Origin of the sequence: Gloeomargarita sp. SRBZ-1_bins_9, from assembly GCA_039794565.1 — a bacterium.
Lineage (GTDB): Bacteria > Cyanobacteriota > Cyanobacteriia > Gloeomargaritales > Gloeomargaritaceae > Gloeomargarita.
The window spans coordinates 1-54,001 of record JAUQVX010000008.1; the positions used below are offsets into that span (position 1 = coordinate 1).

Genomic DNA, 54,001 nt, shown 5'->3' on the forward strand with positions numbered 1-54,001 from the left:
TCTTTGATGGGGTTCCTGTTGATGCCCACAATCGCTACTGGTACCGGCAGCACTTTGCGGTGGTGTTTTCCGACTTTTATTTGTTTGATAGTTTGTTGGGAATCAATGACGACCCGACCTTGGCCCAGCAATTGTTGCAGAAATTACAACTGGACCATAAGGTGCGGATTGAAAATGGCCGATTTTCCACCATTGCTCTTTCCCCGGGGCAACGCAAGCGCCTGGCACTGCTGGTGGCCTATTTGGAAGACCGCCCCATCTACCTGTTTGACGAGTGGGCCGCCGACCAGGACCCCCGCTTCAAAGACTTCTTCTATCGGGAATTTCTGCCCCAGTTGCGCGCTGAAGGTAAGACGGTTTTGGTGATCAGCCACGACGAACGCTATTTCGCCTGCGCCGACCGGTTGATCAAGCTGGACTACGGCCAGGTGGAATACGACAAATCCCTGAAATATCTGGGGCCCTAGGGAATCCGCGCCTGGGCAAATAGTTCCTGGGGGATGACCGTTAAACCGGGGAGTCGTTCGTCCTGCAGGGGTTGGGAGCCGCGAACGGTGTGCGGAGGCCGGTCAGGATAAAACACCGTAATGGTTTTAGCCGTTGGGTCTACTACCCATACTCGGTCCACCCCCGCTTGTAAGTAATCCACTGCCTTTTGGGCCATGTCGCCAAAGGTCTGGTTCGGCGAAAGCACCTCCACCACCAGCTCAGGTATCGCCCGGCAAGGCTCGTCCGTCATGGGGGCCACCGGCAATCGCTGGTCGGAGATGTAAAGAATATCTGGGACGGGAATCCAGGTCTCCCCTTGCCGGTGCAGGACTACCGCCCATTCGGTGTAGGCAGCGCCCGGTTTAGGACAATCGGGAGCCGTACACCAGTTTTCCAGCAACTGCCACAACACCGGTTGCACCCGGGCGTGAAAACGTTTCGGCGACATGGGTGGGTCCTTGGGTACAGCTTGGCCCTCAACCAGCTCGTAGGTCGCATCCCCCTCCGGCAGGGCCAAAAATTCCGCCGCCGTTAGCTTCTGGGCCGTCCCCATCACCCCAGCACAAAATTCAACAGTTTCCCCGGCACGTAAATCACCTTTTTGATGGGCTTGCCCTGGAGATAGCGCTGGCCAATCTCCGACGCCAAAGCCAACTGCTCCAAGGTCGTCTGGTCCGCCTGGGCCGGCACGCTAAGCGTACCCCGGGTCTTGCCCATCACCTGAATCACCAGGGGGATTTCCTCAACGACCAGGGCGCTGGGGTCCACCTGGGGCCAGGGCTGACGGTGAATGGACTCCTGATGCCCCAACTGGTGCCAGAGTTCTTCGGTAATGTGCGGGGCAAAGGGGGCCAACAACACCAGCAACGTGCGGATGGCTTCGTCATACACGCCGGTATTGCTGCCCGCGTAATCCGTCAGGGCATTGGTCAGCTTCATCAGGGCCGCAATCGCCGTATTGAACTGGTACTCGCCCGTGACATCCGCCGTCACCTGCTGGATGGTCTGGTGGATGACGCGCCGCAGTTCTCGCTCCGCCGGCGTGACTGCCGTAGCGGCCGCTGGGGGATGCTCCCGATACTGCTGCACCAAACGCCAGACCCGTTGCAGGAAGCGGTACTGCCCCTCCACATCCGCCTCGTCCCACTCCAGGTCCTTTTCCGGCGGCGCCTTGAACAGAATAAACATACGGGCCGTATCGGCGCCATAACGGGCCAGCACCTGTTCCGGGTCCACCCCGTTGTACTTGGACTTGGACATTTTTTCGTAAACCACCGTCACCGGCGCCCCTGTGGCCTTGTCCCGGTAGGTCCCGTTGTCCTGCACCACCTGTTCCGGCGGCAAATAACGCCCCGTTTGCGCATTTTTGTAGGTCAACCCCTGCACCATCCCCTGGGTCAACAGGCGGGTAAAGGGTTCATCAAAGGTAATCAGCCCCCGGTCCCGCAACACCTTGGTCACAAACCGAGCATACAGCAGGTGCAAGATGGCGTGTTCAATTCCCCCCACGTACTGGTCCACCGGCAACCACTGGGCAATCACCTGGGGGTCAAAAATGGCCTGGTCGTTGTGGGGGTCAGCAAAGCGGAAAAAATACCAAGACGAATCAATAAACGTATCCATCGTGTCGGTTTCCCGCCGCGCCGGTCGGCCACAGGTCGGACAGGGCACCCGAACCCAACTTTCCAATTGCGCCAGGGGAGACAACCCCCGCCCGGTAATCTGCACATCCCGGGGCAACACCACCGGCAAATCCTGCTCCGGCACCGGCACTACCCCGCAGTGGTCGCAATGAATGACCGGAATCGGCACCCCCCAGTAGCGCTGGCGCGAGATCAACCAATCCCGCAGCCGGTACTGCACCCGCGCTTCCCCCCACCCCTGGGCCTGGGCCTTTTGCGTGATCTGCTCCTTGGCCGTTTCGTTGTCTAGCCCGTCGAATTCCCCCGACTGCACCAGCGTCCCCGGCCCCGTGTAGGCCCCTGTTAAAGGTCCAGGTCCCGGTTGGTCCACCCCCGGCGGCAGGATGACTTGGGTCACCGGCAACCCATACTGCTGGGCAAAGGCAAAATCCCGTTCATCGTGGGCCGGCACCCCCATCACCGCCCCCGTCCCGTACTCATAGAGCACGTAATCGGCAATCCAGACCGGTACGGGCTGCTGATTAAAGGGGTTCAACGCCATAGCTCCGATGGGCACCCCCCGCTTAGGCCGGTCTGTGGCTGTGCGTTCCGCCGGGGACAGTTGCCCCAGCTCCGCCAGAAATTGCTCCACCACCGGGCGCTGCTCCGGCGTCGTCAGTTCCGTCACCAGGGGATGTTCCGGTGCCAGCACCACGTAAGACACCCCAAACACCGTATCCGGGCGGGTGGTAAATACCCCAATTTTTTCCGAGCGCCCCAGCACCGGGAATTCCAGGTAAGCCCCCACCGAGCGCCCGATCCAGTTCGCCTGCATCGTTTTTACCCGCTCTGGCCAGCCCGGCAGTTGCTCCAAATCCCGCAGTAGTTCCTCCGCGTAGTGGGTAATTCGCAAAAACCACTGCTTGAGGTAGCGCTGTTCCACCTTGGCCCCCGAGCGCCAGGAGCGTCCTTCGCTATCCACCTGTTCATTGGCCAGCACTGTTTGGTCCACCGGGTCCCAGTTCACCAGGGCCTCCTTCTGGTAGGCCAGCCCCAGGTGCCACATCTGCAAAAACAGCCATTGGGTCCAGCGGTAGTAGCGGGGGTCGCAGGTGGCCAGTTCCCGCTCCCAGTCATAGCTCAGCCCCAGAGCCTGCAACTGCCGCCGCATGTTGGCGATGTTGGCCTCCGTCCAGTCCGCCGGATGCACCCCCCGGTCAATCGCCGCATTCTCCGCCGGCAGGCCGAAGGCATCCCACCCCATGGGATGGAGCACCCGGTAGCCCTGCATCCGCCGCACCCGGGCAATTACATCCGTAATCGTGTAGTTACGCACATGGCCCATGTGCAGGTTCCCGGAGGGGTAGGGGAACATCGACAAGGCGTAGTATTTGGGGCGTTGGGGGTCAGTTTCCGTGCGGTACAGCCCCTGTTCCTGCCAAAGCCGTTGCCAGTGGGCCTCAATCGCCACCGGTTGATAACGCGCCGTCGTCATGTCATCTGCTGTGCCGCTTGACCAATCGGACCACTGACTCGCCGCGCCTCGGGACTGATGCGCTCGATGACATAAGCTGCCAATTCCCGAAACCGGGGCAAACACCGCAACTCCAGGCGGTTGCCATCCTTGAGCGTGATCACCATATCCCCCCACAGGCCGAATCCCCGGGGCACCGTCACCACCCGGGCAATTTCGTTGTAGATGATGTCCGAGCGATGGCGGCCCATCCAACCGCCGATCACCGTCACCCGCCGGTTGGTGATCCGGTAGCGCAGCCACAGCGCCCGGGTAATCGCCCCGATGGTCAAGGGCAGCCACACAATCGTCACCCCCAGGAGCAGATTCATGAGCAAATCGCCCCGGTGGGGTCCCCCCTCAAAGAACACCTCCTCCCGAATCCCCATAGAGCACCCCCGCCTGTTGCAAAAGCTGTTCTAATTCTCGCAAAAAATCCGCGTATTGTCCGGTCAAGACGGGCGGTTGAGCCGAAACGATGACCTGCCATCCTGGGCCACACCGGGGCAGCAACTGCCGCAACGCCGCGCGGATTTGCCGCTTGAGCCGGTTGCGCCGCACCGCCTTTTTGGCAATTTTGCTACTTACGACCACCGCCATTTGCACTGGGGTTGTCTCATCCAACCGCCGGTAACGCAGCCGGAAAAAATGGCTCCGCAGTTGGTGCCCTTCGGCGTAGATTGCATCAAAGGTCCGGTATCCCCGTAGCCGGTGAATCCGGGGCAGACCCACCCTACACGGGAGCTAGGCGTTTACGTCCTTTGGCCCGGCGCGCCTTGAGGACTCGGCGTCCCCCGGGAGTGGCCATGCGCGCCCGAAACCCCGACCGCCGGATGCGCTTGCGACAAGTCCCCTCCAACGTGCGTTTGGTCATACGCCCTCCCGTGCTACGGATTCACAGAGTTTTATAAGCTATCACACAAATTTAACATCGTCAATGGTCCTGGGGACTAGGCAGGGAGAAAAAAATGGGCTAGGCTGTACCCTATCACCCCATGCACACCATGAACGTTGCTGCCGTGACCGAATCGCTGGAACAACGGTGGGGTCAGGTTTTGGAGCAATTGCAACTGCGCCTGAGTCGCCCCACCTTTGAAACCTGGATCAAAACCATTCGCCCGGACGCCCTGACGGACAACCGGTTGCGCCTGCTGGCACCCAATCTTTTTGCCCGTAACTGGCTGGTGAAGTCCTACCTCAAGACCATCAGCGCGGTCGTGGCCGAGGTGTGGGGAGAACCCATCCAGGTAGAAATTGACAGCCTGGAGAATGACCTGGTGCCGCTCACACCCGGTGCGCCGCCTCCCCCCCGCCTCACAACCCCATCCGACCCCGAACCGGCCCCCGCCAGTAATCTCAACGCCAAGTACACCTTCAGCCGGTTTGTGGTGGGCGCCAACAACCGCATGGCCCATGCTGCCGCCTTAGCCGTAGCCGAATCCCCCGGGCGGGAGTTCAACCCCCTGTTTTTGTGCGGTGGGGTGGGGCTGGGCAAAACCCACCTGATGCAGGCCATCGGCCACTACCGTCTGGAAATTGACCGCAACGCCCGGGTATTTTACGTCTCCACCGAGCAGTTCACCAATGACCTGATCGAGGCCATTCGCCGGGACAACATGCAGCAATTTCGAGAGAAATACCGAGCGGCGGATTTGTTGCTGGTGGATGACATTCAATTCATCGAGGGCAAGGAGTACACCCAAGAGGAGTTTTTCCACACCTTCAACGCTCTGCATGAAGCGGGCAAACAGGTGGTGATTGCCTCGGACCGGCCCCCAACTTGCATCCCCCGCCTACAGGAGCGCCTGTGTTCCCGCTTTTCCATGGGGTTAATTGCCGACATCCAGCCCCCTGACCTGGAGACCCGCATGGCCATCCTGCAGAAAAAAGCCGAGCAGGAGAACGTCTATCTGCCGGTGGAAGTAATCACCTACATTGCCACCCGCTACACCTCCAACATCCGGGAACTAGAAGGCGCCCTGATTCGCACCCTGGCCTACACGGCCATTTCCGGGGCGGCCATCACTGTGGAAAACGTAGCAGAGTTGCTCAACTCCCCCGTGCAGATGACCAAAACCACCCCGGAACTGGTGGTGGACATTGTGGCTGCCACGTTTGAAGTGCCCGTACAGGCGTTGATGGTGCCCACGCGCCGGCGGCAGGTGAGTTTTCCCCGCCAGGTGGCCATGTACCTGGTTCGTCAGTACACCAACCTCAGCCTGCCCCAGATCGGTCAACTGTTTGGGGGCAAGGACCACACCACCGTGCTTTACGCCTGCGAAAAGATCGCCCAGAAACGGGACAGCGACCCCAAATTCGCCCAGTTACTGGCCCAAATCAAAGACCGCATTCACCGCTCCGCCCAGGAGCTAGGGGCCTAGATCAGGGGCAATTGTTGTTCCGGGGGCGTGCGACCCAGATGCACCCAAGCCGGCGGCAGGGCCACCCGTCCTCGGGGCGTGCGCTGTAGGTAACCGATCTGCATCAGGTAGGGTTCATACACGTCTTCAATGGTTTGGGGGTCTTCCCCGGTCATGGCCGCCAACGTATCCAACCCCACCGGCCCTCCCTGAAATTGCTCAATGATGACCTGCAGCAGCGTTCGGTCCACGCTGTCGAGGCCCCGAGGGTCCACCGCCAACTGCTCCAGCGCCTGAGCTGCAATCTCCGGCGTAATCACCGTTGCCCCCTGCACCTGGGCATAGTCCCGCACCCGCTTGAGCAGGCGATTGGCAATGCGGGGCGTCCCCCGGGACCGCTGGGCAATGGTTTCTGCCCCCGCCGGCGTCATAGCCATCTGGAGCACCTGGGCCGTGCGAGTGAGGATCTGGGTGAGTTCCGCCACCGTGTAATAGCGCAGCCGTTGCACCAGGCCAAACCGGTCCCGCAGGGGCGCACTCAAAGCTGCCACCCGGGTGGTCGCCCCCACCAATGTAAATTTCGGCAACGGCAGGGAGCGGGTCCGGGCGCTGGCCCCCTTGCCCACCGTCACCTCCACCCGGAAATCCTCCATCGCCGTATAGAGCGTTTCCTCCGTCACCCGGGGTAAGCGATGGATTTCATCCACAAACAAAATATCCCCCGGTTCCAAATTCACCAACAACCCCACAATATCGCGGGGGCGTTCCAGCGCCGGGCCACTGGTCAGATGACAGCGTTTACCCATCTCCCGGGCCAACAACAGCGCCAGCGTCGTTTTCCCTAACCCCGGCGGCCCGTACAGCAATAGATGATCGAGCGGCTCCCCCCGTCCCTGGGCTGCCCTAATGGCCACCGTGAGCACCTGCTTCAATTCCGTTTGCCCCAGGTAATCCGCCAGGGATGTCGGGCGCAAGGAATCCTCAGCTAGCCCCTGGTGGTCCTGCGCTGTTGCCTGGGGCCTTAGTAAGGGTTGGCGCTCCCCCTCGCCCTGGGAGGAGACAATTGCCATGACTAGGTGGGCAACTTCACTTCAATGTCCACCCCCGCCGGCAGGTCGAGCTTCATCAGCGCATCAATTGTCTTGGCCTGGGGCTGGTAGATATCAATAATCCGGCGATGGGTGCGACTCTCGAAATGCTCCCGCGAGTCCTTGTCAATATGGGGTGAACGCAACACACAGTAAATCCGCCGCTTAGTGGGCAAGGGGATAGGTCCTACCGCATGGGCCTGCGTCCGGTTCACCGTATCCATAATCTTTTCGCAGGAGGCATCCAACAGCCGGTGGTCATAGGCCTGCAAGCGAATGCGAATCTTCTGCTTCGTCAACGGGGCCATCGTCTGTCCTCCCAAAACAGGAGGGAACCCCCTGGCTCCCCCCATACCAACTAACTCAGCGTGCTAAACCATTCGGACTACTTGATGATCTTGGTCACCACACCCGCGCCGATGGTGCGACCACCCTCCCGGATAGCAAATCGCATCCCCTGTTCGATAGCAATCGGGTGGATCAATTCCACGGTCATCCTTACCCGGTCCCCTGGCATGACCATCTCCACGTTCTTGCCATCGTCGCTGGTGTAGGCCTTGATCGTCCCAGTCACATCCGTCGTCCGTACATAGAACTGGGGCTTATAGCCGGCAAAAAATGGCGTGTGGCGACCCCCCTCCTCCTTGGTCAGGACGTACACCTCCGCCTCGAACTCCGTGTGGGGCGTAATACTGCCGGGTTTAGCAATCACCATCCCCCGCTCAATGTCGGTCTTTTGCATCCCCCGCAGCAACATCCCCACGTTATCCCCAGCGATCCCCTCGTCCAGGGTCTTTTGGAACATCTCCAAACCCGTCACAGTCGTGGTGCGGGTCTCCCGTAGGCCCACAATTTCCACCGTGTCGCCCACCTTAACCCGACCCCGTTCAATCCGACCGGTGGCAACCGTCCCCCGACCAGTGATGGAGAACACATCCTCCACCGCCATCAGCAGAGGCTTATCCACCTCCCGCTCCGGCGTCTTGATGTACTCGTCCACCGCATCCATCAATTCGTAAATCTTATCCACCCAGGGGTCCTCACCCCGTTGGGTATTGGGGTGCGCCTGCATCCGCTCCAACGCCTTCAAGGCCGACCCGCGGATGATGGGAATCTCATCCCCCGGGAAATCATACTTACTCAGGAGTTCCCGCAACTCCAACTCCACCAGCTCCAGGAGTTCCTCATCGTCCGCCATGTCGCACTTATTCAAAAAGACCACGATGCTGGGCACCCCCACCTGTTTCGCCAATAGGATATGCTCCCGCGTCTGGGGCATGGGACCGTCCGTGGCCGCCACCACCAGAATTGCCCCATCCATCTGGGCCGCCCCCGTGATCATGTTCTTCACATAGTCCGCATGACCTGGGCAGTCCACGTGGGCATAGTGGCGCTTGTCCGTCTCATACTCCACGTGCGCTGTATTGATGGTAATCCCCCGAGCCTTTTCTTCGGGGGCCGCATCAATCTCATCGTACTTCTTGGCCTTGGCCTTCCCCTGGGCCGCCAGGGTCATGGTAATGGCAGCCGTCAGGGTGGTCTTGCCGTGGTCCACGTGGCCAATGGTGCCGATGTTCACGTGGGGTTTGGTCCGTTCAAATTTCGCGCGTGCCATGGATGTTCTTCCCTCTATTAACTAAGCGTTCCCTTTTGCTTTGATGATGGTTTCGGCCACGTTACGCGGCACTTCTTCGTAGTGACTGAACTCCATCGTAAAGACACCCCGCCCCTGGGTCATGGACCGGATGTCCGTTGCGTAGCCAAACATCTCCGCCAGGGGAACTTTGGCCGTCACCTTCGCCACCCCGGCTTCCGAGGACATACCCTCGATTTGACCACGGCGGGAGTTCAGATTACCCATAATATCACCTAAAAAGTTTTCTGGCACCTCCACCTCCACCTTCATCACCGGCTCCAGCAGCACCGGCGCACACTTCATCACCCCCTCCTTCATAGCAATGGAGGCGGCGAACTTAAAGGCCATTTCCGAGGAGTCCACCTCGTGGTAGGAACCATCAATTAGGGTCACCCGCAGGTCAATCACTGGATACCCGGCCAAAATCCCCCCTTCGCAGGCTTCCCGAACCCCCTGCTCCACTGCCGGCACATACTCCTTAGGCACCACGCCACCCACAATCTTGGAAACGAATTCCAATCCCGAACCCGGTTCCGCTGGCTCGATCTCCAGCACCACGTGGCCGTACTGCCCCCGTCCACCACTCTGGCGGATGTATTTGCCCTCCTGCACCGTCTTTTTGCGGATCGTCTCCCGGTAGGCCACCTGGGGATTGCCCACGTTGGCTTCCACCCCGAATTCCCGCAGCATCCGGTCCACCAGGATTTCCAGGTGCAGTTCCCCCATCCCGGAAATAATCGTCTGGTTGGTCTCCGGATCAATTGCCACCCGGAAGGTGGGGTCCTCCTTAGCCAGCGCCTGCAACGCCTTGGAGAGCTTGTCAATATCCGCCTTGGTCTTGGGTTCAATCGCCACCGAAATCACCGGCTCCGGAATGTACAGCGTCTCCAGGATCACCGGGTGATTTTCGTCGCACAGGGTATCCCCCGTAATCGTGTCCTTTAGACCCACCACGGCCCCCAAATCCCCAGCCCGCAGCTCCTCCACCTCAATGCGCTCGTCCGCCTTGAGCACCACCAACCGGGACAACCGCTCCTTCTTACGCTTGGTGGCGTTAAGCACATAGGTGCCCCGCTGCATCACCCCCGAGTACACCCGCACAAAAGTCAGGTCGCCGAACTTATCCGCCATGATCTTAAAAGCCAGGGCCGCCATCGGCTCGTTATCGTCCGCATGCCGTTCCACCTCCTCCCCGCTGGGCAACCGACCCTTGATCGCCGGAATATCCACCGGTGACGGCAAATAATCCACCACCGCATCCAGAAGCAACTGCACCCCCTTATTTTTAAACGCCGACCCGCACAGCATGGGCACCACCTTCCCGGCAATCGTAGCCTTGCGGATGGCCGTGCGAATTTCCTCCTCCGTTAACTCTTCACCCTCTAGATACTTCTCCGTCAGGACATCGTCCGTTTCTGCCGCCGCTTCCACCAGTTGGGCGCGAAACTGCTGGACCTTCTCCATCAAGTCTGCGGGGATGGGCACCTTACGAATATCCTTGCCAATGTCATCGAAATACTCGAAGGCGCACAGGCGCACCAGGTCCACCACCCCCCGAAAGCCGTCTTCGGCCCCGATCGGCAGTTGAATCGGTACCGCATTGGCCCGCAACCGGTCCCGCACCTGGTCGTAAACCTTGTAGAAATTGGCCCCCGAGCGGTCCATTTTGTTCACAAAAATAATCCGGGGCACCTTGTAGCGGTCCGCCTGGCGCCACACGGTCTCCGTTTGGGGCTGCACCCCCCCTACCGAACACAGCACCGTAATCACCCCGTCGAGTACCCGCATCGAGCGCTCCACCTCGATGGTGAAATCCACGTGCCCGGGTGTGTCAATGATGTTGACAGCATACTCCGGCTCCCCTGGCATGGGTTGGGATGGGTCTTCTGGGTTGCGCTTCGTCCAGCGAGTGCTAATGGCCGCTGCCGTAATCGTAATCCCCCGTTCCCGCTCCTGGGCCATCCAGTCGGTCACCGACGTCCCCTCGTGGACTTCCCCCATTTTGTGGATCAAGCCGGAGTAGAACAAAATCCGCTCCGTCGTCGTGGTCTTGCCGGCGTCAATGTGGGCGGCAATCCCGATATTGCGCACACGTTCGATTGGGGTCGTTCGAGCCACGGCTTCCTCCTGGATGACCTGGAATCAACATCCGTTACAAATTTTATCCCTATTCGTGCAATTGTGACAGTGACCTAGTAACGGTAGTGGGCAAAGGCTTTGTTCGCCTCGGCCATGCGGTGGGTTTCCTCCCGTTTTTTAATGGTCGCCCCCGTTTCATTGGCCGCATCCATCAACTCGTTGGCCAGCTTAATCGCCATGGTCTTACCGTTGCGCTGCCGGGCGTAGGTGGTCAACCAGCGCAAAGCCAAAGATGTTCCCCGTTCCGGTCGCACCTCCACCGGCACCTGATAGGTCGCCCCCCCCACCCGCCGGGCCTTCACCTCCACCAGGGGTGTGGCATTGCGCACGGCTTTCTCCAAGGTTTCCAGGGGGTCGCCGTTCGTCCGTTCCCGCACCAGGTCCAACGCCTGATACACCAGCCGGTAGGCCAGATGCTTTTTCCCCTCCCGCAGCACATGGCTGACCAGCATATTCACCAAGCGGCTGTTGTATTTGGGGTCAGCCTCGATAGGACGGGGTTTAATACGACGACGACGGGGCATAGACCAACTCAGCTCCTAAAAGCCACTTCCTATTTCTTCTTACCGGCCGGGGCTGCTGCCTGTTGACCGGGCTTGGGCCGCTTGACGCCATATTTAGAACGTCCTTGATTGCGCGGCGGTAAAGACCCTGGGTGCTTAACTCCTGCCGCATCCAGCGTCCCCCGAATGATGTGATAGCGTACCCCCGGCAGGTCCTTTACCCGACCCCCCCGAATCAGCACCACCGAGTGCTCCTGCAAGTTGTGACCAATACCGGGAATGTAGGCCGTCACCTCAAAACCCGATGTCAGCCGTACCCGCGCCACCTTCCGCAACGCCGAATTAGGCTTTTTCGGTGTAGTAGTGTAAACTCGGGTGCATACCCCCCGCCGTTGAGGACAACCCTTGAGCGCCGGCGACTTGGTTTTTCGCTTGACACTCCGCCGTTCGGAGCGGACTAACTGTTGGATTGTGGGCATGCAAAGGCATCTTTACGACAATCAACAATTATGCCAAAGGGGACTTTGCTTGTCAAATGTCCGCCACAATAGAAACTATGGGGGGGACAAACGAGTGGTTAGCTTATTTACAACGCCACCGGGTCATCGGCGTGGTCCGGGCCGGGGAACCCGAACTGGCCTATCAGATGGGGGCCACCCTAGCCCAGGCGGGCTTGCGTTTGATCGAAATTACTTGGGATTGCCCCGACGCCGTTCAGGTGATTCCCCGCTTGCAGATTGCCTATCCCCATTGCCGGGTAGGCACCGGTACGATTCGGCAGACGGCGGAGCTAGAGGCAGCGCTAGGTTTAGGGGTGGACTTTATCTTAACCCCCCACACCCGACGCGAGTGGTTGGGTTTAGCCCAGATGGCCGGTGTGCCCCTGATGCCCGGCGCGTTAACGCCTACGGAAATCCTCCAGGCCCACTCCTGGGGCGCTCCGGCGGTCAAGGTGTTTCCGATTGCAGCTGTCGGCGGTGCCCATTACCTGCGCCATCTGCGGGAACCCCTGGGAGCGATCCCCCTGATTCCCACCGGCGGTATCACCCGAGGAGATGTACCGGCCCTGTTGCGGGCGGGAGCCATCGCCGTGGGAGTGGGCCGTGACCTGTTCCCTGAACCTTATTACTCCCGGCGGGATTGGGCAGGCCTGTGCCAGGAACTGCAACGCTGGCTGGGGGAACTGGGACTTACAGGGGACGCAGCAAGGGATTCGCCGTAACCAACTCCTCCCGGGTCAGGGTATCCCCCTCCGCCTGGGGCGCCCAGAGAATCTCCAATGCCAGCAGGTCATCGGCGCCAATACTGCCCAGAGTCGTCAAGGCCTTTTGCACATCCGTCAGGGTGTGGATCACCGGCAGTTTTATCGGTACCGTCGTGGCCACCAGCAGCGTCACCAGGATATATTCCCCAGGCTGTTCGGCCGTGACCGTCACCGGTGTACTCACCCCGTTGACCAGGGTTTCCTGCTTAACCTGAGCGCGCACCCGCAGGGCCAAGCGGTTGAATTCCGACTCCGCCTGGCTAAAAGGCACCTTGTCGGTGGTGGCGTAACCGTAGCCCCAGTATTCCGGGTGCCGCAGAAGGGCCAAGGTTAACTCCTGCACCAGTTGCACCCGCCCCTGGGGCGTATCAGGACGGGCCGTCTGGGCCAAACGATTTAACTCCTGCTGGAGGGACCGGGCCTGGGCCAGCAATGCCAACTGCACCTGGGCGATGCTCACCGTCGGGTTCAACAGGGCTTCTTCCTGCCGTTGTTCCCGGAACCGTTGCACCGTCTGGGCGATCAACCCCGCCACCCCCAGCAGTAACACCACCGACAGCAAACCACCGCCCCCCACAAAAAAGAACGGGAAAGGGGAAAACAGGGGAAAGCCCAAGCCACCGCCGTAATAGCCCCGCTGGTAACTATAGCCAGGTTGCACCGAACGGCTGGGCATCCGGTAGGTGGTCACCGGCCTACGGAAGGAACCGCCACCAATACGTCCCCCCGTTTGGGCTGCCCATGCCGGGGAAACGGCGCTCAAGGTCAACAGGATGGCCAACGCCCCGGCCCACAACACCTTTAGCCACTTGCGCTTCACCATGACCCGCCTCATCCAGGGAATATCGCTATTTGGGAAATCCCATAGAGACCTATTGCTATTGTAACGGGTTAAGCGGTTGGGGGTTTTCCGCCGTCCAAGCCCTCAGGTCCCGGCGTATCTCTTCCGTCAGTCTGAATAACTTGCCGAGATTCCGGATCAGGTTTTTGATGTCCTCCCGGATTTGCGGGTCGCCGGTGATTTGGTCCACATCGGTTGCCACCTTGCGAAAGGCCGCAAACGCCGCTTGGGCCGTATCTAATGTGCGATTCAACCGGGCCAGGCTGGTGCGCAATGCCACCCGATTTTCCCGTAGGATGGCAGTTGTGGTATCGGCGGTGACCCCCACTTTGGCCCCAGCCTGCTCCACCGTTTGGGCCGCTGCTTGCATCTGTTGCAGGGTCGTGCGGGCATCCGTTGTCAGCCGGCGAATATCGTTATTCAAATCCACCAAACTCTGGGTCAACTTGGCCATATTGTCCACCAGTTCCGAGTTGTCCAACTGGTTGACCAGCCGGGTTGCCGACCGAATCAAGTCATCAAAGGTGGGACTGTTCTGGCCCGCCACCAACATCCCCTGACAGATGATGGTTTCTCCATCACAATCGGCGCTGCGGGGACCGCCCCGCAATTCCGACAAATTCACCTCGGCGCGGGGAGTAATCGCTAGAAACGCCTGACCCACCAATCCTCCCGTCTGGGCGCGAAAGTCACTGTTTTTGGGAATTAAAATCCCCTGGTGATTGATTTCAACCGTAACCAGCACCTGGTTGACATCCGGTTCAACCGCCACCACCCGACCCACCTCAACGCCCCGCAGGCGGACGGTTGCGCCCACACCCAGCCCCCCCGCATCCCCAAAAGCCACCCGAAAGCGATAGCGATTGGCCTCAAACCCCAGGTTTTCTACCCAAACCCAAACCCCCGCCGTTAACAGCACCGTCATGACGATAAACAACCCCAAAAATCCCTCCTGTTGACGGCGCGAAGGTTTTACGGCAGTGGTCATGGCCCTCTTGCCTAGGGAACCCCATTAACTTCTGAGTATAGCAGTCGGTGGGAACCTGGGCGGCCGAGGAACGTCAGGGTTTAGTTTGGACGGCGACCGGCCCATAGACCAGGGTTTGGCAGGCCAGCCGGCAATGGGGTTTATGGCGCAGCCGCCGCTGTTCTACATCCGTGGGGGGAGAAAGGTGCTCCATCCCCTCGACGATGGCGACCACACAGGTGCCGCATTGGCCTACCCCGCCGCAGTTCATCAACTTGCCCCGCCAGGTGTATAGGTCAATGCCATTGGCCAGGGCTTGCTGCCGTAGATTCGCCCCGTTGGCCACAATAACCTCTTTGCCCTCTTTCACAAAACGAATGCTCGCCGTCGTCATGGTGACCATGGCCCAACTCCCAGTGCCGTTCCCTAAAAATCTGCAACAATTCTACACACTGCTTCATAATTAAGGCCAGGGTGCCCGGTGATGGGGATCAGCGGCAGGGGGTGACCGACATGGCGGTTGAAAGAGGGCCATGGGAGCGATGGCACCGGACAACCCAAAGGAAATTGGTTATGGAAGCCGCTTTTTACTAGGGGCTCAAGCAAATCACGGCCCATTTCCCCCGGCGCCACTCCTAAACCACCGACCCCCCTACTGGCCCAGGACACCCCCTTGACATTGATTAGATGAGTATATGGATATATAATTGCATATTTGAAATGGGACCGAGTCAGTATGGCCTATGGCGGGCAAGGGACGCCAGGTGGTGGGATGGGTCATCCTCAGCTTTATCTTTTTCCTCCTGGGCAATGGGACGCTGAGTTTTACCTCCCTGGATGAGGGCAGGAACATGGATGCGGTCCAAAACATGTTAAAAACGCTGGATTTTATCTCACCGGTGTACAACTGCCAACCCAGGTTTGAAAAACCACCCTTGCTTTATTGGCTGGTGGCTCTCAGTTCCCTGGTGTTTGGTCTGAACGAATTCGCAGCCCGGTTGGTTTCCGGTCTGGCTGCCACAGGTGTCTCCCTAGTGACCTATTTCATCGCCGAGGGCCTCTATGGAGAAAAAATAGCGACAAAAAGTCTCGTTATTTTAATGACAATTCCCCACCTATGGATCCTATCCCGGTCCGTCATTCCAGAAATGTTAAATACTTTCTTTGCCCTACTAGGACTCTATTTGTTTTTACAGGAGCAATTTGTTGGGGGATGGATCAGTTTGGCGCTGGCATTTCTAACCAAAGGACCCGTGGGTGTTATCCTTGTACTTGGCATTTACTGGCTTTGGCAAAGGGATAGGCGCATCTTAAATCCTACCGGCCTATTGGCCTTTTGTGTACTGGGTTTGCCCTGGTATTTAGCTATGGTTTACCGCCACGGTTACGGATACCTTTACCAATTTTTTATTTATGAAAATTTTATGCGATACACGGGCCAATGGCAAGTTTTCTCTTTCCCCTTCTACTATTACTTCATTATCGTTCTACTAGCCACCATCTTTTACTGGCCCCTTTACCCTAAATTGGTCCATCACTTCCGCAGGGAATGGTTCCCTTTGGTCCTGTGGGCGGGGCTGGTCATTGGATTCTTTAGCCTCTCCAGGAATAAGGTCCACCACTATATTCTCCTGGCCTACCCACCCCTGGCCATATTACTAGCTCAGGTAGCTGGTAGAGTCTATCTCAGAATTGCAGTCACTTTAGCTGTTTCACTGGTGATTTTTTCGCAACCAATTCTCCATTGGTACGAGCAGGAAAGATTGGTACCAAGGGCCTACCCCATCCTTGCTGACTATCCGGGCCAGGTCAGTTTTTACAAAGCGGAAGATTCGGCGCTGGTTTTTTATTCCCAAAGGTGTATTCCCAAGGTGAACCGAGCCGAGGAAGCGGCGGGTTTGGTCATCACCAAGGAAAAACATCTCCCGGACTTGCATTGCCAGCCCCTACTCAAAGGAAAGGAATACGATACAACCTATGTACTCTGCGCAAAATAGAGACCCTAATCATCAGAAATCAATCAGGGGATAACCCTCAACGGATCAACTTCCCAAAATCGCCATAGCGTACTTACATTAAGCCAAAAACTGTTTCAGGGTTTGTAATAAATCAGGCTCCAAATAGGGCTTAGTCAGGTAGGCATTGCACCCCAATTGCTTGGCCAGTTGTTGATGTTTTTCCCCCGCCCGCGACGTCAACATAATAATTGGCAAATTGGGATAACGTCCCTCCTGTCGGCAAACACTCAAAAACTCAAATCCATCCATGCGGGGCATTTCCACATCACAAAACACGGCCTTAATGCCGGGATGGTGGGCCAGGATTTCCAAGGCCTCCCGCCCATCGGCTGCCGTGTACACCTGGTAACCGTGTTTACTCAAGGTCTTGCTCAACATCCCCCGCATGGTCAATGAGTCATCCACCACCAGGATTTCCGTTGGGCTGACGGTGCGGACAGGGGCTGGAGGGGCCACCACGCCCACCTCCGGCGTGTGCAACCATCGCTGGACCAGGGCGGCGGCCTCCAAAACCGGCACCAGGCGTCCATCCCCTAAAATCGTGCATCCGTAGACATAGGCGGGCGGCGCAAATATCCCACCCAACGGCTTGATCACCAGGTCCTGCTCCAACAAAATCTGGTCAATTTCTAACCCGTACACGGCGTCTCCTACCCCAAGCAGCAACAGGGGTTGTCCCTGCCCCCCGGTCAGTGTGGCTGCCTGGGTCGCCCCCCACCGCACCGGATAACGATATTCCCAAACCGATGGGGGAATGATGGGCACCAGTCGCTCCTGCCACCGGTACAACCGCCGCCCCTGGACGGTCACCCCCGTTTCCTCGGTCACCCTGACAATGCCCACCAGGCTATCTACCGCTAAGGCCCACAACCGCTGTTCCACCCGGAAAACCAACAATTTGTTAATGGTTAACGTTAGGGGTAACCGGATGGTGAAGGTTGTCCCCTGGCCCGGTTCACTGCGGACTTGAATGGAACCCTTCAGTTCTTGAATCTGCAAACGTACCACATCTAAGCCCACCCCCCGCCCCGATAAGTCGCTCACCGTCGTTGCCGTGGAAAAACCCGGTGCAAATAAACAATTGAATAGTTCAGATGTGGTCGCTTGAGCCGCCTGCTCAGGGGTAAAAATCCCCCTTTCTATCGCCTTCTGCCGCACCCTTTCTAGATCAATGCCGCGCCCGTCATCCCGCACCACAATGTAGGTTTGATTGCCCCGATAATAGGCCTGAATCTCAATGGTCCCTTCTGGTTTTTTCCCCTGCTGGATGCGGACATCGGGCGGTTCAATCCCGTGGTCGAAGGCATTGCGCACCAGATGCACAAGTGGGTCGCTTAACTTTTCTAAAACCGCTTTGTCCACCAGGGTATTGGCCCCCACCAGCCGCACCTGGACCTGCTTGCCGTAGCGGATACACAGATCCCTCACCATGCGGGGAAACCGTTGCAGGATTTCCCGGAGGGGCACCATGCGCATCCAGAGCAAATCCCCCCGAATTTGTTTGAGGGTTTGTTGTTTCCTGCGCCAGTTCTCCTGGGATTGCTGGGTCAACAGGCTCACATCCCGCATCACCTCCGCCACCTGGGCAATTTCTTCAATCACCGTTTGCACCAAGGTGTAGAGTTGGTTGTAGGAGTCCATTTGCAGGGGGTCAAAGGTCTGGGTGTTGCTGCCGGTGGGCGAAGCTAGCAGGGTTAGTGGGTCGGCGGCATCCTGGAGGGTTCGGCTGAGGAGTTCTAACTTGTGGAGTCGTTGCCCAAATTGTTGTACCAGTTGCTGAATCTGTTGCTGATACAACAATGAACCGTTCTCTTGAATCACCAGTTCGCCTATCAGATTGTTCAACCGTTCCAAGCGCTGGACGTCCACCCGCACACTACGACTGGCCGGCGCCGGAGCCGAGGGCATCTCTTCGACCACCGGCGTTTCCACCGGGGGCGATGTGGGGGCGGTCGGAGTCAGGTTCAAAAACGCCTGCAACTCGGGACTCACCGTACCGCCATACTCCCGTTCCCCGGCCATGACCTGGTCGTATCCCCGGCGCAAATCCCGCACCACCACCTCAACAATGGCCTGGGCCTGGTCGGGACGCTGGTCCAAAGCCGCAAGGCCCGTTTGGCAAATCGCGCACCAGCCGGACAGGTTCAGCAGTTCGCCGATACTCGCCAAAACCTGCAAGTGGTTTTTGACCGCCGCCAATCCGGCATCCGTGGGTTGGGCCAGCCAGGCTTCTAATTGGGCCAATCCCTGCTGGACATCGCCGCTGAAAATGGTGGCCGTCATGTCCACCCCCAAATCCTGGGAGGAGGGGATGTACGCTTCCGTTGGGGCAGAGGCCGTTGGACCGAGGAGAGCCTCTAAAGGCTGAAATGCCTGTTCTGCCTGTTGTAGCGCTGTATGGCTATCCATGCCCGCACCCTGTAGGCAGGCTTCCAGAGGCTGGCGCAGGCTATCAAAAGCCCGCAGGAGAGCCTCCTCCAGGGCCACATCCACCTCCCCCGACCACCGGTAGAGGGCTTGCAGGGCGTTTTCCAGCCGGTGGGCAATGACCTGGATGACCCCCCACCCCACGGTTGCCGCTCCCCCCTTGAGGGAATGGGCCGCCCGCATCAAGGCGTGAATGTGGGGAATGTCGGGGTGCTGCCGTAAAGTCAGTAATCCCGTTTCCAACTCCTGGAGTAACTCCTGGGCTTCCTGGGCAAAAAATTCCAGCGCCTCCCTGTTGGTCTCGGTCAGGGGCGGTAGGGGGGGACCCGTCCAAACTGGCTCCGTTGCAGGTTGCGGCGTTGCATCCCCGGAGGAACGCTCCGTGATGGGGGTCTCCGGCAGGGTGATGTCTTCCCAAAACGACGGGGATGCGAGGCTACCTAGAGAACCAGGTTCTTGGCAAGGGCTGACTTGCTCCCCAGGGGGACTTGGCTCAGTCACGCCGGCTTGGGTTTCGCTGATATGTTCCGGGTCAGCAATGGTTTCCCAAAAGGAGGCCTCTGGCTGTTCTGTCCCTGTTTGCTGGGGGGATGCCATATTTTCTTTTGGGGGAGACCGTTCTGCTGACAATTCATCGGTTGGACTATCTTTGCCGAGGCCCCAGTCCTCTACCTGGTCAGTAGGGGATGGGGCATGATTGGCTCCATCATCTGAGGTCCCAGAAACAGGCGCCGGTTCCTGAGCCAGGGTTGCTAGTTCTTCCCACAGAGTGGATAGGGCAGCGGTTTCCGACTCCGTTTCCTCCCCAAGGGATGGCAGTTCTGACAAGGCCGGAGATGCCCAGTCAGGGCTGGCCCTCGGTTCGTTGGCTAGGGTTCCCCCTTGACCCGCTGCTTCACTCAGGGCCACCAGGGTGGGATGGGGTTCTGGATGCTGATCGAGGCGCTCCAAATCCCCCAGGGCCAATTCCCCAATCGTCGCCGCCTGGTCCGGATGGTGGGCCAGGGCAGATAGGGCCAAGCGACAAATGCGCACCAAGTCCCCTAAATTGAGCATTTCCCCCAACCCGGCCAGGACATCGAATTGCGCCCGCAATTCACCTAGTAAAACGGGAGAGTAGGGCTGGGCCAGCGTGGTGCGTATCTCGGCAATTTTGGGGGCAATGTCTGTCTCCCAAATGGTACGAGCCAGGTCAACCGGACCCTGGGCGGCCGTCAGGGGTTCCACCGTCGGCGGCCCTGGCCCCAAAATGTCCTTAAGTTGGCGATAGACTACCTTGGCCCGCTCGAGGCTGATCTCCGCATCGGCCACCCCCGTTTTGATCCACTGAGCGAGGGGCAACCGCAGACAGTCAAATCCCTGCAACAGTAAATCCTCAATCCGATCGATGTCCGTATCGGGACGGGCCGTGAGGGTCTGTAGAACATCCTCTAAACATTGCGCCAGGGTCTGGATACTGTGCATGCCCAAACTGGCAGCACCCCCCTTGAGGGAATGGGCCGCCCGCACCAAGCGATAGTAGGCCCCTGCCGAATGGTCCCGCCGTAAATTCAGCAAGCCAGTTTCCAGTTCGGCCAACAACTGGGTCGCTTCGGCCCGGAAACAGGTCACAAGGTCGTCGGCGGGCAAGTCGGCCATGGGGGTAACTGGTTTTATTCTTCCCGGCCGGTAATCTTAAACAAGCGCCCTGCGGAGGATTCCCCCGTCAGTTTGATGATCACAAACCCCGTAGCCACCCCCACCAACACCATGGCACTAATCATGGCGGCATGACTAAAAATTTCCGCGGCCATCGGTCCTACCCCATCTTTGATTGCACGATTTGTTTATCAATCATAGCCGAAAGGTGGTCTAATACCCCTGAATACGCCCCAGGCGGGTTCCTGGATAGAAATAGGCCAGGATTTGCAGGTAGTTGTACTGCTGTTTAGCCAGTTCATAGGCCCGCTGTTGACTCATACCCCGTCCCCCAAACACCTCCCGGACGATGTTGTCGCTGGCGGCGTACTGGGTGAGGACGACCCCCCCCCGGTAGGTGAGGATTTGACCACGGGTGGCATCCACGGCGGCCCGTGTGTTCGGATGTTCAGACCGCAGGCCCTTGTATACCTGGTGACGCTCGGTGGTGCCCAGGTCGTAGTACCGGTCCACCGGTCGGAGGCGTTTGGTGACGGCGTAGGAACGGGCGGCCACCGCTTGGGCTTGCAAGGCGGCTGGGGGCCAGTGGGCATACATTTCCGCGCCGACGACGCTGTAGAGATATTCCTCCAGGTCCACGTAGTTAATCAGACTCAAACCGTGGCGGGCCAGCACCAGTAACCGTCCCCGGTACCAGCCATCCCCGGCGTAAACGTACCCGCCCCCGCTCGGTTGCAACCAGAAAAACGGCGCCTGCCGTCCCGCAAGGGTTACCAATCCCTGGCGCGCTTGGGCTTCGATGCGTCCCAGAGGTGGAGTTACGGTCACCAACTGACCATAGGCGTCAATCACCTGCCCCGGCGTCGAGGTGCCTAAAGCCACAGGGGCCTGGGTTTGCCTGAGAAAAACCCGCATAGTTACGGCCGCATCCCCAGGCAGGCCCCAGCCGATACCCACCACCAACACCGCCAGTAGCCAGCTCCCCGTGCGACCCACCAGCTTCACCTCACACCTTGACTGATCCCCACTATACGCTGCCTACCCCAGGGCCAGCATCCCCACAGCAAAAGGTGGTCATTCCCGGCAAGGAGCGATACCCTGGAAGGGGGGAGCCGCTTTATTGTTAAGATTGGGTTAAAATGTAAGATATACTACAGTAACGCCCATGGAAAACCTGCGCGATAAGCCGGAAGAAGCCTGCGGTGTGTTTGGGGTGTATGCACCGGGGGAAGAGGTCGCCAAGTTGACGTATTTTGGGTTGTATGCGCTGCAGCACCGGGGGCAAGAATCAGCAGGTATCGCTACCTTTGACCGGGGGCAGGTGCATTGTTACAAACAGATGGGGCTGGTGTCCCAGGTGTTTCGGGAGGATATCCTGCGGGCGTTACCGGGGCAGTGGGCAGTCGGGCACAACCGCTATTCCACAACGGGCAGTAGTCGGGTGGTGAATGCCCAACCGGTGGTGGTTTCCAGCCGCCTGGGGGATTTGGCCCTGGCCCACAACGGCAATTTGATCAACACCCTGGAGTTACGGCAATCGCTGCCCCCTGACCGCTATCCCCTCCAGGCCACCACGGACTCGGAAATCATGGCCCAGTTGCTGGCGCAGGCGGTGGACGCCGGGGCGGATTGGGTAACAGGTGCCATTGAGATGGCCCAGCAGTGCCAGGGGGCGTTTAGTGTGGTAATTGGGACGCCGGCGGGGATTTTGGGATTGCGGGATAGCTATGGGGTGCGGCCCTTGGTGCTGGGGACCCTGGGGGAAAGGGGTTTAGTGTTAGCTTCAGAAACCTGCGCCCTGGACATCATCGGGGCAGACTACCTGCGGGAGGTGGAGCCGGGGGAATGGGTCTGGATCACGCCGGAGGGATTGACCTCTGGTCAATGGCATCCCCCCCAACGGAAATTATGTGTATTTGAAATGATCTACTTTGCCCGCCCCGACAGCGTGATGGAAGGCCAAAGTCTCTATGCCTACCGCCGGCGACTCGGGGAAATCCTAGCGCAAGAGGCCCCAGCGGATGCCGACCTGGTGATCCCGGTGCCCGATTCGGGGGTGCCCGCCGCCATTGGTTATGCCCACGCCAGCAGCATTCCCTACGCCGAAGGGTTAATTAAAAACCGCTATGTGGGGCGCACCTTCATCCAACCCACCCAGACCATGCGGGAAACCGGCATTCGCATGAAACTCAATCCCCTGCGGGATGTCCTGCAATCCCAGCGGGTGGTCGTAGTGGACGATTCCATCGTGCGGGGAACCACCAGTCGCAAGCTAGTACGGGCGCTGCGGGAAGCGGGGGTCCGGGAAGTCCACATGCGGATTTCGTCACCGCCGGTGACCCACCCCTGTTTCTACGGCATTGACACAGATAACCAAGACCAATTGATCGCTGCCCGCCAGTCCGTTAGGGAAATTGCGGCCCACCTGGAGGTGGATTCCCTGGCCTACCTGAGCTGGGAAGGGATGTTTGCCGCTGCCGGTCAATCACCCCAGCGGTTTTGCTCCGCCTGTTTTACCGGTGATTACCCCATTCCCGTCCCCGATGCCCTCAAGCGGTCCAAATTTATGCTGGAGCGGGTCTAGAACGTTCAAATAATCCACCAATTGTTGGCTGATACCCATTCCGACCAGCCGTCTCATGGGGCCAAGTCCATCAAGCGGTTGAGGTTATCGTTACTACCGATGACCCACATCATCATCCCCTCTTCTAAGGGCGCCGTCGGGTTGGGATTAATTTCAAAGTGCGACCCCGGGCGACCCACGGCAATCACGCTGATGCCGTACTCATTGCGCAACTTCAAATCCACAATGCTTTTCCCCACAAAGGCCGGCGGCACCTTCACCTCCACAATACTGTTTTCCGGGTCCACTTCCAAACGCTCAATGATGTTGGGGCGGACCAGGGACCGGGCCAGTTGTTCCCCCATTTGTTTTTCCGGATAGACCACCCGGGTCGCCCCCACCTTTTCCAGCAACCGCCCGTGAATATCCGACGACGCCTTGGCAATGATATTGGGCACATTCCCCTCCCGCAAATTCAGGGTCGTAATCACACTTTGTTCGATGTAATTACCAATGGCCACAATCACCGTTTCAAACTCCAAAAAACCGGCTTCCCGGAGGGCGGCAGGGTCCGTAGTATCCAGTTCCACCGCATGGTCCACAAAGCCTTCCTCCAGAATGGCGGCGACCAAATCTTCTCGTTTATCGGCCCCTAGCACTTCACAGCCCATGCTTTTAAGGGTGCGGCATACTGACCGCCCAAACCGTCCCAGGCCAATCACACCAAACTGTCGCCCGTGCCCCTGCCGACGACGTTGCCAGAAAGCTTGCATGGCGCTTCCCTGGTCGCTAGCTCTACCCTACCAAAAAAGTCTCCTCCGGGTAATGGGTGCGCATCGGTCGCGGTTCACTCACCAGGGCAGCCATCAGCAAAAGCACCCCAATCCGGCCCACATACATCGTCAAGACAATAAACAACTTACCCGACACCGTGAGTTGACCAGTAATGCCCGTAGATAACCCCACCGTCCCAAAGGCCGAAACCACCTCAAACAACAGGGCTAAAAATCCGTGGTCCTGATTGGCCTCCGTCAGGGACAAACAGGTCACCATGAACATCACCACCCCCAGGGAGCCAATCAAGACGGCAATGGCCTTGTAAATCAGCACGGGTGGAATTTCCCGCTCATAGATAATCACCTCATCGTGTCCCCGCAAAAAGGCCCGCGTCGCCCGCACCAGCACCCGCACCGTTGTGGTTTTAATCCCACCCCCTGTGCCCCCTGGGCTAGCCCCAATAAACATGAGGATCATAGTGATCATCAACCCCGTGACCGTCATCTTGCCCGTATCAATGGTGTTAAAGCCCGCCGTTCGGCTGGTGACCGACTGAAACCAGGCCGCCCAGAGTTGTCCAGACAGGGGAAGTTGTCCCAGCGTCGCCGGATTGCGCAGTTCCACCAGCCAGAACAGCACCCACCCCAGCAGCCACAAAAACAGACTCGTTGTCACCACCACCTTGGTATTCAGACTCACCGCCTTGCGCCGCCGCAACCAGTGCCATACATCCGACAGCACCGGATAGCCAATTCCCCCCAGCATAATCAGCAGCGACACTACCCCCACCACCGGCCCCGACTGCTGGTAACGCATCAAACTATCGGGGAACAAACTAAACCCAGCATTGTTAAAAGCACTGACGCTGTGGAAAATGGCCAGCCAAAGACCGCGACCCCAGCCGTACTCCCGACGAAAAACCGACCACAGCAACAAAGCCCCCACGGTTTCCATCAGCGCCGTCGCCGTCAGAATCAACCGCAACAACCCCTGAATTCCCCCAATCCCGCTCTGGTCCAGGGCGTGCCGAATGGCCAACTTATCCTTCAGGCGAAACCGCCGCCCCAGGGCCATAAACAACAGGGTCATGGAGGTCATATAGCCCAAACCACCGATCTGTACTAATAAAAGCAGTATAATTTGTCCAAAAAGTGAGTAATATGTACCAATATCAACCACCGACAGTCCCGTAACACAGACGGCGGAAGTAGCGGTAAACAGGGCAGTTACTGGATCGCTCCACTGGTGGCTCTGGGTGGCCCAAGGGCCGAGCAGCAGCAGCATCCCCACGCCAATCACCAGCAGAAAACCGAGACAAATCGTACGGGCTGGGGTCATAATGGGGTACTAGGGTGGCTTCCTAAGCCTTTATACATGAACAGTTGGTCTGCGCTTGGCCTGATCCTGGTTCTGACGCTCATTAACGGTGTGTTTGCCATGTCAGAGCTGGCGATCATCTCGGCGCGCAAAACCCGTCTGCAACAACGGGCCCAGGAAGGAAACCGCCGGGCGCAACTGGTCCTGGAACTGGCCGGCCACCCCACCCGCATGCTCTCAACTATCCAGATTGTGATTACTCTGGTGGGCATTTTGATTGGGGCGTTTGGGGAAGCCACCCTGGGCAGTCACCTGCAGGCCAGTTTAGCCCAAATCCCCCTGATGCGGCCCTATGCCAACGTACTTTCTACCCTGTTGGTGGCCATTGGTAGTACCTATATCGCCCTGGTCTTTGGCGAGCTAGTGCCCAAACAAGTGGGACTGAGCTATCCCGAACCGATTGCCTTGTTGGTGGCCCGACCCCTGGCGGGATTATCCCGATTCATGGCGCCCCTGGTGGCCGTGCTCAGTTGGTCGGCGCAGGCCATTTTGACCCTGATGGGGATTCAGCCAGTGCAGGAACCCCAGGTTTCTGAGGAGGAGATCAGGCTGCTGCTGCAGCAGGGAACCAAAGCGGGGACCTTTGCCGAGTCGGAGCAGGACCTGGTGGAACGGGTGTTTCGGTTAGATGACCTGCGCATTAGTGCGTTGATGACCCCGCGCCCGGATATTGTCTGGCTCGACCTGGAGGACCCCCCCAGCAAAAACCAGGAAGAAATTTGCAACCACCCCTACTCCCGCTTTCCCGTCTGCCAGGGGGACTTGGACCATGTGGTGGGAATTGTATCTACCCAGGACTTGTTGACCCAGGCCCTGCGAGGGGAACCTTTTGACCTGACGCAGCATCTCAGCCCCCCCCTGTACGTCCCGGAAAATACCCATGTCCTGAAGGTGCTAGAGTTGCTCAAACAGTCCGGTTCCCCTATGGCCCTGGTGGTGGACGAATACGGTGTGATCCAGGGACTGGTGACTTTCAAAGACATTCTGGAGGCCATTATCGGCGAAATTCCCTCCACGGATGACGAGGACGAACCGACGGCCATTCAGCGGGAAGATGGGTCCTGGTTAGTTGACGGCCTCATCGGCATCGAGAAGTTTCAAGAACTCTTTAACATCCCCGAACTCCCCGAAAATCGCTCCTATCACACTCTGGCAGGTCTAATCATTGACCATTTGGGGCACATTCCCCGGGTGGCCGAGCACTTTGAATGGGCCGGTCTGGAATTTGAAATCGTAGACATGGATGGCAACCGGGTGGACAAAGTGTTAATCACTTGCCCCCAACTTTCCAAGTAACGTGCTAATATCGACTAGCACTGCGGGCGTAATTCAGTGGTAGAATGTCAGCTTCCCAAGCTGAACGTCGTGGGTTCGAGTCCCATCGCCCGCTTTCTAGCGTTGCCCGGTAACGATAAAAGCCACCCGTTGGCCGATGTTGGTGGCATGGTCGGCCATGCGTTCCAGGTGACGGACGGCCAGGGCCAGGAGGAGATAGGGTTCCAACCGCGAGGAATACTGGGCCGCTAGTTCCGTCAGGGAGGTTTCCGCCAATTGCCGATAGACCCTAGTGTAGAGGTGGTCAACGATTTCGTCCATTTCCTTGACCTGCTGGCCGACGGTGGCATCCAGATCCGCCAGGGCCACTAGACTGGTGGCCAGCATCCGCTGGGTCTGGTGGGACATCTGGTGAATATCCTCCATACAAGGATGCACCGGGTAGGGAAACAGTCGGATGGCAATGCTCCCTAAATCCTCAGCATAGTCACCGATGCGCTCTAGGTCCCGCACCAACTGCATAAACGCCCCCAGCATCCGCAGGTCCTGGGCCAAGGGCGGGGGAGCGGTCATCATGTGCAGGCAATCCACCTCAATCTGCCGGTAAAACCGGTCTATCTGCTGATCGAGCAAGGGAATTTCCTCCACTGCCGCCAGATTGCGTCCTACCAATGCCTGGTGACAAAGGCGCAACGAATGCTCGACCAGTGCCCCCATGCGCAGGACGTTTTGTTCCAAATGCCGCACCTGCCGCCGAAACGGGAGATGATCAGGGGAAAAGGGCACACGGGTCACGTGTCCATCCCGGAAATGGTCGTTCTTCTAGCGTAGGTGTTTTGCGTAAAGACTGTGTTAAAGTGCCCCGGCTGCTCCGGAAATATCACAAAACATTACATGGTCGGCGTCACCAGGGACGGGATGGTCTAAAGTGGCAAGTGTCCGCGTTGTGGAGTGGCTATGGCAGCGTCGTTCTTACCGCCTATCCTGGTGCCCTTGGTGGGGATTGTCTTCCCGGCCGTGGCAATGGCCTTTTTGTTTGTGTACATCGAAAAAGAGGACATTGCCTAAAATAGGGGCTAACGGTGGTACGGGGTAGGGATGAACGCGCGGGATTTTTTTGCTCGCAACGGTGGCTTGTGGTACTCCCAGCGGGTGACGCATCACCTGGCCTTTCGACAAACGGAATGGGGCCAGTCCCGAATCTGGGTGACAGACCTAGCCCTGGATGACCCGGCGGTACTGGCCGTTTGTGCCCAACACCAGTGTTCCCCTACCCAAGCCGGCTGTGCCTCCCGAGTGGAATGGCAGGGCGTGATGGGCTGGGACCGGGAGGGGGATCAACAAAATGGCAGTACCGTGATGGTGCTGATCCCCCGCGATGAACGGTCGGGACACCTGTTACGGGAAGTGGGATACGCGGAAAAAAGCCCAGTGGCCGGTTGGTATGACCTCGACGAAACGGGGGCCTTAACCCTGACCACGGAGTACGCCACGTTGCGCTCCCGAGAACGAATTTGGTTTGAGGGGGACCAGGTGCGTCTGCGTACGAGTACGGTGGGGTACGGGTTTGGTGGCATGACCATGGCGACGTTTGCGGTGGAAACCCGCACCCCCTGGCCAAAAACATCGGCCCCTCCTTCCCCGGCGCCCACCATCTTGGGCTGGTAGAACGGCCCGGCTTCTGACCAGAGCCTGGTCCTATAGCTTTAGATAGCCCTGGCCTTTCCCTGAGGTTTTCCGCAAAGCTGTGCTATATTAGAGCGTTTCCAATCTGCCTATGCTATGGCTGCCGTGAAAGTTGTCAGTGAAAACCGGGAGGCCCGCCATCGCTATGACATCCTGGAAACCTACGAGTGCGGCATCGAACTCAAGGGGACGGAAGTGAAGTCGGTACGGGCGGGTAAGGTCAATTTGCGGGATGGCTTTGCCCGGTTCAAGGACGGGGAGCTGTATTTAATGAATGTGCATATTTCACCCCACGAGACGGCCAGCGCCTACTTTAACCATGACCCCCGGCGGACCCGAAAATTGCTCATGCACCGGGCGGAACTGCGCAAACTGATCGGCAAGGTGGAACAAAAAGGACTAACCCTGGTGCCCCTGAAAATGTACTTCAAAGGGGATTGGGTCAAGGTGCTGCTGGGATTGGCCCGGGGTCGCAAGCTACACGATAAGCGCCAGGCCCTCAAGGAACGCGAGCAAAAGCGGGAAATCGAACGCGCCCTCAAACAGTGGGACTAAAAATGTTACTTCTGATACAAATACTCAGGGGCCATCTGCTCCCTAATAAAGGGATGACGCCATGACGTGAACCGGTGTTCCGCAGTCAGATTGCGACCAGGCGCGAGGATTACCCATTCTGGCGCCCGGTCACGGGGGTCTGATCGCTTAGACCGGATGTTGTTTTTTTTCGAGAGGAGTGTGACCCATGCCAAGTGTTCGTTGGAAGCCTCGTCGCTTTCGCCTTAGTCCGCGTAAGTTGCGGTTTAGGCAGTTTTCTATTCCCCAGGGTTGGTTGGCCCTATTGGGGTATTTCTACTTGCCGCTCCTGATTCTAGGGGTGGTGGCCTGGGGAACCATGGTGGCTGCACAGACGCCCACAGCCCCTGCTGCGCCGATGGTTGATTTAAGCGGGGTGGAAAAGGACCTCAAGGAGTTGACAGACCAAGCCGGTAGCCTGAAAGTCGCTGTGGACACGGTCTGGGTGCTACTGTGCGCCTTCCTGGTGATTTTTATGAACGCCGGGTTTGCCATGGTGGAATCGGGTTTTTGCCGCCAGAAAAATGCCGTTAACATCCTGTCCAAAAACCTAATCGTCTTTGCCGTTAGCACCCTGGCGTTTTGGATTTTTGGGTTCGCCTTCATGTTCGGCGACGGCAACGAGTTCATGGGCCTGAACGGCTTTTTCTTGGCTGGTCCCGATAACAGTCCGGCAACTGGGGATGACTACCAAGGAATATTTAGCGCCTTGAACTGGACGGGGGTGCCCCTGTCGGCTAAGTTCCTTTTCCAAGTGGCCTTTGCGGGGACGGCAGCCACGATTGTTTCCGGGGCCGTGGCCGAGCGCATTAAGTACATTGACTTCCTATTTTTCAGTTTCATCCTGGTGGGGTTTATCTACTCCATCGGCGGTCACTGGGTCTGGGGCGGCGGTTTCCTAGCGGACTTGGGGTTCTGGGATTTCGCCGGTTCTACGGTGGTGCACTCGGTAGGGGGCTGGGCGGCTTTGATGGGGGCCGCGCTCCTGGGGCCTCGCATCGGCAAGTATAGCGAAGCGGGGGTGAATGCGATTCCCGGCCACAATCTAGGGTTTGCCACGTTGGGTTGCTTGATCCTGTGGTTGGGCTGGTTTGGGTTTAACCCCGGTTCGACCATGGCAGCGGACCCGGCGGCGATTGGTCATATTTGTCTCACAACCAACCTGGCAGCGGCTACAGGGGGCTTGGCAGCAACAGCCACCTCCTGGGCGCGGTTCGGTAAACCGGATTTGTCCATGACCATCAACGGTATCCTGGCCGGTTTGGTGGGAATCACCGCCGGTTGCGCCTTTGTAAATGCGGCCTCGGCGGTCATCATCGGTCTGATCGCCGGGATCATTGTGGTGTTTTCCGTGTCCTTCCTGGATCAGATCAAGATTGATGACCCGGTGGGGGCGATTTCCGTCCACCTGGTATGTGGCGCCTGGGGGACGTTGGCCGTCGGTTTGTTTGCTCTGGGTCCCACCGGAGAACTCTACGGTGAAGATGCCGGTCCCGCGGCCGGTCTGTTCTTTGGTGGCGGCATTACCCAGCTCTGGCATCAGTTCCTGGGGGTGATCATTGTCGGCGGCTGGGTGGTGGTTACGGCGACGGTGGCCTGGCTAGTGCTCAAGGCCATCTTTGGCCTGCGGGTGCCGCCGGAGGAGGAGATCAAGGGCCTGGATGTGGGCGAGCACGCCATGGAGGCCTACGCCGGTTTTGTCAAGGAAGAACTGTAACTGACCCGGTTAGGCAACGGCTTAGGGGAGGTGTCGCAAGGCACCTCGTTTTTTTTGGGGGGAAGGCCAGTGCACTGACCCCCACTTGCCGGTATTACCCCCTATAATTTAAGACAAACCGTGAAGAAACGTAAATTTCCTTATAGGGACGCTGTGGCCGGCAGAAGGCTACAGTGGAAACGAGCGGGAAATTTACCTTCCGGTTGACGGTCTCTATACATCTCGGTTTGGGAGAACGACGATGACCATTGCGATTGGACGGGCCCAGGAGCGGGGATGGTTTGACGTCCTCGATGACTGGCTGAAACGGGATCGATTTGTCTTCGTAGGCTGGTCGGGTCTGTTGCTGTTCCCCTGTGCTTACCTGGCTTTGGGGGGCTGGTTAACAGGCACGACGTTTGTGACGTCTTGGTACACCCATGGGTTGGCCTCGTCCTACCTGGAGGGGTGCAACTTTTTGACGGCGGCGGTGTCCACGCCAGCGGATGCTTTCGGCCATTCTTTGCTGTTTTTGTGGGGGCCAGAGGCCAATTGGGATTTCACCCGCTGGTGCCAAATTGGTGGCCTGTGGACCTTCGTGGCGCTGCATGGGGCTTTCGGGTTGATCGGGTTCTGCCTGCGCCAGTTGGAAATTGCCCGGCTGGTGGGGGTGCGGCCCTATAACGCCATTGCCTTCACGGCGCCGATTGCGGTGTTCGTGTCGGTGTTTTTGATTTACCCCCTGGGGCAATCGAGCTGGTTTTTCGCCCCGAGCTTTGGTGTGGCGGGGATTTTCCGGTTCATCCTGTTCTTCCAAGGGTTCCATAACTGGACGCTAAACCCCTTCCACATGATGGGTGTAGCCGGTGTGCTGGGGGGTGCGCTGCTGTGTGCCATCCACGGGGCGACGGTGGAAAACACCCTGTACCAAGACAGTGACTCCCCTAACACCTTCCGGGGCTTCCAGCCGACCCAGTCGGAAGAAACCTACTCCATGGTGACGGCCAACCGGTTCTGGAGCCAGATTTTTGGGATTGCCTTTAGCAACAAGCGCTGGCTGCACTTCTTCATGCTGTTTGTGCCGGTGACGGGTCTGTGGATGTCCTCCATCGGCGTGGTGGGTCTGGCGTTGAACCTGCGGGCCTACGACTTCATTTCCCAGGAGTTGCGGGCCGCCGAAGACCCGGAGTTTGAAACCTTCTATACCAAGAACATCCTGTTGAACGAAGGCATCCGGGCTTGGATGGCGCCCATGGACCAACCTCACGAAAACTTTGTGTTCCCCGAGGAGGTATTGCCCCGTGGAAACGCTCTATAGTCCTGGTTTTGTGGTTGGTGGCCGGGACCAGGATTCCACCGGTTACGCCTGGTGGGCTGGCAACGCCCGGCTGATCGAACTCTCCGGTAAGCTGTTGGGGGCGCACGTGGCCCATGCGGGGTTGATCGTCTTCTGGACGGGGGCGATGACCCTGTTTGAACTGGCCCACTTTAACCCCAACCAGCCCATGTACGAGCAGGGATTGATCCTGTTGCCTCACCTGGCGACGTTGGGGTACGGGGTCGGCCCGGGGGGAGAAGTGGTGGATACCACCCCCTACTTTGTCACTGGGGTGCTGCACCTGGTGTCGTCGGCGGTGCTGGGCTTTGGTGGCCTGTACCATGCCCTGATCGGCCCGGACACCCTGGAGCAGTCTTTCCCCTTCTTCGGTTACGACTGGCGCGACAAGAACAAGATGACCACCATCCTGGGGATTCACCTGATCCTGTTGGGGTTGGGTGCCCTGCTGTTGGTGGTCAAGGCTATGTTCCTGGGGGGCGTGTACGACACCTGGGCGCCCGGGGGCGGTGATGTGCGGGTGATTACCAACCCCACCCTGGACCCACGGGTGATTTTCGGCTACGTGTTGAATTCCCCCTTTGGCGGCGCCGGTTCGATTGCCAGTGTGGACAACATGGAGGATGTGATCGGTGGCCACATCTGGGTGGGCTTCCTGTGCATTGCCGGCGGGATTTGGCACATCCTGACCACCCCCTTTGGTTGGGCGCGGCGGGCCTTGATCTGGTCGGGTGAGGCCTACCTGTCCTACAGCCTGGGCGCCCTGTCCTTGATGGGCTTTATCGCCTCCTTCATGGTCTGGTACAACAACACGGTCTATCCCAGTGAGTTCTATGGGCCGACGGGGGCAGAGGCGTCCCAGGCCCAGGCCCTGACCTTCTTGATTCGGGACCAGAAGCTAGGGGCGAACATTGCTTCGGCGCAAGGGCCAACAGGTCTCGGGAAGTACCTGATGCGCTCGCCCACTGGGGAAATCATCTTCGGGGGTGAGACCATGCGTTTCTGGGATTTCCGGGGACCCTGGCTGGAACCCCTGCGCGGGCCGAATGGTCTGGACCTGAACAAGCTGAAAAACGACATCCAGCCCTGGCAGGAACGGCGGGCGGCGGAATACATGACCCATGCGCCCCTGGGGTCCATTAACTCCGTGGGCGGTGTGGCCACCGAAATCAACTCGGTGAACTATGTGTCGCCTCGGGCCTGGTTGGCGGCGTCCCACTTCATCCTGGCCTTCTTTATGCTGATTGGCCACCTATGGCACGCGGGCCGGGCGCGGGCGGCTGCCGCCGGTTTTGAAAAGGGCATTGACCGTAAGGCCGAGCCGGTCTTCTCCATGAAGCCCTTGGATTAAGCCATCAACGGCTTAGATTCGGACGACCCCTGGGTGCATTGACCTAGGGGTTTTTTATTTAGGGACTGGCGGCGGGTTGGAGATGCTCCACCCAGACGCGGGGAGGACGGGAGCGCCGGATGTTGCGCCAGATTTTCGTTGCTGCCAGGCAGCCATCGGCTACAGCAATCGCCACCTGATTCAGGCCCCTTTTCAGGTCGCCCACGGCAAAGATGCGGGGGTGGGTGGTCTGGCAGAACTCGTCGGTGACTAGGTTTTCCCCGTCCCAGGTCAGCTCGGGAATGGGTTTCAGGTAGTGGTTGTAGTACTTGGCGCCCATGTTGATAAGACCGGTGGTGCATTCGATGCGGGTGCCATCGACAAATTCCACCCCCTGCAATTGGTGGTTTTCCCCCAGAAAGCGGGCAATGGGCGTTTCGATCAAGGGATAACCGCAGGCCTTGAGGCGGGCTTTCATCTCGTCGCTGACGGGGAACAAACCGTGGGTGAGGACGGTGATGTAGGGGGTAAACCAGCTCAGGACAAAGGCCGCCTCGATTTGGGACTCCTTACCGGCAATCAAGATCGCCTTTTGGTCCCACATGTCAAACCCGTCGCAAATCATGCACACGTGCAGGCTATAGCCGGCAAATTCGTACACATTTTGCATGTCCTCCAGTTGGGGTAGGATGTCCATGATGCCGGTGGCCGCTACCAGATATTGCCCCTTGAAGGTGACAGAAGTGGGGTTGGTCTTGCCGATTTTCACCTGCACTTCTAAGTAATCGCCCCGGTCGGTCACCCCGTCCACAAATCCCCGCAGGTAATCCGCTCCCCAGTGGAGAGCCATATCGGTGGCATGGCGTAGGATTTCCCGCCCGGGGGTAGTGGGGTCCAGGCCCACATAGTTGCGCAACTCCTGCATCCACAGGGAACGGCCCTTGCCCTTTTCGATCACCAGGCACTTCAACCCATAGCGGGCTAGATAAATGGCCGCCGACAGGCCCCCCATGCCGCCCCCCGCCACAATGGCGTCGTAAAGGGTATCCAACCGTTGGTGCAGGTTTTGGCTGTTGAGTTTCATGGCCCTGGTCTGCTCGGACACTCCCACTTTAGCCCATCGCTGCCAGCCAGCGGGCCACCTCCGGCGCGTGGTAAGTAAGAATCATATCGGCCCCAGCCCGTTTCATGGCCGTCAGGGTTTCTAGGACCACCGTTTTCTCGTCGATCCATCCCTGCTGGGCTGCCGCTTTCACCATGGCGTATTCCCCCGACACATTGTAGGCGGCCACCGGCAGGTGGGTATGCTGTTTCACCCGGTAGATCACATCCAGATAGGCCAGCGCCGGTTTGACCATCACGATGTCCGCCCCTTCGCCGGTGTCCAGGTCAATTTCCTTGAGGGCCTCACGGGCGTTGGCCGGGTCCATTTGGTAGGTCTTTTTGTCGCCGAATTTGGGGGCCGAGTCCAGGGCATCCCGAAACGGACCGTAATAGGCTGAAGCGTACTTGGCAGAATAGGCCAGAATGCCTACGTCGGTGTAACCTGCCTGGTCCAGCGCCCGCCGGATGGCCCCCACCCGCCCATCCATCATGTCCGAAGGAGCGACGAAATCGGCACCGGCTGCCGCCTGGGACAGGGCCATTTTCACCAGCACCGCCACCGTTTCGTCGTTGAGGATGCGGCCCCGGTCATCCACCAACCCGTCGTGGCCATGGGTGGTAAAGGGGTCCAGCGCCACGTCCGTAAAAACCAAGATGTCCGGCATGGTGGCTTTAATGGCCCGCACGGTCCGTTGCACTAGCCCATCGGGATTAAAACTCTCGCTGCCCTGGTCATCCTTTTTGGCCTCGGGAATGACCGGAAACAAGGCAATTCCCGGAATGCCCAGCTCGGCGATGGTTTTGATTTCCTGAAGTAAGTGGGGCAAGGGATAGCGAAAACGACCGGGCATGGAGGCAATGGGCACCGGTTCCCCTTCCCCCTCCATCACAAACATGGGGTAAATCAGATCGCTGACGGTGAGGATGGTCTCCTGTACCAACCGGCGGATAGCCCCATTGCGCCGCAAGCGCCGAGGACGGTGGGTTAATTCCATAGCGCCTTCCACTGACTACCTTTTCTACTCTACTGCTTTGGGTGCGCTACAGTAGTCAGAGAGTGCTTAACACCCCGCAATAAAGGCCGCCCATGTCCGGTTTGCGCGAACTGCCCGTGTTTCCTTTGCCAGAGGTGGTCTTGTTTCCTGGCTGTCCTCTGCCTTTGCATATCTTCGAGTACCGTTATCGCATGATGATGGCCACCATCCTGGAGACGGACAAGCGCTTTGGCGTGCTGATGTGGGACCCCCAGGAGGGCCGCCCGGTCTCGGTGGGGTGCTGCGCCGAAATCCTGCGCTACGAGCGGCTGCCGGACGACCGGATGCTCATTCTCACCCTGGGCCAACAGCGGTTCCAGGTGCTGCGCTATGTGCGGGAGAAACCCTTTCGCGTCGCCCTGGTGGAGTGGATCGAAGACCAGCCCCCCAGCGAGGATTTACAACCCCTCGCGGATGAAGTGCGCCAACTACTGTATGATGTGGTGCAACTCTCGGCCAAGTTAACCGACCAGGAGGTAACCTTGCCGGAGCGCTACCCTACCCTACCCCGGGAGTTTTCCTACTGGGTGGCCAGCAATTTCCAGGGAGCGCCCCTGGAGCAGCAGGCCCTGTTGGAAATGCAGGACACCGCCAGCCGCCTGCGCCGAGAGTCGGAAATTTTGGCTTCGACCCGTAGCCACTTGGCCGCCCGTACCGCCTTGAAAGAGGTGTTCAAAGACAAAATGGAACCCAATCTCTAGGTTCGGTTTTGCCCACTGAAGCCGGCGGTGGGGGTTTGTTAAGGTGATTAGTAGATACAAAAACCATCGACCAGGAGAGTAAAGCGTCGAAGCAATGCCTATGCCCGACTTGACTGAACCGCGCGCCAATGGCCTGTGGGAGTATGTGCAATCCCTGTCGCCCGAGGTGGTGGAGCAACTCTCCCGCCCGAGCAGCCCGGAAGCGCGCCAGGTGATGGAACGCAACATTATTGGTTTGCTGGGGCAACTGCCGGCGGAGCATTTCCACGTGCAGATTACCGTGGACCGGGAGAGCTTGGGGCGGTTGCTGGCCTCGGCCATGATCAGCGGCTATTTCCTGCGCAACGTGGAGCAACGGTACGCCCTGGACCACTGCCTTCAAGAGTCCAACCCCTCCTGAGAGGTCAATTCCCGGAGCACCCTCACCAACTCACCGTAGGCGCTAGGAGATAGGCGCTCCGCTAACAGCGTCATCAGCGGAAAGAGGGGTGGTTGCGGTTCCCCCAGCACCTGGCGTCCTACCTCCCTCAGCAATCGTACCAGTTGGGTCACGTCCCCCAGAGTCCAATTCAGGGGTTCAATGATCACCGTCTTGCCGTTGTGGGTGGTGCGCTGGCGGGTCACCGGCAGACTGAGCAGGGCATCCACCTTCCGTTGCAACGCCCGCACATAGTCCCATTCCATTTCCCGCCACTGTTCCCGTCGTTGCCGCCACACCTCCTGTTGATATTGTTGCCGCTGCTGGACGTGCCGCTGCCAGAGCATGGCCAAATACTGGTCCCAAGCCGCCGACCGCTCCGCCCACTGCCAGCGACTGTACCAACGTTGTAAACGCCGTAGTCCATAGGCCGGCAGCAGGAGTTCCAATCGCCGTTGTCCCCCCATTTCCCGGTAGCGACAAAAGGCGTCATAGGCGATCTTGGGTTCCCGAGGCTGCCGTTCCCAAACCGGTTCTTGCAATACAGGTGTCATAGTTTTCAGTGTAATGCGGCCTGTCAGCCGGCCCCAACGGGTACTTCTACTCAACCGTCGATAAGGCCCACATGAACCGGGGACTCCCGGTAGCGCGTTGACTGCGTGACTAATCCAGCCCATCCTGGGGCAAAAACGTCCGATCCTGGGGCAAAGGCGCTACCGGCTCCGTGAGGGTAAATTGCCCCTGCTCAATCCAGTGCTTGAGAATCTCTGCCACCTCCAACGACCAGGAAAGACTCACCAAAGGCGCCGTCCGCACCGACGTTCCATTAATGGTGATGCGCCCGGATTTGAGTTGGGCGTAGGTCACCAGGCCAAAGGTGGGCCGCACCCGCCGGGGAATGGCAAAGTCCACCACCGGTGCCACAATATCCTCATCCTGCACGGCGCAGGCTGCGATGACCTGCTCATCCAGCACCGGAAAGGGCACCCCCACCCCCAGGTACAAGGATGGACCGTAGTGCTTGAAGAAACAACCCCGCACCCACCGGGCGTCCATCTGCCGAGCATCCCCAATCAAGGCCACTGTCGCAGCCGGGCCGATGGGCACGCGATTGGGCAGTCGCTTCTGTAAGGAGAAATGCTGCGTGCCTTCCCAAGCGATATATCCCACCCCGCCCCCTAAGAAAATCCGGGTGCCGATGCCCACACACTGCAAATCTGGGTCATTCAACAGGGGAGACAGCGCCCCGCCGCAGGCATAAACGGCATTGCCCAGCTGGGGTAACAGCGGCCCCAGGTAGGTATACAGCGTCCGATCACCCCCGTTGACCCCCACGATGAAGTTCTGGTATAGGTTGCGGGGGTTATACAGATAAAACTGGTTGATGGTGTCCTTGCGGATGCGGGTCTCCAGGGTAGCCCGGGGGTAACAGTCGGTGGCATAACCCGTGGCTTTGAGGGTCACCGCCCGCCCGGCAATCAAATCGGCAATGACATGACCGCCCCCCCGCTCGCTGCCTTCTACCTCCGACGGCTGAGACGCCCCGATGACCACATCCACCGCCCCAAACCCCGTGTAGGCCGGTACCCCGTCCAACCAGCAGCGTTGGAGTTTGATGGGGGGGTCCGTCTGGCCCAGGTTCAAAATCGCCCCTGAGGCCTCCATTGGCTCAAAGGTCCCGGTGGTAATAACATCCACCTCCCGGGCGCAACGGCTTACTCCCCACTCCTTGACCCGGGCCTTGAGTTCCGCCGCCGTCCAGACAACCGCTCGCCGCTCCTGGATTTTGGCGTTGATCTCCGCCAGGGTACGCCGGGTCATTCGGTGGCCGGTGCCAGGTCGTCCTCCGTACTTCCCCGTTGTCGTCCCCGCGTCAGGGCGTTGTACAGCATGATGCCGATCGCCTTGATGAGATTCCCCTCCAGCTCCCGGAACATCTGCATGTTCAGGCCAAAGGCATGGTTCGCCTCCTGGACGATGGCGTTCACCGTCTCGGCATCCACCGGCAGGCTGTCTAAGGTGCGGCGGTAGTGGGCTTTGAATGCTTTTTCGTCAGGGATTTGCTCAAACCGGTAGAAGGCCACCCCTTCTTCCCCCAAGTTCATAGCGTTTTGGGCGATTTTCTTCAAAAGCTGGCCGCCTGACAAATCCCCCAAGTAGCGGGTGTAGGCATGGGCCACCAGCAGCTCTGGCTGGGTTTGCGCCACCTCCTCAATCCGCTGCACGTAGGTCCGACCGGCTGGGGAGAGTTGAATTTCCTCGCGCCACTGGGGGCCATAGTAGAAAGCCAAGTCCTTCTCCAGGGCCGGTTGACGCACCAGTTCCGGGAAGTATATAGGGCCAACGACGGGGTGATCCCGGTGCCGGGCCATCGCCGCCTCCAGCGCCCCATAGACAAAATAGAAATTCGCCACCAGCTTGCGATAGGACTGTTTTTCTACTACCCCTTTGAGAAAACACCGGACGAAGCCGACGTTCTCCGCCATGGTGTGGGCTTTTTTCGTACCTTCCCGTAGGGCCAACGCCAATTGACTACCCATAATCAAACGTCCGTCTTATGATGTGAACAAGGACCAGCCCTGGACCTAGGTTCCAGTCGCCCCCCATTAACTAAACATAAAGCCTGGATTTCCCCCTTACCATTACAAATCATTAAGGAACCCAGGATGGCGACTCGCACCATTCTCCAGTGTGGACATCCTCTACTGCACCAGCCGGCGCAACCGGTACTGGCGGTGGACGCGGCAGAGGTACAAGCCCTGGCCCAGGAACTGGTGCAGGTGTGTCTGGAGGCCCAGGGGGTCGGGTTGGCTGCACCCCAGATCGGCGTGCCTTGGCAAATCCTGGTGGTGGCCTCTCGTCCCAATCCCCGTTACCCCACCGCGCCGACGATGGCCCCCCTAGTGATGATCAACCCGGAGATCACGGCCACCGCTGGCGAACCGGTCTGGGGCTGGGAGGGCTGCCTGAGTGTTCCTAACCGCCGGGGGTTGGTGGCCCGGGCGCCCTGGATACAGGTGCGTTATCTGGATCTCCAAGGTCGGGAAATGACCCAGGAATTCACGGATTTTGTGGCCCGCATCGTCCAGCACGAATACGACCATTTACAGGGTCGGTTGTTTCTCGACCGCCGGCCCCAACGACTGTTGAGCGAAGCCGAATACCGAGCGCAGGTCCTCAGGGCCTGATCCCAAAAAATTTCTGTGGTTTTGTCCCCAACCGAAGCGGTTGTGCGATAGTAGCAGGCAGCCCATAGGTGCAATGCCCATTGACAACGATGGTTTCCCCCCTGGTTTCGGCAGTGTTTGTGTTTGTCCTGGCGGCGTTTGCCGGGTTTGAGGTGATCAACAAGGTGCCGCCGACATTGCATACCCCCTTGATGTCAGGGTCGAATGCCATTTCGGGCATTGCGGTGGTGGGGGCGATTTTGTTGGCGGGTCATGGGGATGACGTCCTGAGTCAGGCCCTGGGGGTGTTGGCCATTGCCCTAGCCACGGTCAATGTGGTGGGGGGCTTTCTGGTGACGGACCGCATGTTGCAGATGTTCAAAAAGTAGGCCATGGACCTAGCCAGTACGCCGACTGCCATTGAATTGCTTTACCTGGCGGCGGTTTCCCTGTTCATCGTTGGGATTAAACAATTAGGTTCACCGGCGACGGCGCGACGGGGCAATCGCTGGGCGGCACTGGGAATGCTGCTGGCGGTCGTCGGCACCCTAGGGCAACAGGGGGTCTTGCATTATGGCTCTATCGTGCTGGGGTTACTGGTGGGGGCGGGGGTAGGTGCCTGGCTGGCTTACCGGGTGGAGATGACGGCCATGCCCCAGATGGTGGGTCTGCTCAATGGCCTGGGGGGCGCAGCGTCGCTGTTGATTGCCACGGGGGAATTTTGGCGCAGCGTCCTGGGGGGAGTGCCCTTACCCTATGGGGCTTTGGTTTCTACGGTGCTGGGGGTGATCATCGGCGGGGTGACCTTTACCGGTAGCCTGGTGGCCTTTGCCAAGTTGCAGGGCTGGATGACGGGTCAACCAGTGGTGTTGCCGGGACAACAGTGGCTGGCACTGACGCTGGCGGTCGCAACCCTGACAGCAGGGGGTCTCCTGGGGTGGTTGCCCCTAGCGGTGCCGGTTTTGGGCTGGTTGCTGGTCTTATCGTTGGTGCTGGGAGTGCTCTTTGTCCTGCCGGTTGGGGGTGCTGATATGCCGGTGGTGATCTCCCTGTTGAATGCCTTTTCGGGACTGGCGGCCGCGGCGACCGGCTTTATCCTGCTCAACGATGCCCTGGTGGTGTCAGGGGCGTTGGTGGGGGCCTCCGGCCTGATCTTGACCCAGATCATGTGCAAGGCCATGAACCGCTCCCTGACGAACGTATTGTTTGGGGCCTTCACGGCTAAACAGGCAGGGGTAGCTGGGGCCGATATTCGGGGGACCATCCGGCGCACCGATGTGGAAGAAACGGCCATGATGCTGGCCTACGCGCGTTCAGTGGTCATCGTGCCAGGATACGGGATGGCGGTGGCCCAGGCGCAGCATGCCCTCCGGGAGTTGGCCGATGCCCTCCAGCGGCGAGGGGTGGATGTCAAATACGCCATTCATCCGGTAGCAGGACGGATGCCGGGCCACATGAACGTTTTGCTGGCAGAGGCCAACGTCCCCTACACGCAGCTCTACGATATGGATGCGATTAATCCCGAATTTGCCCATACGGACGTGGTGCTGGTGGTGGGGGCCAACGATGTGGTCAATCCCGCTGCCCGTCATGACCGACACAGTCCTATCTACGGCATGCCCATTTTGGAGGTGGACAAAGCCAAGCACACCATTGTCATCAAACGCAGTATGAATCCGGGGTATTCCGGTGTGGAGAATGAATTGTTTTACCAGGAACGCACCGCCATGTTGTTTGGCAACGCCCGGGATGTGTTGACCCAGTTGCTCAATGAAGTCAAACAATTAGCCTAGACGCCCCCAAGGCCAGATGCCGAGTAATTGGGCAGGGCATCTCTAATAGTTGAGTCCGGATAAAGGGCAAAGCGACACCCTTGACCCCTAAGCCGGTTAACTTTACAGCTATCAACAAATACCAGCCTCCCTACCTGGTCAACCCTACCCCATTGACCCTGACCAGCCTTTGACTCCCCCAGGACCCTATCAGTAGATACACGGAGAAGGAAGGGGGGGCTTTAACGCCTTATTAACCAACTGCTAACCCAATTTATATCTAGCCCATCCCGATTTGGGGTTAAGATTTTAAGCAGGATTGACTGCTAAGCCAGCGTTACTTTGAAGGGGTCAAGGGGCAGTGACATGGAAGAAATAACCCAACAAACAGCAGTGATGGATTACCGGGTGAGTGACCTGCCGTACACGGACTATTGTGTGGACCCCAGCACCATCGGTAAGGAAGTGTGGACGCGCTTGCATGAGGATGTGGAGGTGTCAGGGGTGATCCTCCTGCGGGAAGACCAGTTGGTGGGGGTGATTTCCCGGCGACGGTTTCTTGAGCGGATGAGTCGGCCCTACAGTTTGGAGATCTATCTCAAGCGCCCTATCGAGGCCCTGTTAGAGGTGGAAAATGTCCCGGTATTAGAGGTGCCAGGGGATGCTCGGATTGATGAAGTGGTGACGGCGGCCCTCAATCGTCCCCTAGAGTTGGTTTATGAACCGGTGGTGGTGATTATTCCCGGTGAAAGGCCCCGCCTGGTGGAATTACATGTTCTCCTGTTAGCCCAGTCACAGATGCTCGCCGCCGCCAATGCCATCATTCAGCAGAAGACGGTGGAATTGCAGCAGAGCCTAGACCGCTTGACGCAAGAGCAAAATCGGGTGCGGGAATATACGCGCTTGTTGGAAATCAAGCAAATAGAGAGCAAACAGCGCAATGACCTGCTCCAGGCCCAGCAGGAGGAATTGACCCATAAAACTAGGGAGATTGAAGCACTCAACGAACGGTTTGTGCGTATCGGCCAGTTGCTGTCTTTAGAGGGCAAAAAAGCGTTCCAGGCTACCTTTGCCGGAGTCAATAACATTTGCAACACCACCGATCAGATCATCAGTGTGGGGCAGGCCCTGGAAAAAGAACTAGAGGCGGTGGATAATGCCACCAAGATCATTGAAGACGTGAGTAAGCAGGTGCGTCACCTGGCGGTGCAGGCGGCGGTGATTGCCAATCAGTCAGGGGGACAGTTGGCCGGTTTTGGTTACATTACCTCGGAAATCGGCAAGCTGGTGAGCCAGACCTTTGAGGCCAGTAGCCAGGTGAACCGCATCGCCAGCCGGTTCCGCACCAAGATTCAGGAAAACAGTGAGGCTGCCCGGTCCACCGCCGAAACGGCCCGCTCCTTGATTCAAAAAATCCAGCGGGCAGAAATGGCCCTGAACGAATTGGAGCAGTTGGTGGGCACGGCGGTCAGCCCGACCGGTTCGCCGGAGCAGGTCCAGCAACTGATCCGCAGCGATACCACGCCCGGTACGGCCACCCGCCTACAACTGGTGGAGGAGAGCACCACCTTCCAGCCGGAACCCTTGGCAGAACAGGACGTGGCTAACGGCCTCTGAAGCCAGCACCTGTTTGGATAAGCGGCAAAGGGGAAGCGTCCTAGGGCTGGGGGGATGGTCAAGTCGTGTAAGCAGTGTTTCAGTGATGACGGGCGATCAGGGGGTATTCACGTCGAGGAAGCGGCTGGTCCCCCGTGTCTAGGGTTTTTCTGCCCCCTACAATAGGGGGAAAGGGTGGAGAATTGGCTATGTTACTGAAAAGTACGACCCGGCATGTGCGGATTTTTGCTGCCACCGTCCAAGACGGGGTGCTGGTGCCCAGTGAAACGGAATTGACGGTGGATGTGGACCCGGACAACGAATTCAATTGGACAGAGGAAACCGTTGCCAAGGTGCACCAAAAATTCGCTGAGCTGGTGCAAGCCTACCGGGGTTCTGACCTGACGGACTATACCCTGCGCCGGATTGGGTCGGATTTGGAACATTTCATCCGGGGCATGTTGCAGCGCGGCGAAATTTCCTACAACCTCAACAGCCGCGTGTTGAACTACAGCATGGGCCGCCCCCGCCTGGATAGCCCGTCCGGTTCCTAACCGTACAACCGCTGGGCGGCATCGCTCAACAACCACCGTGCTACTTGGGCATCTCCCTCCTCCCAGGCCAGGCGTTCGGCGGCGGCAAGAATGTGCTGGATGATCTGGCGGGGCGTCATGACTCGGGACATCTCGGTGACAACGGCAGTGGCGGCCTGCATATCCCGTTGGCGTAGAGCGCTGGTTAACCGCTGGTGCAGCATAAACCCCCCTCTTCCAATCACAAGCGCTGATGAGTGGGATTAGTAATTTTTATATATAGCCGGGATGGCGGGGCGCTGGGGCCGTCTTTATCGGGCCATTTGTGTTTTTTCAGGTCCGTTGACAAATGCTTGATATTTCTTAAACCGGAATCGGCTAGGCTGGGGAGTGGTGTCAAGGACGCTGGTTGTCATGAAGCCATCCCTGGCCCGCATTGCCGGTTTGGTTGCGATTGCTACCCTGGTGAGCAAGGTGCTGGGGTTGGTGCGGGAACAGGCCATTGCGGCGACGTTTGGAGTGGGGGTGGTCGCCGACGCCTACAGCTATGCCTATGTAATTCCCGGGTTTTTGCTCATCCTGCTGGGGGGAATCAACGGGCCGTTCCACAGCGCCATCGTCAGCGTGGTCAGCAAGCACGACGAGCAGGAGGCGGCCGTCATTGTGGAAACGGTGATGACCTGGGTGACGGTGGTGTTGCTGGCGCTAGCGGGGTTAATGTTCCTGGGGGCGGAACCCCTGTTGCGACTGGTGGCACCGGGATTGACGGCGACGCCCACCGGACAAATCACCCAAGCCATTGCCCTGGCCCAATTGCGCATTATGGCGCCCCTGGCGGTCCTGGCGGGTTGGATCGGCATTGGGTTTGGGGTGTTGACGGCGCGGGACCAGTACTGGCTGCCGGCCATTAGCCCCCTATTTTCCAGCCTGAGTGTGCTGGTGGGATTGGCGGGACTGTGGCTGGGGTTGCGGGAACGGCTCTGGCAACCAGAAACGGCCCTGTTGGGGGGACAGGTGCTGGCCGCCAGTGTCTTGGCTGGGGGGGTGTTGCAATGGCTGGTACAGTTACCGCCGCAAATGCGTCTGGGGATTCGCTGGGGGCGCTGGCGCTGGCAGTGGCGACATCCGGGGGTGCAAGCGGTCTTGAAGGTGTTGTTGCCGGCGACCTTTGCCTCGGGGATGCTCCACATCAATGTCTATGTGGATTTGCAATTTGCGTCCTACATTCCGGCGGCGGCGGCGGCCCTGGGCTATGCCAATTTGCTGGTGCAGGCGCCCTTGGGGATTCTCTCCAATATGATCCTGGTGCCCTATCTGCCCCTGTTTGCCCGGTTGAGCGACCCCCAGGACTGGCCGGAATTGCGCCAGCGCCTGCGCCAGAGTTTGGTGCTGGTGGCCCTGGTGATGGTGCCCCTGGGGATACTGCTGGCGGTGTTGGCCCTGCCTTTGGTGCGGGTGATCTACGAGCGCTACGCCTTTGATGCCCAGGCGTCCCGGTTGGTGAGCAGCATCCTGACGGCCTACGGGGTGGGGATGTTTGTTTATCTGGCCCGGGATGTGCTGGTGCGGGTGTTTTATGCCCTGGGGGATGGGGAGACCCCCTTTCGCCTGAGTTTGGTGGGCATTGGCCTGAACGCGCTGTTGGATTGGGGACTGGTGCAGGTTATGGGGGCACCAGGCCTGGCCTTGGCCACCGCTGGGGTGAACCTGGTGACATTTTTGGGCCTGTTTGTCCTGCTGCACCGGCGACTGGGGGGATTGCCCTGGCGGGCCTGGCTGGGAGTGCTCCTGCAAATCACGGCGGTAAGTGGGCTTGGGGGAGCGGTCGCCGGTATACTGTGGCGCTGGAGTTACCCCTGGTTGGGGACACTGGGAGGATTGGGGCTGGCGGCTACAGCCGGGGTGCTGGTGATAGTTGCCGCTCTGGCCTATGCCCCTGTCCCGGAGACGCAATTGCTATGGGCTAAAATAACGGCCCGGCTGCCTAAGGCTTAAAAAGTCAAGCACAACCCCTGGACAAATCACCAAAGCCGATTTATGATTTTAGATTGTGTCACTAATCCACCGTCTCCGGTGGGGGATACTGGCGGGATGGAGTTGGTCCATGCCGTTAAGTCCTGAAGGTGGCAGGTTCTGAGCTTGAGCGGTAGCCAAAGTTCATAACCCGGATCAGGTCGCCAGTGGCGGGTGACCATGTTGTTGTGAATGGGTGAGCGTTAGGAGTCCGAGCGGTGGCACTGGGAATCCTAGGGACCAAGTTGGGGATGACCCAGCTTTTTGATGAGACGGGCAAGGCGGTGCCGGTGACGGTGGTGCAGGCAGGACCCTGTACCGTGACCCAGGTGAAAACGGTGGCGACGGATGGGTACAACGCCGTGCAACTGGGTTATGGGGTGACGCGGGAAAAGCGCCTGACCAAGCCGGAACGGGGCCATCTGCAAAAGGCGGGTGCTCCCTGGTTGAAGCACCTGCGGGAGTACCGGCTGGACAATCCCACCCAATATCAATTGGGGCAACAAATTACGGTGGACATTTTCCAACCAGGGCAAAAGGTGGACGTGACGGGCACCAGTATTGGCCGGGGGTTTGCCGGTTATCAAAAGCGGCACCACTTTGGTCGGGGACCCATGGCGCACGGTTCCAAGAACCACCGCCAGCCCGGTTCCATTGGGCCAGGGACGACGCCGGGGCGGGTTTATCCGGGAAAACGCATGGCCGGTCACATGGGCAACGCGCGGGTGACAATTAAGGACCTGCGTATCTTTAAGGTGGATGCGGAACGTCACCTGCTGGTTATCCAGGGGTCGGTGCCGGGCAAACCGGGGTCGTTGCTGAGCATTCAGCCGGCCAAGTACGTGGGGGCGCAAAAGGGGTAAAGCCTATGGTGGCGCTGGTGGTTAAAGATTGGCAGGGGGGAACCAAGGGGGAAGCGACCTTGGAGCTACAGGTGGCCCGTCCGGAAACGGCCAACCATATCCTGCATCGGGCGCTCGTGCGGCAGCTGGCCCATGCCCGTCAGGGAACCGCTTGCACCAAAACCCGGGCGGAAGTGAGCGGCGGTGGGCGTAAACCCTGGCGGCAAAAGGGCACTGGTCGGGCGCGGGCGGGTTCGATCCGGTCTCCCCTGTGGCGGGGGGGTGGGGTGGTCTTTGGCCCGAAGCCCCGGGATTACGAACTGAAGATGAATCGCAAGGAGCGGCGCTTGGCCCTGCGGACTGCCCTGATGAGTCGGGTGGATCAGACGATTGTGGTGGAGGACTTTGCCGACCAACTACCCCGCCCCAAAACCAAGGAGATAGTGCAGGCCCTGGGACGCTGGGGGGTGCAACCGGAGCAGAAGGTTCTGCTGATCGTCCCGGAGATTACCGAGACGGTGGGGTTATCGGTGCGCAATGTGCCCTGGATTACCTTGCTGCGAGCGGACCAGCTCAATGTGTGGGATATTCTCCATGCGGACACCCTGGTGGTGACGGTGGGGGCGTTACACAAAATTCAGGAGGTGTACAGCGATGGGTCGCACAACGACGCTCAAACCCCAGCAGCATGACCCCCGTCGCCTGGTGGACTGTATTCTCCGCCCGCTGGTGACGGAGAAGGCTACCACATTGCTGGAACAAAACCAGTACACCTTTGCTGTGGACCCCAAGGCCACCAAGCCGGAAATCAAGGCGGCGATCGAAATGCTCTTTAACGTCAAAGTGGTGGGGGTGAACACCTTGCACCCGGCGGAGAAAAAGCGGCGGGTGGGTCGCCTGGTGGGCCGCAAACCTCACTACAAAAAGGCGATTGTCACCCTGGCGCCCGGTGACAAGATCGTCCTGTTCCCGGAAGTTTAGGAGGTGGTTTATGCCGTTACGTGTTTATCGCCCATTGACGCCAGGTACCCGGGGACGGTCGGTCTCGGATTTTGCGGAAATCACCAAGACGGAGCCGGAAAAATCCCTGGTGCGGTTTCACCACTCCGCCAAGGGGCGCAACAACCGGGGGGTAATTACCACGCGGCACCGGGGGGGTGGCCACAAGCGGCTTTACCGGATCGTTGATTTTCGTCGGGATAAGCGGGGGATCCCGGCCAAGGTGGCGGCCATCGAATACGACCCCAACCGCAATGCCCGTATTGCTCTGCTGCATTACCGGGACGGGGAAAAGCGCTATATTTTGCATCCCCGGGGTCTGGAGGTGGGGGCGACGGTGATGGCCGGTCCAGAGGCGCCTATTGAGGTGGGGAATGCTTTGCCCCTGAGCCATATCCCCCTGGGGACAGAGGTCCATAACGTGGAACTGACGCCCGGCAAGGGGGGGCAAATCGTGCGGGCAGCCGGCACCAGCGCCCAAGTGGTGGCCAAGGAGGGGGACTACGTAGCCCTACGACTGCCCTCGGGGGAGGTGCGCCTGTTCCGCAAGGAGGCCTACGCCACCATTGGCCAGGTGGGGAATGTGGACAGCAACAACATCACCCTAGGCAAGGCGGGGCGCAAGCGGTGGCTGGGGCGGAGGCCGGAAGTGCGGGGAGCGGCTATGAACCCGGTGGACCACCCCCACGGTGGTGGAGAGGGCAAGGCACCCGTTGGTCGTCCGGGTCCGGTCACCCCCTGGGGGAAACCGGCTCTGGGGCACAAGACCCGCAAGCCCCGCAAGGCCAGCGATAAGTTGATCCTGCGTCGTCGTAAGTAGGGGGAGGAGGCTATGCCACGGTCGTTGAAAAAAGGCCCCTTTGTGGCGGACCACCTGCTGCGTAAGATCGAGAAGCTCAACCAGCGCAACGAAAAGCAGGTGATCAAAACTTGGTCCCGGGCGTCCACCATCGTCCCGGCGATGATCGGCCACACGATTGCGGTGTATAACGGCAAGCAGCATGTGCCGGTCTATATCACCGACCAGATGGTGGGGCACAAGCTGGGGGAATTTGCGCCAACCCGTACGTTCCGGGGGCACACCAAGAGTGATAAAAAAGCGAAGCGCTAGGAGGGGGTTATGGCGATAGCAACGGAGGGGCCAGAGGTGCGGGCGGTACTGCGCTATGCCCGGTTGTCACCCCATAAGGTGCGGCGGGTGTTGGACCAGATCCGGGGGCGCACCTACCGGGAGGCCCTGATGATCCTGGAGTTTATGCCCTATCGTCCCTGCCAACCGGTGATGAAGCTCTTGCGTTCGGCGGCGGCCAATGCGGAGCACAACAACGGTCTAGACCGGACCAAATTGGTGATTACCCGGGCAACGGCGGATGCAGGACCGATGCTCAAGCGTTACCAACCCCGGGCGCGGGGTCAAGCCTATGCCATCCACAAACCCACCTGTCACATCGTGATCGGGGTGCGGCAGCAAGCCGAGCAGCCAACGCCAAAGGAGGACCGGTGAAATGGGGCAAAAGACACATCCGGTAGGATTTCGGTTAGGGATTACCCGGGAGCATCTCTCGCGCTGGTTTGCGCCGCATCGGCAGTACCCAGAGCTGTTGCAGGAGGATTTTCGCATTCGTCAGTTCGTTGCGCAGAGGCTGGCCAAGGCGGCCATTGCCCGGGTACATATTCAGCGTAAGGCCGACCAGATTGAGTTGGTGCTCCACACGGGCCGACCGGGGGTGGTGGTGGGCCAGCGGGGGGCCGGTATTGAAGCCCTACGTAAGGAAATCGAGCAATTGTTGGGGCGCCAGCAGGTGAAGATTCGGGTGGTGGAGATCAACAAGGTGGATGCGGAGGCCCCCTTGCTAGCGGATTACATCGTTGAGCAACTGGAGAAACGGGTGGCGTTCCGGCGGGCGATTAAACAGGCGGTGCAACGGGCGCAACGGGCGGAAGTGCCGGGCATCAAGGTGATGGTCTCCGGGCGGCTCAACGGCGCGGAGATTGCTCGTAGCGAGTGGGTGCGGGAAGGACGGGTGCCCCTACAAACCCTGCGGGCGGACATTGACTACGCCTACCGCACGGCCAAGACCGTCTATGGGATTCTGGGGGTGAAGGTGTGGGTATTTCGGGGGGAAGTCGTGCCCAAACCCCAACAGGAGGCCCTGCCGGCCCGGCTTGGTAAACCAGTGCGTCCCCCCCGGCGGCGTCAGCAGTTTGAAGACCGTTCCGAGGCCGACGTGCAGGAGTAGTGGCTTATGTTGCAACCCAAGCGCACCAAATTCCGCAAGCAGCAGCGGGGCACCATGAAGGGGGTAGCCACCCGGGGCAATACCCTGGTGTTCGGGGACTACGGACTCCAGGCACTAGCACCCGCTTGGATTACGGCGCGGCAAATCGAGGCCTGTCGGCGGGCCATGAACCGTTGTATCAAGCGGGTGGGCAAAATTTGGATTCGCATTTTCCCCGATAAGCCCGTGACCATGCGCCCGGCGGAAACCCGAATGGGGTCCGGCAAGGGGTCGCCGGAGTACTGGGTGGCGGTGGTCAAACCCGGCACGGTCCTGTTTGAGATGGGCAACGGTGTGCCGGAGGCGGTGGCCCGGGAGGCGATGCGCTTGGCAGCCTACAAATTGCCCATCAAGACAAAATTCATTACACGGGCGGAACAGGAGGTGACCCAACATGGCGTTTCCCAAGATGGATGAGATACGGGACTGGGACGATGCCCGTATTGCCGAGGAGATCGTGGCGCTCAAAAAACGGCTGTTTGAACTGCGGTTTCGCCAGGCCACTCGCCAGCCGGTCAAACCCCACGAATTCCGCCACGCCCGGCATCGGTTGGCTCAACTTTTAACCCTGGAGCACGAACGCAGGAGGCAGGCCCATGGCGGTTAAGGAGTTTGTCGGCGTGGTGGTCAGTAACAAGATGGACAAGACGGTGGTGGTGGCGGTAGAAAGCCGGGTGGCCCATCCCCGCTACGGCAAGATCGTGGTGCGCACTAAGAAATACAAAGCCCACGATGAGGACAATCGCTGCCAAGAAGGGGACCGGGTGCGCATCCAGGAAACCCGTCCCCTCAGTCGGACCAAACGCTGGCGGGTGGTGGAGATTCTCAGCAGTAAGGCAGGAGGTGGGTCATGATCCAACCGCAAACCTATTTGAACGTGGCCGACAACAGTGGCGCCCGCCGGCTGATGTGCATCCGGGTACTGGGTTCGACAGTGGGCAGCAAGGGCCTCACCAAGGGGGGTGGGGGCAATAAGCGGGCCGCCGGTATCGGCGATGTGATCGTGGCGGTGGTGAAGGACGCTGCCCCCAACATGCCGGTGAAAAAATCGGACGTGGTGCGGGCGGTGATCGTGCGAACCCGCAAGAACCTGCGCCGGGAAAGCGGTATGAGTATTCGCTTTGACGACAACGCCGCCGTGATCATCAACAAAGACGGCAACCCCCGGGGGACGCGGGTGTTTGGGCCGGTGGCGCGGGAGCTACGGGACCGCAACTTTACCAAAATCATTTCACTGGCGCCGGAGGTGTTGTGATGGTGAAGCGCTTGCAACCGGGGTTGGTCAAAAAGCTGGTCAAGCAGGTGGGGGTGCGTAAACACCGCAGCGGCCTGCGTTACAAGATGCATGTGCGGCAGGGGGATTTGGTGCAGGTGATCAGCGGCGATGACAAGGGCAAGGTGGGGGAAGTGCTCAAGGTGATCCCAGAGACCAGCCAGGTGATCGTCGCCGGGGTGAACATCCGCACCAAGCACGTCAAGCCCCAGCGGGAGGGGGAAAAGGGGCGCATTGTGCGCCAGGAGGCCCCCATCCACAGCAGTAAGGTCATGCTCTATTCCAAGGAAAAGGAGGTGGCCAGCCGCATCTGCTACACCTACACCGAGGATGGGCAGAAGGTGCGGATGCTGAAGAAAACCGGTGAAATTCTCTTACCCAAGGTGCCGAAGAAAGGGACGTAACCATGGCGCAGCGACTCAAGACCTACTACCAGGAAACGGTGGTGCCCCGCCTGATGCAGGAGTTTAATTACACCAACGTGCATCAGGTACCCAAGCTGGTGAAGGTGACTATTAACCGGGGGCTGGGGGAGGCCTCCCAAAACGCCAAGGCCCTGGAGTCCTCCATCCAGGAAATCAGTCTGATTACGGGGCAGCGGCCGGTGGTCACCCGGGCCAAAAAGGCCATTGCCGGGTTTAAGATTCGCAAGGGGATGCCGGTGGGCCTGATGGTGACCCTGCGGGGGGACCGGATGTACAGCTTTTTGGAGCGGTTGATTCACCTGGCCCTGCCCCGGATTCGGGATTTTCGCGGTATCAGCCCCAAGAGTTTCGATGGGCGCGGTAACTATACCCTGGGGATCAAAGAGCAGTTGATTTTCCCGGAGATTGACTATGACAAGATTGACAAGATTCGGGGCATGGACATTTCCATCATCACCACCGCCCGCACGGACCGGGAGGGGTTGGCCTTGCTCAAAGCCTTGGGTATGCCGTTTCGGGAGAACTAACGATGGTTAACGACACCATTGCCGATATGCTCACCCGGATTCGCAACGCCGGCATGGCCCGCCACCGCACGGTAGAGGTACCGGCCACCCGCATGACCCGCAGCATTGCCCAGGTGCTCAAAAACGAAGGGTTCATCCAGGATTTCACCGAGCAGGGGGAAGGGGTGAAGCGGTCGCTGGTGATTACGCTCAAATACACGGGCAAGCGCCAGCGGCAACCGGTGATTCGGGCTCTGAAGCGGGTGAGTCGCCCGGGTTTGCGGGTGTATGCTGGTTATCGGGACTTACCCCGGGTGATGGGGGGCATCGGTATCGCCGTACTTTCTACGTCCCGGGGGATTATGACCGACCGGGAGGCCCGCAAAAACGGCGTCGGTGGGGAAGTGTTGTGTTACATCTGGTAGGAGCAGCCATGTCCCGGATTGGTAAACGACCGATTCCTATCCCGGCCAAGGTGACGGTGGCCTTGGATGGGCAACGGGTGACGGTCAAAGGTCCCAAGGGGGAATTGCAGCGGGAGTTGCCCAGCGGGGTGACGGTACAGCAGCAGGATAACCTACTGGTGGTGCAGCGGGCGGATGACTCCCGGCGTAACCGGCAGTTGCATGGTCTGTGCCGGACGCTGGTGGCCAATATGGTGGAGGGGGTGGCCAATGCCTTTGAGCGCAAGTTAGAGATTCAGGGGGTGGGCTACCGGGCGCAAATGTCCGGTTCTAAGCTGGTGTTGACGGTGGGCTACAGTCACCCGGTGGAAATTACGCCGCCGCCGGGGATTACCCTGAGTGTAGAAGATGCCAGCGGCAAGCCCGTCAATCAGGGAACCATTGTGGCGGTGCGGGGCATTGACAAGGAACTGGTGGGCAACGTGGCGGCCCAGATCCGGTTTGTCCGCCCGCCGGAACCCTACAAGGGCAAAGGCATTCGCTACCTTGGCGAAGTAGTGCGTCGCAAGGAAGGGAAAACCGGTGGGAAGAAGAAGTAGGTGATGCTATGAAACTGAGCCGTATTGAAGCCATCAAGCGCCGCCATCGGCGTATCCGCAAGCGGGTCTTTGGGACACCGGAGCGCCCCCGTTTGGCCGTATTTCGCTCACACCAGCACATTTACGCCCAGGTGATTGACGACACCCGCCATCACACCCTAGCGGCGGCCTCTTCCCTGGAGCCGGCCCTGCGCCAGGAACTGGACAATAACGGCGCCACCTGTGCGGCCTCTACCCGGGTGGGGCAGTTGATTGCCGAGCGGGCCTTGGCCCAGGGCATCCGCAGGGTGGTGTTTGACCGGGGGGGTTACCTGTACCACGGACGGGTGAAGGCTCTGGCAGAGGCAGCCCGAGCAGCGGGATTGGAGTTCTAGTCAAGGAGTGGTGAGCTATGGCCAAAGAGCGTCGCAGTAAAGCAGCCCGCACCCCCGAAAAGGAACCGGAATGGCAGGAACGGGTGGTGCAGACCCGGCGGGTGACCAAGGTGGTCAAGGGGGGTAAAAAACTCAGCTTCCGGGCAATTGTGGTGGTGGGCAACGAGAAGGGTCAGGTGGGCGTCGGGGTCGGCAAGGCCAATGACGTCAGCAGCGCCGTGCGTAAGGGGGTGGCCGATGGCAAGAAACATCTGATCACAGTGCCTTTGACCCGGACTAACTCGATTCCCCATCCTACTCAGGCCAGCGCCGGGGCAGCGACCGTATTTATGCGACCGGCAGCACCAGGAACGGGAGTGATCGCCGGGGGAGCGGTGCGTACGGTGCTAGAGCTAGCGGGGGTGAAAAACGTTCTGGCCAAGCAGTTGGGGTCCAGCAATCCTTTGAACAATGCACGGGCAACGATTGCCGCCTTGGCCAGTCTGCGCACCTTTTCCCAGGTGGCCAAAGAGCGCGGGATTCCTGTGGAACAGTTGTACGACGTAGGTGAGCGCCATGAAACTGCATGAACTCCGTCCCCAACCGGGTTCCCGCAAACGGCGGCGGCGGGTCGGTCGTGGGATTAGCGCCGGGCAAGGGGCCAGTTGTGGTTTTGGCATGCGGGGGCAAAAATCCCGTTCGGGCCGGGGGACGCGCCCAGGCTTTGAGGGGGGGCAAAACCCGCTGTATCGCCGCATTCCCAAATTGCATGGGTTTACGCCCGTCCATCCCAAGCGCTATACGGTGATCAATGTGGGGCGGTTGGTGGCTTGGGATGGCCCGCAACCCATTACCCTGGAGGCTT

The 54,001-nt window shown here is 59.1% G+C and carries 64 protein-coding genes and 1 tRNA gene (1 of these 65 cut by a window edge); 39 read left to right on the plus strand and 26 right to left on the minus strand.

The genetic code is table 11. The features are described 5' to 3' along the window. Positions 1-467: ATP-binding cassette domain-containing protein (locus tag Q6L55_07920; protein MEN9258637.1), on the plus strand; the 467-nt coding region annotated here is incomplete at its 5' end. On the opposite strand, the gene Q6L55_07925 is transcribed toward Q6L55_07920, so the two are convergent. The 5 genes from Q6L55_07925 to rpmH are packed head-to-tail and all read right to left on the minus strand — an operon-like array spanning position 464 to position 4,498. Next, positions 464-1,042 carry a Uma2 family endonuclease gene (locus tag Q6L55_07925; protein MEN9258638.1) on the minus strand — a complete coding sequence of 193 codons (579 nt, stop codon included), beginning with the start codon at positions 1,040-1,042 and terminating at the stop codon, positions 464-466. The two genes, Q6L55_07920 and Q6L55_07925, sit on opposite strands and share 4 nt — an antisense overlap. Continuing rightward, complete coding sequence (leuS, locus tag Q6L55_07930; GenBank protein MEN9258639.1) at positions 1,042-3,606, minus strand: leucine--tRNA ligase; 2,565 nt, start codon at positions 3,604-3,606, stop codon at positions 1,042-1,044. Before leuS ends, Q6L55_07925 begins: the two co-directional genes overlap by 1 nt. Next, positions 3,603-4,013, minus strand: a complete 411-nt coding sequence (locus Q6L55_07935; protein MEN9258640.1) for a PH domain-containing protein — start codon at positions 4,011-4,013, stop codon at positions 3,603-3,605. Before Q6L55_07935 ends, leuS begins: the two co-directional genes overlap by 4 nt. Next, a complete protein-coding gene (rnpA, locus tag Q6L55_07940; GenBank protein ID MEN9258641.1) occupies positions 3,985-4,356 on the minus strand; it encodes a ribonuclease P protein component in 372 nt (123 codons plus the stop codon). Before rnpA ends, Q6L55_07935 begins: the two co-directional genes overlap by 29 nt. A gap of 1 nt (position 4,357) precedes the next feature. Next, the gene (rpmH, locus tag Q6L55_07945) at positions 4,358-4,498 is read right to left on the minus strand and encodes a 50S ribosomal protein L34 (protein ID MEN9258642.1); all 141 of its coding nucleotides are present in this window, start codon (positions 4,496-4,498) and stop codon (positions 4,358-4,360) included. A gap of 130 nt (positions 4,499-4,628) precedes the next feature. Between rpmH and dnaA the strand changes: the two genes are divergently transcribed. After that, positions 4,629-6,005 carry a chromosomal replication initiator protein DnaA gene (gene dnaA / locus Q6L55_07950; GenBank protein ID MEN9258643.1) on the plus strand — a complete coding sequence of 459 codons (1,377 nt, stop codon included), beginning with the start codon at positions 4,629-4,631 and terminating at the stop codon, positions 6,003-6,005. On the opposite strand, the gene ruvB is transcribed toward dnaA, so the two are convergent. The 6 genes from ruvB to rpsL all read right to left on the minus strand — a co-directional run bounded on the left by ruvB (position 6,002) and on the right by rpsL (position 11,829). After that, positions 6,002-7,054: a Holliday junction branch migration DNA helicase RuvB gene (ruvB, locus tag Q6L55_07955; GenBank protein ID MEN9258644.1), complete on the minus strand. Its 1,053-nt coding sequence runs from the start codon at positions 7,052-7,054 to the stop codon at positions 6,002-6,004. The two genes, dnaA and ruvB, sit on opposite strands and share 4 nt — an antisense overlap. A 2-nt stretch (positions 7,055-7,056) precedes the next feature. Continuing rightward, positions 7,057-7,371, minus strand: a complete 315-nt coding sequence (rpsJ, locus tag Q6L55_07960; protein ID MEN9258645.1) for a 30S ribosomal protein S10 — start codon at positions 7,369-7,371, stop codon at positions 7,057-7,059. Positions 7,372-7,457: 86 nt separating this feature from the next. Then, positions 7,458-8,687 (minus strand): elongation factor Tu, encoded by a 1,230-nt coding sequence (gene tuf / locus Q6L55_07965; protein MEN9258646.1) that lies wholly within the window; start codon positions 8,685-8,687, stop codon positions 7,458-7,460. A 21-nt stretch (positions 8,688-8,708) separates the two neighbouring features. Further along, on the minus strand, positions 8,709-10,826 hold the full coding sequence (gene fusA, locus Q6L55_07970) for an elongation factor G (protein ID MEN9258647.1): 2,118 nt from the start codon (positions 10,824-10,826) through the stop codon (positions 8,709-8,711). A 74-nt stretch (positions 10,827-10,900) separates the two neighbouring features. After that, positions 10,901-11,371: a 30S ribosomal protein S7 gene (gene rpsG / locus Q6L55_07975; GenBank protein MEN9258648.1), complete on the minus strand. Its 471-nt coding sequence runs from the start codon at positions 11,369-11,371 to the stop codon at positions 10,901-10,903. 29 nt (positions 11,372-11,400) lie between these two features. Next, the gene (gene rpsL, locus Q6L55_07980) at positions 11,401-11,829 is read right to left on the minus strand and encodes a 30S ribosomal protein S12 (protein MEN9258649.1); all 429 of its coding nucleotides are present in this window, start codon (positions 11,827-11,829) and stop codon (positions 11,401-11,403) included. 77 nt (positions 11,830-11,906) lie between these two features. Between rpsL and Q6L55_07985 the strand changes: the two genes are divergently transcribed. Further along, complete coding sequence (locus tag Q6L55_07985) at positions 11,907-12,572, plus strand: bifunctional 4-hydroxy-2-oxoglutarate aldolase/2-dehydro-3-deoxy-phosphogluconate aldolase (GenBank protein MEN9258650.1); 666 nt, start codon at positions 11,907-11,909, stop codon at positions 12,570-12,572. Here Q6L55_07985 and Q6L55_07990 read toward each other — a convergent pair. From Q6L55_07990 to Q6L55_08000, 3 genes are all read right to left on the minus strand, one after another. Next, complete coding sequence (locus Q6L55_07990; GenBank protein ID MEN9258651.1) at positions 12,541-13,437, minus strand: DUF1517 domain-containing protein; 897 nt, start codon at positions 13,435-13,437, stop codon at positions 12,541-12,543. The genes Q6L55_07985 and Q6L55_07990 overlap by 32 nt on opposite strands. A gap of 55 nt (positions 13,438-13,492) precedes the next feature. After that, positions 13,493-14,443, minus strand: a complete 951-nt coding sequence (locus tag Q6L55_07995) for an MlaD family protein (protein MEN9258652.1) — start codon at positions 14,441-14,443, stop codon at positions 13,493-13,495. Positions 14,444-14,516: 73 nt separating this feature from the next. Then, positions 14,517-14,825 (minus strand): 2Fe-2S iron-sulfur cluster-binding protein, encoded by a 309-nt coding sequence (locus Q6L55_08000; GenBank protein ID MEN9258653.1) that lies wholly within the window; start codon positions 14,823-14,825, stop codon positions 14,517-14,519. A gap of 340 nt (positions 14,826-15,165) precedes the next feature. On the opposite strand from Q6L55_08000, the gene Q6L55_08005 reads away from it, so the two are divergent. Next, positions 15,166-16,419 carry a glycosyltransferase family 39 protein gene (locus tag Q6L55_08005; protein MEN9258654.1) on the plus strand — a complete coding sequence of 418 codons (1,254 nt, stop codon included), beginning with the start codon at positions 15,166-15,168 and terminating at the stop codon, positions 16,417-16,419. 78 nt (positions 16,420-16,497) lie between these two features. Here the strand turns inward: Q6L55_08005 and Q6L55_08010 are convergent, their stop codons facing one another. The 3 genes from Q6L55_08010 to Q6L55_08020 are packed head-to-tail and all read right to left on the minus strand — an operon-like array spanning position 16,498 to position 21,510. Then, positions 16,498-20,505, minus strand: coding sequence for a response regulator (locus tag Q6L55_08010; GenBank protein ID MEN9258655.1), 4,008 nt, complete (start codon positions 20,503-20,505; stop codon positions 16,498-16,500). A 14-nt stretch (positions 20,506-20,519) separates the two neighbouring features. After that, positions 20,520-20,660, minus strand: a complete 141-nt coding sequence (locus tag Q6L55_08015; GenBank protein MEN9258656.1) for a PetM family cytochrome b6-f complex subunit 7 — start codon at positions 20,658-20,660, stop codon at positions 20,520-20,522. A gap of 58 nt (positions 20,661-20,718) precedes the next feature. Further along, positions 20,719-21,510 (minus strand): SpoIID/LytB domain-containing protein, encoded by a 792-nt coding sequence (locus Q6L55_08020; protein MEN9258657.1) that lies wholly within the window; start codon positions 21,508-21,510, stop codon positions 20,719-20,721. Positions 21,511-21,670: 160 nt separating this feature from the next. Between Q6L55_08020 and purF the strand changes: the two genes are divergently transcribed. Beyond that, positions 21,671-23,089 carry an amidophosphoribosyltransferase gene (gene purF / locus Q6L55_08025; GenBank protein ID MEN9258658.1) on the plus strand — a complete coding sequence of 473 codons (1,419 nt, stop codon included), beginning with the start codon at positions 21,671-21,673 and terminating at the stop codon, positions 23,087-23,089. 53 nt (positions 23,090-23,142) lie between these two features. Here the strand turns inward: purF and Q6L55_08030 are convergent, their stop codons facing one another. Beyond that, a complete protein-coding gene (locus Q6L55_08030; GenBank protein MEN9258659.1) occupies positions 23,143-23,841 on the minus strand; it encodes a TrkA family potassium uptake protein in 699 nt (232 codons plus the stop codon). A gap of 22 nt (positions 23,842-23,863) precedes the next feature. Then, positions 23,864-25,183, minus strand: coding sequence for a TrkH family potassium uptake protein (locus tag Q6L55_08035; GenBank protein MEN9258660.1), 1,320 nt, complete (start codon positions 25,181-25,183; stop codon positions 23,864-23,866). 36 nt (positions 25,184-25,219) lie between these two features. Between Q6L55_08035 and Q6L55_08040 the strand changes: the two genes are divergently transcribed. Beyond that, positions 25,220-26,518, plus strand: coding sequence for a hemolysin family protein (locus Q6L55_08040; GenBank protein ID MEN9258661.1), 1,299 nt, complete (start codon positions 25,220-25,222; stop codon positions 26,516-26,518). A gap of 22 nt (positions 26,519-26,540) precedes the next feature. Further along, positions 26,541-26,612, plus strand: a tRNA-Gly gene (locus tag Q6L55_08045). 2 nt (positions 26,613-26,614) lie between these two features. Here the strand turns inward: Q6L55_08045 and phoU are convergent. Further along, positions 26,615-27,292, minus strand: coding sequence for a phosphate signaling complex protein PhoU (gene phoU, locus Q6L55_08050; protein MEN9258662.1), 678 nt, complete (start codon positions 27,290-27,292; stop codon positions 26,615-26,617). Between the two features lie 162 nt (positions 27,293-27,454). On the opposite strand from phoU, the gene psaI reads away from it, so the two are divergent. The 6 genes from psaI (at position 27,455) to psbC (ending at position 33,139) form a co-directional block, all read left to right on the plus strand. After that, positions 27,455-27,565: a photosystem I reaction center subunit VIII gene (psaI, locus tag Q6L55_08055; GenBank protein MEN9258663.1), complete on the plus strand. Its 111-nt coding sequence runs from the start codon at positions 27,455-27,457 to the stop codon at positions 27,563-27,565. A gap of 30 nt (positions 27,566-27,595) precedes the next feature. Next, positions 27,596-28,165: a phycobiliprotein lyase gene (locus Q6L55_08060; GenBank protein MEN9258664.1), complete on the plus strand. Its 570-nt coding sequence runs from the start codon at positions 27,596-27,598 to the stop codon at positions 28,163-28,165. Positions 28,166-28,279: 114 nt separating this feature from the next. Further along, positions 28,280-28,738 carry an SsrA-binding protein SmpB gene (smpB, locus tag Q6L55_08065; protein ID MEN9258665.1) on the plus strand — a complete coding sequence of 153 codons (459 nt, stop codon included), beginning with the start codon at positions 28,280-28,282 and terminating at the stop codon, positions 28,736-28,738. Between the two features lie 238 nt (positions 28,739-28,976). After that, complete coding sequence (locus tag Q6L55_08070) at positions 28,977-30,473, plus strand: ammonium transporter (GenBank protein MEN9258666.1); 1,497 nt, start codon at positions 28,977-28,979, stop codon at positions 30,471-30,473. 241 nt (positions 30,474-30,714) lie between these two features. Then, on the plus strand, positions 30,715-31,770 hold the full coding sequence (gene psbD / locus Q6L55_08075; protein MEN9258667.1) for a photosystem II D2 protein (photosystem q(a) protein): 1,056 nt from the start codon (positions 30,715-30,717) through the stop codon (positions 31,768-31,770). After that, the gene (psbC, locus tag Q6L55_08080; GenBank protein ID MEN9258668.1) at positions 31,754-33,139 is read left to right on the plus strand and encodes a photosystem II reaction center protein CP43; all 1,386 of its coding nucleotides are present in this window, start codon (positions 31,754-31,756) and stop codon (positions 33,137-33,139) included. Before psbD ends, psbC begins: the two co-directional genes overlap by 17 nt. A 58-nt stretch (positions 33,140-33,197) precedes the next feature. Here psbC and Q6L55_08085 read toward each other — a convergent pair whose 3' ends face one another. Continuing rightward, complete coding sequence (locus Q6L55_08085) at positions 33,198-34,202, minus strand: NAD(P)/FAD-dependent oxidoreductase (protein ID MEN9258669.1); 1,005 nt, start codon at positions 34,200-34,202, stop codon at positions 33,198-33,200. Positions 34,203-34,230: 28 nt separating this feature from the next. Next, positions 34,231-35,217 carry a porphobilinogen synthase gene (gene hemB, locus Q6L55_08090; GenBank protein ID MEN9258670.1) on the minus strand — a complete coding sequence of 329 codons (987 nt, stop codon included), beginning with the start codon at positions 35,215-35,217 and terminating at the stop codon, positions 34,231-34,233. A gap of 92 nt (positions 35,218-35,309) precedes the next feature. Between hemB and Q6L55_08095 the strand changes: the two genes are divergently transcribed. Together Q6L55_08095 and Q6L55_08100 are read left to right on the plus strand one after the other, a co-directional pair. Next, positions 35,310-35,957, plus strand: coding sequence for an LON peptidase substrate-binding domain-containing protein (locus Q6L55_08095; protein ID MEN9258671.1), 648 nt, complete (start codon positions 35,310-35,312; stop codon positions 35,955-35,957). A 100-nt stretch (positions 35,958-36,057) separates the two neighbouring features. Continuing rightward, a complete protein-coding gene (locus tag Q6L55_08100; GenBank protein MEN9258672.1) occupies positions 36,058-36,357 on the plus strand; it encodes a DUF760 domain-containing protein in 300 nt (99 codons plus the stop codon). On the opposite strand, the gene Q6L55_08105 is transcribed toward Q6L55_08100, so the two are convergent. From Q6L55_08105 to Q6L55_08115, 3 genes are all read right to left on the minus strand, one after another. Next, positions 36,336-36,929 (minus strand): hypothetical protein, encoded by a 594-nt coding sequence (locus tag Q6L55_08105; protein MEN9258673.1) that lies wholly within the window; start codon positions 36,927-36,929, stop codon positions 36,336-36,338. The genes Q6L55_08100 and Q6L55_08105 overlap by 22 nt on opposite strands. 109 nt (positions 36,930-37,038) lie before the next feature. Continuing rightward, entirely contained in the window at positions 37,039-38,196 is a 1,158-nt protein-coding gene (locus Q6L55_08110; protein MEN9258674.1) for a homocysteine biosynthesis protein, read from the minus strand. Then, positions 38,193-38,915 (minus strand): heme oxygenase (biliverdin-producing), encoded by a 723-nt coding sequence (locus tag Q6L55_08115; protein MEN9258675.1) that lies wholly within the window; start codon positions 38,913-38,915, stop codon positions 38,193-38,195. The genes Q6L55_08110 and Q6L55_08115 overlap by 4 nt, the downstream gene beginning before the upstream one ends. Positions 38,916-39,041: 126 nt before the next feature. Here Q6L55_08115 and def point away from each other — a divergent pair, with 126 nt between their 5' ends. From def to Q6L55_08140, 5 genes are all read left to right on the plus strand, one after another. After that, complete coding sequence (def, locus tag Q6L55_08120) at positions 39,042-39,563, plus strand: peptide deformylase (protein MEN9258676.1); 522 nt, start codon at positions 39,042-39,044, stop codon at positions 39,561-39,563. Positions 39,564-39,652: 89 nt separating this feature from the next. Then, positions 39,653-39,931 (plus strand): NAD(P) transhydrogenase subunit alpha, encoded by a 279-nt coding sequence (locus tag Q6L55_08125; GenBank protein MEN9258677.1) that lies wholly within the window; start codon positions 39,653-39,655, stop codon positions 39,929-39,931. A gap of 3 nt (positions 39,932-39,934) precedes the next feature. Further along, positions 39,935-41,335, plus strand: a complete 1,401-nt coding sequence (locus Q6L55_08130; protein MEN9258678.1) for an NAD(P)(+) transhydrogenase (Re/Si-specific) subunit beta — start codon at positions 39,935-39,937, stop codon at positions 41,333-41,335. A 345-nt stretch (positions 41,336-41,680) separates the two neighbouring features. After that, entirely contained in the window at positions 41,681-42,931 is a 1,251-nt protein-coding gene (locus Q6L55_08135; protein MEN9258679.1) for a hypothetical protein, read from the plus strand. Positions 42,932-43,119: 188 nt separating this feature from the next. Beyond that, positions 43,120-43,464 carry an NAD(P)H-quinone oxidoreductase subunit M gene (locus tag Q6L55_08140; GenBank protein ID MEN9258680.1) on the plus strand — a complete coding sequence of 115 codons (345 nt, stop codon included), beginning with the start codon at positions 43,120-43,122 and terminating at the stop codon, positions 43,462-43,464. Here Q6L55_08140 and Q6L55_08145 read toward each other — a convergent pair. Continuing rightward, positions 43,461-43,667, minus strand: a complete 207-nt coding sequence (locus Q6L55_08145) for a hypothetical protein (GenBank protein ID MEN9258681.1) — start codon at positions 43,665-43,667, stop codon at positions 43,461-43,463. The genes Q6L55_08140 and Q6L55_08145 overlap by 4 nt on opposite strands. Before the next feature lie 190 nt (positions 43,668-43,857). Between Q6L55_08145 and murJ the strand changes: the two genes are divergently transcribed. From murJ to rplO, 19 genes are all read left to right on the plus strand, one after another. Beyond that, positions 43,858-45,438: a murein biosynthesis integral membrane protein MurJ gene (murJ, locus tag Q6L55_08150; protein MEN9258682.1), complete on the plus strand. Its 1,581-nt coding sequence runs from the start codon at positions 43,858-43,860 to the stop codon at positions 45,436-45,438. A 236-nt stretch (positions 45,439-45,674) separates the two neighbouring features. Continuing rightward, positions 45,675-46,319 (plus strand): 50S ribosomal protein L3, encoded by a 645-nt coding sequence (gene rplC / locus Q6L55_08155; protein ID MEN9258683.1) that lies wholly within the window; start codon positions 45,675-45,677, stop codon positions 46,317-46,319. Between the two features lie 5 nt (positions 46,320-46,324). Beyond that, complete coding sequence (gene rplD, locus Q6L55_08160) at positions 46,325-46,990, plus strand: 50S ribosomal protein L4 (protein ID MEN9258684.1); 666 nt, start codon at positions 46,325-46,327, stop codon at positions 46,988-46,990. Then, entirely contained in the window at positions 46,953-47,279 is a 327-nt protein-coding gene (locus Q6L55_08165) for a 50S ribosomal protein L23 (protein ID MEN9258685.1), read from the plus strand. Before rplD ends, Q6L55_08165 begins: the two co-directional genes overlap by 38 nt. Positions 47,280-47,289: 10 nt before the next feature. Then, entirely contained in the window at positions 47,290-48,117 is an 828-nt protein-coding gene (gene rplB, locus Q6L55_08170; protein MEN9258686.1) for a 50S ribosomal protein L2, read from the plus strand. A gap of 12 nt (positions 48,118-48,129) precedes the next feature. Continuing rightward, positions 48,130-48,408: a 30S ribosomal protein S19 gene (gene rpsS / locus Q6L55_08175; protein ID MEN9258687.1), complete on the plus strand. Its 279-nt coding sequence runs from the start codon at positions 48,130-48,132 to the stop codon at positions 48,406-48,408. A 9-nt stretch (positions 48,409-48,417) separates the two neighbouring features. Next, positions 48,418-48,801 (plus strand): 50S ribosomal protein L22, encoded by a 384-nt coding sequence (rplV, locus tag Q6L55_08180; GenBank protein ID MEN9258688.1) that lies wholly within the window; start codon positions 48,418-48,420, stop codon positions 48,799-48,801. 1 nt (position 48,802) lies between these two features. Continuing rightward, positions 48,803-49,537: a 30S ribosomal protein S3 gene (gene rpsC, locus Q6L55_08185; GenBank protein MEN9258689.1), complete on the plus strand. Its 735-nt coding sequence runs from the start codon at positions 48,803-48,805 to the stop codon at positions 49,535-49,537. Between the two features lie 6 nt (positions 49,538-49,543). Beyond that, positions 49,544-49,993, plus strand: a complete 450-nt coding sequence (rplP, locus tag Q6L55_08190) for a 50S ribosomal protein L16 (protein MEN9258690.1) — start codon at positions 49,544-49,546, stop codon at positions 49,991-49,993. Then, a complete protein-coding gene (rpmC, locus tag Q6L55_08195) occupies positions 49,971-50,183 on the plus strand; it encodes a 50S ribosomal protein L29 (protein ID MEN9258691.1) in 213 nt (70 codons plus the stop codon). The genes rplP and rpmC overlap by 23 nt, the downstream gene beginning before the upstream one ends. Further along, positions 50,173-50,430, plus strand: a complete 258-nt coding sequence (gene rpsQ, locus Q6L55_08200; GenBank protein MEN9258692.1) for a 30S ribosomal protein S17 — start codon at positions 50,173-50,175, stop codon at positions 50,428-50,430. Before rpmC ends, rpsQ begins: the two co-directional genes overlap by 11 nt. After that, positions 50,427-50,831 (plus strand): 50S ribosomal protein L14, encoded by a 405-nt coding sequence (rplN, locus tag Q6L55_08205; protein MEN9258693.1) that lies wholly within the window; start codon positions 50,427-50,429, stop codon positions 50,829-50,831. Before rpsQ ends, rplN begins: the two co-directional genes overlap by 4 nt. Beyond that, positions 50,831-51,253 carry a 50S ribosomal protein L24 gene (gene rplX, locus Q6L55_08210; GenBank protein ID MEN9258694.1) on the plus strand — a complete coding sequence of 141 codons (423 nt, stop codon included), beginning with the start codon at positions 50,831-50,833 and terminating at the stop codon, positions 51,251-51,253. Before rplN ends, rplX begins: the two co-directional genes overlap by 1 nt. A gap of 2 nt (positions 51,254-51,255) precedes the next feature. After that, a complete protein-coding gene (rplE, locus tag Q6L55_08215; GenBank protein ID MEN9258695.1) occupies positions 51,256-51,801 on the plus strand; it encodes a 50S ribosomal protein L5 in 546 nt (181 codons plus the stop codon). Between the two features lie 2 nt (positions 51,802-51,803). Further along, positions 51,804-52,205: a 30S ribosomal protein S8 gene (gene rpsH, locus Q6L55_08220; GenBank protein ID MEN9258696.1), complete on the plus strand. Its 402-nt coding sequence runs from the start codon at positions 51,804-51,806 to the stop codon at positions 52,203-52,205. Positions 52,206-52,213: 8 nt separating this feature from the next. Further along, on the plus strand, positions 52,214-52,783 hold the full coding sequence (rplF, locus tag Q6L55_08225) for a 50S ribosomal protein L6 (GenBank protein ID MEN9258697.1): 570 nt from the start codon (positions 52,214-52,216) through the stop codon (positions 52,781-52,783). 8 nt (positions 52,784-52,791) lie between these two features. Beyond that, positions 52,792-53,157: a 50S ribosomal protein L18 gene (rplR, locus tag Q6L55_08230; protein ID MEN9258698.1), complete on the plus strand. Its 366-nt coding sequence runs from the start codon at positions 52,792-52,794 to the stop codon at positions 53,155-53,157. A 17-nt stretch (positions 53,158-53,174) separates the two neighbouring features. Continuing rightward, the gene (gene rpsE / locus Q6L55_08235; protein ID MEN9258699.1) at positions 53,175-53,726 is read left to right on the plus strand and encodes a 30S ribosomal protein S5; all 552 of its coding nucleotides are present in this window, start codon (positions 53,175-53,177) and stop codon (positions 53,724-53,726) included. Next, positions 53,713-54,001, plus strand: the 5' portion of a protein-coding gene (gene rplO, locus Q6L55_08240; GenBank protein MEN9258700.1) for a 50S ribosomal protein L15. 161 nt of this gene lie beyond the right edge of the window; only the first 289 of its 450 coding nucleotides appear in the window; its start codon is at positions 53,713-53,715; its stop codon lies off the right edge, out of view. The genes rpsE and rplO overlap by 14 nt, the downstream gene beginning before the upstream one ends.

What these genes read in the sequence shown, in the direction of transcription:
- Q6L55_07925 (MEN9258638.1), bottom strand. Translation starts at nt 1,042, where the DNA reads ATGGGGACGGCCCAGAAGCTAACGGCGGCGGAATTTTTGGCCCTGCCG.
- leuS (MEN9258639.1), bottom strand. Translation starts at nt 3,606, where the DNA reads ATGACGACGGCGCGTTATCAACCGGTGGCGATTGAGGCCCACTGGCAA.
- Q6L55_07935 (MEN9258640.1), bottom strand. Translation starts at nt 4,013, where the DNA reads ATGGGGATTCGGGAGGAGGTGTTCTTTGAGGGGGGACCCCACCGGGGC.
- rpmH (MEN9258642.1), bottom strand. Translation starts at nt 4,498, where the DNA reads ATGACCAAACGCACGTTGGAGGGGACTTGTCGCAAGCGCATCCGGCGG.
- dnaA (MEN9258643.1), top strand. Translation starts at nt 4,629, where the DNA reads ATGAACGTTGCTGCCGTGACCGAATCGCTGGAACAACGGTGGGGTCAG.
- ruvB (MEN9258644.1), bottom strand. Translation starts at nt 7,054, where the DNA reads ATGGCAATTGTCTCCTCCCAGGGCGAGGGGGAGCGCCAACCCTTACTA.
- tuf (MEN9258646.1), bottom strand. Translation starts at nt 8,687, where the DNA reads ATGGCACGCGCGAAATTTGAACGGACCAAACCCCACGTGAACATCGGC.
- rpsG (MEN9258648.1), bottom strand. Translation starts at nt 11,371, where the DNA reads ATGCCCCGTCGTCGTCGTATTAAACCCCGTCCTATCGAGGCTGACCCC.
- rpsL (MEN9258649.1), bottom strand. Translation starts at nt 11,829, where the DNA reads ATGCCCACAATCCAACAGTTAGTCCGCTCCGAACGGCGGAGTGTCAAG.
- Q6L55_07985 (MEN9258650.1), top strand. Translation starts at nt 11,907, where the DNA reads ATGGGGGGGACAAACGAGTGGTTAGCTTATTTACAACGCCACCGGGTC.
- Q6L55_07990 (MEN9258651.1), bottom strand. Translation starts at nt 13,437, where the DNA reads ATGGTGAAGCGCAAGTGGCTAAAGGTGTTGTGGGCCGGGGCGTTGGCC.
- Q6L55_07995 (MEN9258652.1), bottom strand. Translation starts at nt 14,443, where the DNA reads ATGACCACTGCCGTAAAACCTTCGCGCCGTCAACAGGAGGGATTTTTG.
- Q6L55_08000 (MEN9258653.1), bottom strand. Translation starts at nt 14,825, where the DNA reads ATGGTCACCATGACGACGGCGAGCATTCGTTTTGTGAAAGAGGGCAAA.
- Q6L55_08005 (MEN9258654.1), top strand. Translation starts at nt 15,166, where the DNA reads ATGGCGGGCAAGGGACGCCAGGTGGTGGGATGGGTCATCCTCAGCTTT.
- Q6L55_08010 (MEN9258655.1), bottom strand. Translation starts at nt 20,505, where the DNA reads ATGGCCGACTTGCCCGCCGACGACCTTGTGACCTGTTTCCGGGCCGAA.
- Q6L55_08015 (MEN9258656.1), bottom strand. Translation starts at nt 20,660, where the DNA reads ATGGCCGCGGAAATTTTTAGTCATGCCGCCATGATTAGTGCCATGGTG.
- purF (MEN9258658.1), top strand. Translation starts at nt 21,671, where the DNA reads ATGGAAAACCTGCGCGATAAGCCGGAAGAAGCCTGCGGTGTGTTTGGG.
- Q6L55_08030 (MEN9258659.1), bottom strand. Translation starts at nt 23,841, where the DNA reads ATGCAAGCTTTCTGGCAACGTCGTCGGCAGGGGCACGGGCGACAGTTT.
- Q6L55_08035 (MEN9258660.1), bottom strand. Translation starts at nt 25,183, where the DNA reads ATGACCCCAGCCCGTACGATTTGTCTCGGTTTTCTGCTGGTGATTGGC.
- Q6L55_08040 (MEN9258661.1), top strand. Translation starts at nt 25,220, where the DNA reads ATGAACAGTTGGTCTGCGCTTGGCCTGATCCTGGTTCTGACGCTCATT.
- psaI (MEN9258663.1), top strand. Translation starts at nt 27,455, where the DNA reads ATGGCAGCGTCGTTCTTACCGCCTATCCTGGTGCCCTTGGTGGGGATT.
- Q6L55_08060 (MEN9258664.1), top strand. Translation starts at nt 27,596, where the DNA reads ATGAACGCGCGGGATTTTTTTGCTCGCAACGGTGGCTTGTGGTACTCC.
- smpB (MEN9258665.1), top strand. Translation starts at nt 28,280, where the DNA reads ATGGCTGCCGTGAAAGTTGTCAGTGAAAACCGGGAGGCCCGCCATCGC.
- psbD (MEN9258667.1), top strand. Translation starts at nt 30,715, where the DNA reads ATGACCATTGCGATTGGACGGGCCCAGGAGCGGGGATGGTTTGACGTC.
- Q6L55_08085 (MEN9258669.1), bottom strand. Translation starts at nt 34,202, where the DNA reads ATGAAACTCAACAGCCAAAACCTGCACCAACGGTTGGATACCCTTTAC.
- hemB (MEN9258670.1), bottom strand. Translation starts at nt 35,217, where the DNA reads ATGGAATTAACCCACCGTCCTCGGCGCTTGCGGCGCAATGGGGCTATC.
- Q6L55_08095 (MEN9258671.1), top strand. Translation starts at nt 35,310, where the DNA reads ATGTCCGGTTTGCGCGAACTGCCCGTGTTTCCTTTGCCAGAGGTGGTC.
- Q6L55_08100 (MEN9258672.1), top strand. Translation starts at nt 36,058, where the DNA reads ATGCCCGACTTGACTGAACCGCGCGCCAATGGCCTGTGGGAGTATGTG.
- Q6L55_08105 (MEN9258673.1), bottom strand. Translation starts at nt 36,929, where the DNA reads ATGACACCTGTATTGCAAGAACCGGTTTGGGAACGGCAGCCTCGGGAA.
- Q6L55_08110 (MEN9258674.1), bottom strand. Translation starts at nt 38,196, where the DNA reads ATGACCCGGCGTACCCTGGCGGAGATCAACGCCAAAATCCAGGAGCGG.
- Q6L55_08115 (MEN9258675.1), bottom strand. Translation starts at nt 38,915, where the DNA reads ATGGGTAGTCAATTGGCGTTGGCCCTACGGGAAGGTACGAAAAAAGCC.
- def (MEN9258676.1), top strand. Translation starts at nt 39,042, where the DNA reads ATGGCGACTCGCACCATTCTCCAGTGTGGACATCCTCTACTGCACCAG.
- Q6L55_08125 (MEN9258677.1), top strand. Translation starts at nt 39,653, where the DNA reads ATGGTTTCCCCCCTGGTTTCGGCAGTGTTTGTGTTTGTCCTGGCGGCG.
- Q6L55_08130 (MEN9258678.1), top strand. Translation starts at nt 39,935, where the DNA reads ATGGACCTAGCCAGTACGCCGACTGCCATTGAATTGCTTTACCTGGCG.
- Q6L55_08135 (MEN9258679.1), top strand. Translation starts at nt 41,681, where the DNA reads ATGGAAGAAATAACCCAACAAACAGCAGTGATGGATTACCGGGTGAGT.
- Q6L55_08140 (MEN9258680.1), top strand. Translation starts at nt 43,120, where the DNA reads ATGTTACTGAAAAGTACGACCCGGCATGTGCGGATTTTTGCTGCCACC.
- Q6L55_08145 (MEN9258681.1), bottom strand. Translation starts at nt 43,667, where the DNA reads ATGCTGCACCAGCGGTTAACCAGCGCTCTACGCCAACGGGATATGCAG.
- murJ (MEN9258682.1), top strand. Translation starts at nt 43,858, where the DNA reads ATGAAGCCATCCCTGGCCCGCATTGCCGGTTTGGTTGCGATTGCTACC.
- rplD (MEN9258684.1), top strand. Translation starts at nt 46,325, where the DNA reads ATGGTGGCGCTGGTGGTTAAAGATTGGCAGGGGGGAACCAAGGGGGAA.
- Q6L55_08165 (MEN9258685.1), top strand. Translation starts at nt 46,953, where the DNA reads ATGGGTCGCACAACGACGCTCAAACCCCAGCAGCATGACCCCCGTCGC.
- rplB (MEN9258686.1), top strand. Translation starts at nt 47,290, where the DNA reads ATGCCGTTACGTGTTTATCGCCCATTGACGCCAGGTACCCGGGGACGG.
- rpsS (MEN9258687.1), top strand. Translation starts at nt 48,130, where the DNA reads ATGCCACGGTCGTTGAAAAAAGGCCCCTTTGTGGCGGACCACCTGCTG.
- rplV (MEN9258688.1), top strand. Translation starts at nt 48,418, where the DNA reads ATGGCGATAGCAACGGAGGGGCCAGAGGTGCGGGCGGTACTGCGCTAT.
- rpsC (MEN9258689.1), top strand. Translation starts at nt 48,803, where the DNA reads ATGGGGCAAAAGACACATCCGGTAGGATTTCGGTTAGGGATTACCCGG.
- rplP (MEN9258690.1), top strand. Translation starts at nt 49,544, where the DNA reads ATGTTGCAACCCAAGCGCACCAAATTCCGCAAGCAGCAGCGGGGCACC.
- rpmC (MEN9258691.1), top strand. Translation starts at nt 49,971, where the DNA reads ATGGCGTTTCCCAAGATGGATGAGATACGGGACTGGGACGATGCCCGT.
- rpsQ (MEN9258692.1), top strand. Translation starts at nt 50,173, where the DNA reads ATGGCGGTTAAGGAGTTTGTCGGCGTGGTGGTCAGTAACAAGATGGAC.
- rplN (MEN9258693.1), top strand. Translation starts at nt 50,427, where the DNA reads ATGATCCAACCGCAAACCTATTTGAACGTGGCCGACAACAGTGGCGCC.
- rplX (MEN9258694.1), top strand. Translation starts at nt 50,831, where the DNA reads ATGGTGAAGCGCTTGCAACCGGGGTTGGTCAAAAAGCTGGTCAAGCAG.
- rplE (MEN9258695.1), top strand. Translation starts at nt 51,256, where the DNA reads ATGGCGCAGCGACTCAAGACCTACTACCAGGAAACGGTGGTGCCCCGC.
- rpsH (MEN9258696.1), top strand. Translation starts at nt 51,804, where the DNA reads ATGGTTAACGACACCATTGCCGATATGCTCACCCGGATTCGCAACGCC.
- rplF (MEN9258697.1), top strand. Translation starts at nt 52,214, where the DNA reads ATGTCCCGGATTGGTAAACGACCGATTCCTATCCCGGCCAAGGTGACG.
- rplR (MEN9258698.1), top strand. Translation starts at nt 52,792, where the DNA reads ATGAAACTGAGCCGTATTGAAGCCATCAAGCGCCGCCATCGGCGTATC.
- rpsE (MEN9258699.1), top strand. Translation starts at nt 53,175, where the DNA reads ATGGCCAAAGAGCGTCGCAGTAAAGCAGCCCGCACCCCCGAAAAGGAA.